General features: G+C 30.5%; 41 protein-coding genes and 2 tRNA genes (2 of these 43 only partly in view). 30 read left to right on the top strand and 13 right to left on the bottom strand.

Annotated elements, in window-relative coordinates; genetic code table 11:
- Positions 1 to 396 carry the start of a RagB/SusD family nutrient uptake outer membrane protein gene (locus tag IEW75_RS13430; protein ID WP_134249224.1) on the bottom strand. It extends 1,464 nt beyond the left edge of the window, so the window shows 396 of its 1,860 coding nt (coding positions 1-396); its start codon is at positions 394 to 396; its stop codon lies beyond the left edge, outside the window.
- A gap of 13 nt (positions 397 to 409) precedes the next feature.
- On the bottom strand, positions 410 to 3,367 hold the full coding sequence (locus IEW75_RS13425) for a SusC/RagA family TonB-linked outer membrane protein (RefSeq protein WP_134249223.1): 2,958 nt from the start codon (positions 3,365 to 3,367) through the stop codon (positions 410 to 412).
- A gap of 310 nt (positions 3,368 to 3,677) precedes the next feature.
- On the opposite strand from IEW75_RS13425, the gene IEW75_RS13420 reads away from it, so the two are divergent.
- The 16 genes from IEW75_RS13420 to IEW75_RS13345 all read left to right on the top strand — a co-directional run bounded on the left by IEW75_RS13420 (position 3,678) and on the right by IEW75_RS13345 (position 28,225).
- On the top strand, positions 3,678 to 4,703 hold the full coding sequence (locus IEW75_RS13420; RefSeq protein WP_134249222.1) for a LacI family DNA-binding transcriptional regulator: 1,026 nt from the start codon (positions 3,678 to 3,680) through the stop codon (positions 4,701 to 4,703).
- A 215-nt stretch (positions 4,704 to 4,918) separates the two neighbouring features.
- Positions 4,919 to 6,265 carry an MFS transporter gene (locus IEW75_RS13415; RefSeq protein WP_134249221.1) on the top strand — a complete coding sequence of 449 codons (1,347 nt, stop codon included), beginning with the start codon at positions 4,919 to 4,921 and terminating at the stop codon, positions 6,263 to 6,265.
- 8 nt (positions 6,266 to 6,273) lie between these two features.
- On the top strand, positions 6,274 to 6,930 hold the full coding sequence (pgmB, locus tag IEW75_RS13410) for a beta-phosphoglucomutase (RefSeq protein ID WP_134249220.1): 657 nt from the start codon (positions 6,274 to 6,276) through the stop codon (positions 6,928 to 6,930).
- A 4-nt stretch (positions 6,931 to 6,934) separates the two neighbouring features.
- Entirely contained in the window at positions 6,935 to 9,241 is a 2,307-nt protein-coding gene (locus IEW75_RS13405) for a family 65 glycosyl hydrolase domain-containing protein (RefSeq protein WP_134249219.1), read from the top strand.
- Positions 9,242 to 9,311: 70 nt separating this feature from the next.
- Positions 9,312 to 11,177 carry a glycoside hydrolase family 13 protein gene (locus tag IEW75_RS13400; RefSeq protein ID WP_134249218.1) on the top strand — a complete coding sequence of 622 codons (1,866 nt, stop codon included), beginning with the start codon at positions 9,312 to 9,314 and terminating at the stop codon, positions 11,175 to 11,177.
- Positions 11,178 to 11,180: 3 nt separating this feature from the next.
- A complete protein-coding gene (locus IEW75_RS13395; protein WP_134249217.1) occupies positions 11,181 to 12,149 on the top strand; it encodes an alpha/beta hydrolase in 969 nt (322 codons plus the stop codon).
- A gap of 172 nt (positions 12,150 to 12,321) precedes the next feature.
- The gene (locus IEW75_RS13390; protein ID WP_134249216.1) at positions 12,322 to 14,709 is read left to right on the top strand and encodes a glycoside hydrolase family 31 protein; all 2,388 of its coding nucleotides are present in this window, start codon (positions 12,322 to 12,324) and stop codon (positions 14,707 to 14,709) included.
- Between the two features lie 3 nt (positions 14,710 to 14,712).
- Positions 14,713 to 16,383, top strand: a complete 1,671-nt coding sequence (locus tag IEW75_RS13385) for an alpha-amylase family glycosyl hydrolase (protein WP_134249215.1) — start codon at positions 14,713 to 14,715, stop codon at positions 16,381 to 16,383.
- A 107-nt stretch (positions 16,384 to 16,490) separates the two neighbouring features.
- On the top strand, positions 16,491 to 18,560 hold the full coding sequence (locus IEW75_RS13380) for a glycoside hydrolase family 97 protein (protein WP_134249214.1): 2,070 nt from the start codon (positions 16,491 to 16,493) through the stop codon (positions 18,558 to 18,560).
- Between the two features lie 7 nt (positions 18,561 to 18,567).
- A complete protein-coding gene (locus IEW75_RS13375; RefSeq protein WP_134249213.1) occupies positions 18,568 to 20,445 on the top strand; it encodes an alpha-amylase family protein in 1,878 nt (625 codons plus the stop codon).
- A 221-nt stretch (positions 20,446 to 20,666) separates the two neighbouring features.
- The gene (locus IEW75_RS13370; protein ID WP_134249212.1) at positions 20,667 to 21,464 is read left to right on the top strand and encodes a GLPGLI family protein; all 798 of its coding nucleotides are present in this window, start codon (positions 20,667 to 20,669) and stop codon (positions 21,462 to 21,464) included.
- A gap of 118 nt (positions 21,465 to 21,582) precedes the next feature.
- Positions 21,583 to 22,386: a GLPGLI family protein gene (locus tag IEW75_RS13365; protein ID WP_134249211.1), complete on the top strand. Its 804-nt coding sequence runs from the start codon at positions 21,583 to 21,585 to the stop codon at positions 22,384 to 22,386.
- 1 nt (position 22,387) lies between these two features.
- A complete protein-coding gene (locus tag IEW75_RS13360; protein WP_134249210.1) occupies positions 22,388 to 25,033 on the top strand; it encodes a peptidase associated/transthyretin-like domain-containing protein in 2,646 nt (881 codons plus the stop codon).
- Positions 25,034 to 25,313: 280 nt separating this feature from the next.
- Positions 25,314 to 26,300 (top strand): 6-phosphofructokinase, encoded by a 987-nt coding sequence (gene pfkA, locus IEW75_RS13355; protein ID WP_134249209.1) that lies wholly within the window; start codon positions 25,314 to 25,316, stop codon positions 26,298 to 26,300.
- A gap of 29 nt (positions 26,301 to 26,329) precedes the next feature.
- Positions 26,330 to 27,334, top strand: a complete 1,005-nt coding sequence (gap, locus tag IEW75_RS13350) for a type I glyceraldehyde-3-phosphate dehydrogenase (RefSeq protein ID WP_134249208.1) — start codon at positions 26,330 to 26,332, stop codon at positions 27,332 to 27,334.
- Between the two features lie 30 nt (positions 27,335 to 27,364).
- A complete protein-coding gene (locus IEW75_RS13345) occupies positions 27,365 to 28,225 on the top strand; it encodes a BadF/BadG/BcrA/BcrD ATPase family protein (protein ID WP_134249207.1) in 861 nt (286 codons plus the stop codon).
- Here IEW75_RS13345 and IEW75_RS13340 read toward each other — a convergent pair.
- Positions 28,211 to 29,467: a UDP-N-acetylmuramoyl-tripeptide--D-alanyl-D-alanine ligase gene (locus IEW75_RS13340; RefSeq protein WP_134249206.1), complete on the bottom strand. Its 1,257-nt coding sequence runs from the start codon at positions 29,465 to 29,467 to the stop codon at positions 28,211 to 28,213. The genes IEW75_RS13345 and IEW75_RS13340 overlap by 15 nt on opposite strands.
- Positions 29,468 to 29,648: 181 nt before the next feature.
- On the bottom strand, positions 29,649 to 31,358 hold the full coding sequence (gldJ, locus tag IEW75_RS13335) for a gliding motility lipoprotein GldJ (protein ID WP_134249205.1): 1,710 nt from the start codon (positions 31,356 to 31,358) through the stop codon (positions 29,649 to 29,651).
- Between the two features lie 163 nt (positions 31,359 to 31,521).
- Between gldJ and porU the strand changes: the two genes are divergently transcribed.
- From porU to IEW75_RS13285, 10 genes are all read left to right on the top strand, one after another.
- Entirely contained in the window at positions 31,522 to 35,322 is a 3,801-nt protein-coding gene (gene porU, locus IEW75_RS13330; RefSeq protein WP_134249204.1) for a type IX secretion system sortase PorU, read from the top strand.
- 30 nt (positions 35,323 to 35,352) lie between these two features.
- Positions 35,353 to 36,486: a type IX secretion system outer membrane channel protein PorV gene (gene porV, locus IEW75_RS13325; RefSeq protein WP_134249203.1), complete on the top strand. Its 1,134-nt coding sequence runs from the start codon at positions 35,353 to 35,355 to the stop codon at positions 36,484 to 36,486.
- Positions 36,487 to 36,509: 23 nt separating this feature from the next.
- Positions 36,510 to 36,992, top strand: coding sequence for a cytidine deaminase (gene cdd, locus IEW75_RS13320; RefSeq protein WP_134249202.1), 483 nt, complete (start codon positions 36,510 to 36,512; stop codon positions 36,990 to 36,992).
- An 8-nt stretch (positions 36,993 to 37,000) separates the two neighbouring features.
- Positions 37,001 to 37,387 carry a group III truncated hemoglobin gene (locus IEW75_RS13315; RefSeq protein ID WP_134249201.1) on the top strand — a complete coding sequence of 129 codons (387 nt, stop codon included), beginning with the start codon at positions 37,001 to 37,003 and terminating at the stop codon, positions 37,385 to 37,387.
- 34 nt (positions 37,388 to 37,421) lie between these two features.
- Positions 37,422 to 38,483, top strand: a complete 1,062-nt coding sequence (locus IEW75_RS13310; RefSeq protein ID WP_134249200.1) for a 3-oxoacyl-ACP synthase III family protein — start codon at positions 37,422 to 37,424, stop codon at positions 38,481 to 38,483.
- Positions 38,484 to 38,871: 388 nt separating this feature from the next.
- The gene (locus tag IEW75_RS13305; protein WP_134249199.1) at positions 38,872 to 39,612 is read left to right on the top strand and encodes an MlaE family ABC transporter permease; all 741 of its coding nucleotides are present in this window, start codon (positions 38,872 to 38,874) and stop codon (positions 39,610 to 39,612) included.
- Positions 39,613 to 40,380, top strand: coding sequence for an ABC transporter ATP-binding protein (locus IEW75_RS13300; RefSeq protein ID WP_134249198.1), 768 nt, complete (start codon positions 39,613 to 39,615; stop codon positions 40,378 to 40,380). It begins immediately after the preceding gene.
- A 62-nt stretch (positions 40,381 to 40,442) separates the two neighbouring features.
- Positions 40,443 to 40,515: transfer RNA gene (locus IEW75_RS13295), tRNA-Lys, on the top strand.
- Between the two features lie 33 nt (positions 40,516 to 40,548).
- Positions 40,549 to 40,629, top strand: a tRNA-Tyr gene (locus IEW75_RS13290).
- A gap of 114 nt (positions 40,630 to 40,743) precedes the next feature.
- Entirely contained in the window at positions 40,744 to 43,152 is a 2,409-nt protein-coding gene (locus IEW75_RS13285) for a TonB-dependent receptor (protein WP_134249197.1), read from the top strand.
- Here IEW75_RS13285 and IEW75_RS13280 read toward each other — a convergent pair.
- From IEW75_RS13280 to IEW75_RS13255, 6 genes are all read right to left on the bottom strand, one after another.
- Positions 43,149 to 44,579, bottom strand: a complete 1,431-nt coding sequence (locus tag IEW75_RS13280) for a DUF389 domain-containing protein (protein ID WP_134249196.1) — start codon at positions 44,577 to 44,579, stop codon at positions 43,149 to 43,151. The two genes, IEW75_RS13285 and IEW75_RS13280, sit on opposite strands and share 4 nt — an antisense overlap.
- 11 nt (positions 44,580 to 44,590) lie before the next feature.
- Positions 44,591 to 45,667: a mannose-1-phosphate guanylyltransferase gene (locus IEW75_RS13275; RefSeq protein WP_134249195.1), complete on the bottom strand. Its 1,077-nt coding sequence runs from the start codon at positions 45,665 to 45,667 to the stop codon at positions 44,591 to 44,593.
- A gap of 4 nt (positions 45,668 to 45,671) precedes the next feature.
- Entirely contained in the window at positions 45,672 to 46,259 is a 588-nt protein-coding gene (locus IEW75_RS13270; RefSeq protein ID WP_134249194.1) for a SprT-like domain-containing protein, read from the bottom strand.
- Positions 46,260 to 46,262: 3 nt separating this feature from the next.
- Entirely contained in the window at positions 46,263 to 46,943 is a 681-nt protein-coding gene (locus IEW75_RS13265) for an SDR family NAD(P)-dependent oxidoreductase (RefSeq protein ID WP_134249193.1), read from the bottom strand.
- 120 nt (positions 46,944 to 47,063) lie between these two features.
- Positions 47,064 to 48,581, bottom strand: a complete 1,518-nt coding sequence (locus tag IEW75_RS13260) for a beta-helix domain-containing protein (protein ID WP_134249192.1) — start codon at positions 48,579 to 48,581, stop codon at positions 47,064 to 47,066.
- A gap of 40 nt (positions 48,582 to 48,621) precedes the next feature.
- Positions 48,622 to 49,629, bottom strand: coding sequence for a glutaminyl-peptide cyclotransferase (locus tag IEW75_RS13255; RefSeq protein WP_229714462.1), 1,008 nt, complete (start codon positions 49,627 to 49,629; stop codon positions 48,622 to 48,624).
- Positions 49,630 to 49,775: 146 nt separating this feature from the next.
- Here IEW75_RS13255 and IEW75_RS13250 point away from each other — a divergent pair, with 146 nt between their 5' ends.
- The 4 genes from IEW75_RS13250 to IEW75_RS13235 all read left to right on the top strand — a co-directional run bounded on the left by IEW75_RS13250 (position 49,776) and on the right by IEW75_RS13235 (position 53,494).
- Positions 49,776 to 50,027, top strand: coding sequence for a type B 50S ribosomal protein L31 (locus IEW75_RS13250; RefSeq protein WP_134249190.1), 252 nt, complete (start codon positions 49,776 to 49,778; stop codon positions 50,025 to 50,027).
- Positions 50,028 to 50,154: 127 nt separating this feature from the next.
- Positions 50,155 to 51,261, top strand: a complete 1,107-nt coding sequence (locus IEW75_RS13245; RefSeq protein ID WP_134249189.1) for a nickel-binding protein — start codon at positions 50,155 to 50,157, stop codon at positions 51,259 to 51,261.
- Positions 51,262 to 51,585: 324 nt separating this feature from the next.
- Positions 51,586 to 52,977, top strand: coding sequence for an FAD-binding oxidoreductase (locus tag IEW75_RS13240; RefSeq protein WP_134249188.1), 1,392 nt, complete (start codon positions 51,586 to 51,588; stop codon positions 52,975 to 52,977).
- 16 nt (positions 52,978 to 52,993) lie between these two features.
- Positions 52,994 to 53,494, top strand: coding sequence for a globin family protein (locus IEW75_RS13235; RefSeq protein ID WP_134249187.1), 501 nt, complete (start codon positions 52,994 to 52,996; stop codon positions 53,492 to 53,494).
- Between the two features lie 83 nt (positions 53,495 to 53,577).
- Here IEW75_RS13235 and IEW75_RS13230 read toward each other — a convergent pair whose 3' ends face one another.
- From IEW75_RS13230 to gcvP, 3 genes are all read right to left on the bottom strand, one after another.
- Positions 53,578 to 54,852, bottom strand: coding sequence for a pyruvate dehydrogenase complex dihydrolipoamide acetyltransferase (locus IEW75_RS13230; RefSeq protein WP_134249186.1), 1,275 nt, complete (start codon positions 54,850 to 54,852; stop codon positions 53,578 to 53,580).
- Complete coding sequence (pdhA, locus tag IEW75_RS13225; protein ID WP_134249185.1) at positions 54,853 to 55,845, bottom strand: pyruvate dehydrogenase (acetyl-transferring) E1 component subunit alpha; 993 nt, start codon at positions 55,843 to 55,845, stop codon at positions 54,853 to 54,855.
- 265 nt (positions 55,846 to 56,110) lie between these two features.
- Positions 56,111 to 57,671 carry the 3' portion of an aminomethyl-transferring glycine dehydrogenase gene (gcvP, locus tag IEW75_RS13220; protein WP_134249184.1) on the bottom strand. It continues 1,286 nt past the right edge of the window, so the window shows 1,561 of its 2,847 coding nt (coding positions 1,287-2,847); the start codon falls outside the window, past its right edge; it ends in the stop codon at positions 56,111 to 56,113.

Here is a 57,671-nt window from a genome sequence, read left to right as displayed (position 1 = left end):
TTGATAGATAATTCTATTGTATAGTGCCGTAACAAATTCGTTACTAGCATTCCAATCGTGTTCGTGATAATCAGGTAAACTTCCATCAGCCCATCCAATTACAGCTTCATCAGTTGTAACTTGTTGTGCTAGCCAGTATTGTCTTAAATATTGACTAAAACCTTCGTCGATACCAGTAATATCTGGTAAACCCGCAGGTCCTTGTTGTCCACTGATAGCTAGACCTGCATAAATTTTAGCTAAAACTTGTTTATATGTAGCTGGGTCATTAAATAACTCATCAGCTAGTATTATGTCCTTGTCTTGAGGAACCGTATCTAAGTCATTTAGACATGATGTTAAAGTAAACAGTGTTACTAAAGTTCCTATTAATATTTTAAAAGAATATTTTTTCATTTTTTTCAGTTAATTAAAAGTTTAAGTTAACTCCAACCATGTAAATTCTTGGTCTAGGGTAGATATTAAAATCGATACCACTACCAACTTCTGGGTCAAGACCTTCATAATCAGTTATAGTTATTAAATTTTGAGCAGTTCCAGAAACAGAAAGGTTTGAAGTTTCTCCAAATACACTACCAAAATCATAACCAATTGATACATTATCTAATTTAATAAATGACGCTTCTTGAACGTAGTAATCAGATAAATATCTATTAGTACCACCATTTATAAAATCTGAATCTAAAATGTTACTAACACCATTTTCAATTACATTTGGAAAACTTGGATTAAGTAATTGATCTCTAAATCCTTTTGCAGAATCAACATTATTATATACATAATTTCCAACGTTACCTCTCCAAGCCATATTAAAGTTCCAATCTTTATATGTTAAATTGGTTGTAAAACCTGCAGTAAAGTCTGCTGTAGGTTTTTCAAATCTGTATCTATCGGCATTACTAATACTTCCATCATTATTTCTATCTACATATACACCTTCAATTGGTTTTCCGTTAGCATCATATACTTGTTGAAATACAAAGAATGCATAAGGACTATATCCAACAGTGTGTCTTTGAATGTAATTACCTACACCACCGTCAAAACCACCAACAGGTACTCCTTCATAATCAGGCCCGTCATTTGTTGTTAGTTGCGTAATTTCTGTATCAGCATATGTAAAGTTAAAGTCAAAATCTAAGTTCAAATCATCACTTCTAATTGCTCTTGTACTTAAAGTAACCTCAATACCTTTATTTTCCATTTTACCAATGTTTGCATTACCAGCATTTGATAAAGAAGAACCTCCAGGGAATGGAATAAAGTTTAATAAATCTTTTGTTTTTCTGAAATATGCATCAACTGCTCCAGATAAAACATTGTCAAATAACCCAAAATCAATACCTGCATTGTAAGTTTCAGTTTCTTCCCATTTTAAAGTTGAGTTAAAAGGTTGTGCTCTAAATGTTGTTAAATAAGAACTACCAAACTGATACTGTGCTGTATTTGTACTAGCTAAATAAGTTGCAATTGCTGGATAGTAATCTCCAATATCTTGCTGACCTGTAATACCCCAACTTAAACGTAATTTAAGGTTGGTAATAGCATCTACATTTTTAATAAATGGCTCTTCATAAATTTTCCACGCAAATGCTGCAGAAGGGAAGTTACCCCATCGGTTACTTTTACTAAATCTAGAAGATCCATCTCTTCTATACGTTAATGTTAATAAGTACTTATCTACAAATGAATATTTTAATCTTCCGAAGAACGATTGTAAATTTAATTCATTATAGTAATCTAATACTTCTGTTAATGCTCTATCTTGAATGTTATTTCTGTCGAAACCTTCATTTTTAAAGTTTTGATAAGAATAACCAACCATAAAATCTAAAGAACTATTAATCGCGTCTAAATCTTTAGCATAATTTAAGTAAAAATCTGATAAAATATTCTTTTTATCTTGTTCAAAATGAGAAATATTTCCTAAAGTAGCAAGTTCTAAATTTGAAGAAGTAGCAGAATCAAATATACTATTGTCTCCATCACTACTAGAAATATCATAACCTAAATTTAAATTAGCTCTTAATTCAGGTAAGAAATGCATTTTATAGTCAAATTGAATGTTACCAATATTTCTGGTTGCATGACTATTATTATTTCTTTGTTCTAATAACGCTAATGGGTTTCTTGGAGCACCAACAGATATTGGATTTCCATTTGCTTGAAGCCATTCAAAATAACCACCATAATTAGGACTATCAGAGTAAACAGGTTGCGTAGGGTCAAATGAAATTGCACTTCCTATTGCGCCAGTATCTCCAAATCTGTTATTGATTAATGATAGTTTGTTGTTAAAATCTATTTTTAAATGATCTTCTAACAACGCTGTACCAATGCTAACAGAGAAAGTTCCTCTTTCAAGATTTGATGTTTTTAAGGTACCTGATTGGTTTGTGTACCCAAATGAAGTTCTAAATTTAAAAGCACCACTACTACCATTTAAACTTAAATTATGACTTGTGCCATAACCTGTTTTAAAAATTTCATCTTGCCAATTTGTATTTGCATTTCCAAGTAAGGCAATGTCAGAAGGTAATCCATTTTCATTTACGTAAGCTCTAAATTGATCGGCAGATAAAGCATCAACCGTATCACTATTGCGGTTTACAGAAAAGTTAGCACTGTAGCTTCCTTGAAGCTCACCGCTACTACCTTTTTTTGTAGTAATAATAATTACACCATTAGAAGCTCTAGAACCGTAAATAGCAGTTGCAGAAGCATCTTTTAAAATAGTGTAAGATTCAATATCATTTGGATTAATAGTGTTAAGCGGGTTTCTAATACCTGCAATTCCATCTTTATCTACAGGAACACCATCAATAATAAACAATGGATCGTTTGATGCATTTAATGAAGACCCACCTCTAATTCTAATTTGTGAACCTCCACCTGGAGCACCACCATCAGATGTTATTTGTACTCCGGCAACTTTACCAGTTAACATTTGATCAGGAGAAACAATTGCTCCTTTATTCAAATCTTTTGCTTTAACTGAAGTAACAGAACCAGTTGCATCTTTAACAGTTGTTACACCATATCCAATAATAACCACTTCGTCTAAAGACTCCGCACTTTCAACCATAGCAACATTAATTGTTGAATTGCTTCCTACGGTTATTTCTTGAGTGTTAAATCCAATATAGGAAAACACTAATACATCTCCAGGTTTAACGTTTTCTATTACATAGTTTCCATCAAAATCTGTTGCTGCTCCTTTAATAGTTCCTTTAATAATAATGCCAACACCAGGTAACGGAGAATTACTTGTAGCTTCAGATACATTTCCTTTTATTGTTTGCTGAGCAAACATAAGCGCTGGAAATAGAAGTATGACACTAAACAAAAAAAATTTAAAATTTTTCATCTATTTTAAGTTAATTAATAATTAAGTTTTGTTTAAAAAATTGTACTAAAATTGATTAACATTTCACTATGTAAATTTACAAACTTAACTCTGAATGAACTACGAAAACGTTTGAAATTGGATTCACTACAACGTTTTCGTGTTGATAACTTTTTAACTCTAACGTTGGAGTGAGTTTTAAAATTTGAGACTATTTAATCTTAAATGATGGTTTTGATAACATTTAAATCATTTTTAGCGTATAAATTTGTCGCACATTTTTTAAAAAATTATATTTGTACAAAACCTCATTGTAGAAAAAACATATTTAATGAAGCAAAAAGTTACTTTAAAAATAATAGCGAAAGAATTTGACGTGTCAATTTCTACGGTTTCCAAAGCTTTAAAAAATAGTAATGAAATTAGTGAAGAGGTTCGTGAAAAAATTAAGGCGTATGCCGATTATTACAACTACAAACCAAATAGTTTAGCACTGCAGTTAAGAGCACAAAAAACATCTGTTATAGGTGTAATTATTCCAGAAATTGTACATCATTTCTTTTCAACTGTAATAGATGGAATTGAAGAGCACGCTAATAAAAGAGGATATAATGTAATGGTTTGTTTGTCAAATGAATCGTTTGAGAAAGAAGTCTCAAACATTAGTGTTTTAACCAATGGTAGTGTTGACGGTGTAATTGTTTCAATAGCTAGAGAAACTCAAAAAAAAGAAGATTATAACCATTTCGAGATGTTGTTAAAGGATGGTTTTCCTCTAGTATTGTTTGATAGAATTGTAGACTCTTTAAAATGTGATAAAGTTATTATAGACGATATAGGTGGTGGTTTTAAAGCTGCAAATCATTTGTTAGAAATTGGTTCTAAAAGAATTGCTTTATTAACAACCGAAGATTATATAACAGTCGGTGCACTTAGAAAAGTAGGTTATAGGAAAGCAATGCAAAGTGCTGGATTAGAGGTAGATGAAGATTATGTTTTTAAAATTAATGATACCAAGAATTTATATCGACAAATCGAAAAAATTTTTCATTTAGAAAAAGTACCAGATGCCATTTTAGCAGTAAATGAAATTTATGCAGCTATTGCCATGAAAATAGCTATTGAAAAAGGGTATAAAATACCAGAAGATATTGCAGTGTTGGGTTTTACAAGCGGATTAATTTCAAAGTTTACTTCACCACCTCTAACAGCTATTACGCAACACGGCTATTTAATGGGGCAGCAAGCAGCAGAGTTGCTTATTAATAGAATTGAACATACCGGACCAAAAGAATTTCAAAAAGAAGTAATTTCTACAGGAATTAAAATTCGTAAATCAACTTATATTGGAGAATAAAAAGTTGTAACCTGCTATTTACGAAAACGTTCGAGTAAGAAAAAACACTAGATTTAAGCCTAAAAACAAACATTAATTTGAATTTCTGAAAATTTAATTTATATATTTGTTAAGTAAAAGCAATTTTACAGTACTAAAAAATATTTTCACTTCACGCAAACAATCAAGGTTAATTTTAGCTTTGATAAGAATTTTAGTTATAAATTTTTATAAATATGGAAAAACGGAAACTAAGTTTCTGGGATATCTGGAACATGAGTTTTGGTTTCTTAGGAATTCAAATGGGTTTTGCTTTGCAAAATGCCAATGCAAGTAGAATATTGCAAATTTTTGGAGCAGATGTTCATGAATTGTCTTGGTTTTGGGTTGTAGCACCTTTAACCGGTTTAATAGTACAACCAATTATTGGTTATTATAGTGATAGAACTTGGACAAAACTGGGGCGTAGGCGCCCTTACTTTTTGGTAGGAGCTTTATTTGCAGCTGCAGGCTTAATTTTAATGCCAAATGCTGGAATGTTCACTCAATTTATGCCTGCATTATGGGTTGGAGCCGGGATGTTAATGATTATGGATGCTTCTTTTAATGTAGCTATGGAGCCTTTTAGAGCCTTGGTTGCTGATATTTTGCCATCAGATCAAAGAACACTTGGGTTTAGTGTGCAGACTATTTTAATTGGTATCGGAGCTGTAATTGGTTCTTGGTTACCTTATGTATTAGCAAATTGGTTTGGGGTTGCAAATGAAACTGTTACTGGTGAGGTACCATTAAACTTATTATTATCATTTATTATTGGAGCAGTTGTTTTAGTAGCAAGTATTGTAGTTACAGTATTTACAACTAAAGAATATACTCCTGAAGAAATGGAACTATTTAATAAGGTACAGGAAGAGGAAACTGTTGAAGAAGAATCTAGCTTGTTAGATATATTTTCGGATTTTAAGAAAATGCCCCTAACTATGAAACAATTAAGTTCTGTTCAATTCTTTTCTTGGTTTGGTTTATTTGGAATGTGGGTGTTTTCGACACCTGCTATTGCGCATCATATTTATGGATTAAGTTTAGATGATCACGGAACAACATATCAAAATGCTGGAGATTGGGTAGGAATTTTATTTGGAGTGTACAACGCTGTTTCTGCAGTATACGCATTCTTTTTACCTGCTATTGCTAAAAAGATTGGTAGAAAAATGACCCATGCAGTTTCATTAATTTTTGGTGGATTAGGATTAATTTCAATCTATTTTATGCCAAACGAAAATTGGCTAATCTTTTCTATGTTCGGAATCGGAATTGCTTGGGCAAGTATTTTAGCAATGCCATATGCAATTTTAGCAGGCTCAATTCCGACTAAAAAAATGGGAGTTTATATGGGGATCTTTAACTTTTTTATTGTTTTACCTCAAATATTAAATGCAGTTATTGGTGGACCAATGGTAAAATATTTATATGGTGGAAATCCAATTTATGCACTTGTAGTTAGTGGTGTTTCATTATTAATTGCAGCAGCACTAGTAATAAAAGTTAAAGATGTAGATGATACAGTAACTGTTGAAATTTAAATTTTAAAATGAAAAAAGAAAAAGCATTTATATTCGATTTAGATGGCGTAATTGTAGATACTGCAAAGTATCACTTTTTAGCCTGGAGAAATTTAGCAAACTCTTTGGGGTTTGAATTTACTGAAGCTCATAACGAATTATTAAAAGGAGTGAGTAGGGTAGAATCTTTAGAGATTTTATTGAAAATAGGCAATGTAGAATTAACCGATGATGAAAAACAAACATTGTTAGTCAAAAAAAATACAGAGTATTTGCAGTATGTAAATAAAATGACTGCTGATGAAATATTACCTGGAATTAATGAACTTTTAAACTTTTTAGATCAGAATACTATAAAATATGCTTTGGGTTCAGCCAGTAAAAATGCTCCGTTGATTTTAGAAAAAGTAGGATTGTTAAATCGCTTTACGGCTATTGTTGATGGAAATGATGTTTCAAAAGCAAAGCCAGATCCAGAAGTATTTTTAATTGGTGCTCAAAAATTAAATACAAAACCCGAAGACTGTATAGTTGTTGAAGATGCCATTGCAGGTGTTGAAGCAGCTAACGCAGCAAATATGTTAAGTATAGGAATTGGTGATGCAGAAGTTTTAAAGGAAGCAGATTATATTTTAAGTAATACAACAGGTTTTACAAAAGATTTTATACAAAAAATATTGAATTAATATTATGAACAAGAACTATATTATACCAAACGAGTGGTCCATTATTGAAAATGGTTTTGATGCAGAAAATGTTGAAGCTTCCGAAAGTTTGTTTAGTATTGGAAATGGATCCATGGGGCAACGTGCCAATTTTGAAGAAGATTATTCAGGAAGCACTTTTCAAGGAAGTTATATTGGAGGTATTTATTATCCAGATAAAACAAGAGTAGGTTGGTGGAAAAATGGATATCCAGAGTATTTTGCAAAAGTTTTAAACGCACCAAATTGGATTGGAATTCATATCGCTATTAATGGGACTAAATTTGATTTAAATACCTGTAAAATTTCAAATTTTAAGCGAGAATTAAATATGAAAGAAGGCTGGTTAGGTCGTTCTTTTAATGCTCAATTAAAAACGGGTGAACAAATTGAAATAACTGCAAAACGTTTTGTTAGTATCGATTTTAACGAAACAGGCGCGATTGAATACCATATAAAAGCACTAAATTTTTCTGGAGAAATAACCTACGCACCTTATATTGATGCAGGTATTGAAAATGAAGATTCCAATTATGATGAATTCTTTTGGGAGATTTTAGAAATAGTTGAAGGAGAAAATAGTGGCTGTATTTTATCAAAAACATTAAAAACTGAGTTTCACGTAAGTACTGCTATGCAAATTGCTTTAGCCTTAAATAATGAAGAAATTTCAGTGGGTCAAGAAACTAAAGTTGAAGCTAAAAAACTTACTTATATATATAAAATAAATGTAAAAGAAGGTGATATCGCTACAATTTACAAATTTGGTAGTTATGTTAGTTCATTAAATTATAAAAATTCAGCTTTAAATGAAGCTTCACTATCAAATGTGCAGAATGCAACCGAATTAGGTTTTCAAGAACTTTTAAACACACAGATCAGAGCTTGGGCTAATATTTGGAAAACCGCAGATATTGTAATTGAAGGAGATGTTAAAGCACAACAAGGAATTCGATTTAATATTTTTCAATTAAACCAAACATATTTGGGTACTGATGCACGATTAAATATTGGACCGAAAGGATTTACAGGTGAAAAATATGGTGGAAGTACTTACTGGGATACCGAAGCGTATTGTATTCCTTTTTACATGGCAACAAAAGATGATAAGGTTGCTAAAAACTTATTATTATACCGTTATAATCAATTAGATAAGGCTATTGAAAATGCCGAAAAGTTAGGCTTTAAAAATGGCGCAGCATTGTATCCAATGGTAACAATGAACGGTGAAGAATGTCATAATGAATGGGAAATTACTTTTGAAGAAATTCATAGAAATGGTGCCATGGTGTATGGAATTTATAACTATGTAAACTACACACAAGACTTCGAATACATTCCAAAAAATGGGTTGGAAGTTATGATTGCAATTGCTCGTTTTTGGCATCAAAGAGCTAATTTTTCTGAAGCTAAAAATAAATACGTAATATTAGGAGTTACAGGTCCAAATGAATACGAAAACAACATCAATAATAATTTTTACACAAATTATTTAGCAAAATGGTGTATCGAATATACAGTTGATTGTTTAAATAGAGTAAAAAAAGAATATACCAACGATTTTGATCGTGTTATTTCAAAAACAAACTTAACTGCACAAGAAACTTCCGAATGGTTAAAGGTTGCAGATAACATGTATTTTCCTTTTGATGAAGAAAAGCAACTATTTTTGCAACAAGATGGATTTTTAGATAAAGAAATTATTCCTGTTAACGAGTTACCAAAATCTGAAAGACCAATCAATCAAAAATGGTCTTGGGATAGAATATTGCGTTCTTGTTATATAAAACAAGCCGATGTTTTACAATGTTTTTACTTTTTCGAAAATAAATTTAGCACAAAAGAATTAGAAAATCATTTTGACTTTTATGAACCAATTACAGTTCATGAATCATCGCTTTCACCTTGTGTACACGCTATTTTAGCAGCATCAATAGATAGAATGCCAAAAGCGTATGAGCAATATTTACGTACAGCGCGTTTAGATTTAGACGACTATAATCACGAAGTACATGAAGGTTGTCATATTACTAGTATGGCAGGAACTTGGATGTCTGTTGTACAGGGTTTTGGAGGAATGCGTGTTTGGGAAGATGGTATGTTATCCTTCAACCCTCAAATACCAGCAGAATGGAAATCGTACTCTTTTACCATTAATTTTAGAGGAAATATTATTAAAGTTTACAAAAGTCAAACAGAATGTAAATTCTTTAATGAATCTAGAAATGAGGTAAAAATGATGGTTGCTAATAATGAGGTTTTAATCCCTTCAAATGAATTCGTTATAATTTAAATCATGTAGCATTTTAAGGGTCATTTAGAGAGGTCGAAATGATATTTTAAATTACAAATAAATAAAAAAAATGAAAATTAACTACTTGCTTTTACTATTGTTATCTGTTAGTTTAACTTCTTATGCTCAAAAAGTGAAGAAAATAGAACCGCCAAATTGGTGGGTTGGAATGAATCATAACCAAGTTGAAATATTAGTTTATGGTCATGAAATTGCAACCTTTACACCTTCAATTAATAATGAGTTTATTAAATTGAAAGAAATAAAGAAAACAGATAACAAAAATTATGTTTTTTTAACAGTTGACGTTTCAAAAGCACCTGTTGGTCTCTTCAAAATAGATTTTAAGAAAAAAGGAAGACGCAATAATTTTAGTGTTGATTACGAATTAAAAGAGCGAGAGAAAGATTCAAAACTTCGTAAAGGATTTGATAGTTCAGATGCTATTTATTTAATAACACCAGATCGTTTTGCAAATGCAGATCCTTCAAATGATATTGTAAAAGGGATGCGTGAAACTAAAATTAATAGAAAGCACGATTATGCACGTCACGGTGGTGATATAAAAGGAATCACAAATCATTTAGATTATATTTCCGATATGGGTTTTACGGCAATTTGGTCAACACCTGTACTAGAAAATGATATGAAAGAAAGTTCGTATCACGGTTATGCAATTACCGATTTATACCAACCAGACCCACGTTTTGGAACTATGGAAGAGTATATTGAATTGGCTGCAAAAGCGAAGGAGAAAGGAATAAAAATGGTGATGGATCAAGTGGCAAATCATATAGGTATTGAACATTGGTGGATGGAAGATTTACCTTCAAAAGAATGGATTAATTATCAAGAAGAATTTTTGAAAGGAAATTTACGCGTTACAAATCATCGTAGAACTGTAAATCAAGATAGTTATGCTTCAAAAAAAGATAGTGATTTAATGAACGAAGGTTGGTTTGTTGATGCAATGCCAGATTTAAATCAGAAAAACCCATTGGTTGCTAATTACTTAATTCAAAATAGTATTTGGTGGGTTGAAACATTGGATTTAGGAGGGATTCGCCAAGATACATATCCATATCCAGACAAAGATTTTATGAGTAATTGGGCAGGTGCAATAATGGATGAATATCCGAACTTTAGTATTGTAGGTGAGGAGTGGAGTTTAAATCCACTATTAGTTGGTTATTGGCAAAAAGGACAAAATAACAAAGATGGTTATAAGTCAAATTTAACTTCAACAATGGATTTTCCAATGCAACAAAACATTGTAGATGCTTTAAATGAAGATGAAAGCTGGGATAAAGGTTTGGTAAAAATGTACGAAGGTTTAGCAAACGATTTTTCGTATGCAAATCCGAGTAAAATTATGATTTTTCCAGACAACCATGATATGAGCCGTATTTTTACACAATTAAACGAAGATATTGTAAATACTAAAATGGCACTGGGTTATTTACTAGCATTACCAAGAATTTCTCAAATATATTATGGAACAGAAATATTAATGAATGATTCGGCAAAACCAGACGATCACGGTCTAATTAGAACCGATTTTCCTGGAGGATGGAAAGGTGATAAAGTGAATGCTTTTACAGGTAAAGGACTTACAAAAGATCAAATAGAGATGCAGTCTTTTATGAAAAAAGTATTGAATTATCGTAAAAATAGTAAAGCAATTCATTCTGGTAAAACAATTCATTTTGCGCCGGATAATGGAGTTTATGTATTGTTCAGATTGTTAGAAAATGAAGTTGTAACCGTAATTTTGAATAAAAATGAAAAGTCTATATATTTAGATTTAACTCGATTTGAAGAAATTGGATTGCAAGGTAAAACGGTTAAAAATATAATTTCAGAAAACGAGTTTATCTGGTCAAAATCATTAAAATTAAATTCAAAAGGAATTACTATTTTAACTACAAAACTATAAGTTATGAAAGTTTTAAAATTTCTTTTTTTAGTTGTACTATTTTTAGGATTTTCCTCTTGTAAAGAAAATCAACATTCTAAAAAGAATGAAGTTAAGATTGAGTTTTTAAATTATACAGGAGCATTAAGTTTTGGGACAATTAAAAGAATTGATAGTTTTCCATCCAAATACGTAAGACCAAGAACAGTAGATGTTTGGCTCCCGAATAATTATTCTGAAAATAAAAAATTTGCAGTTTTATATATGCACGACGGTCAAATGTTATTTGATGCTGAAGCTACTTGGAATAAACAAGAATGGAAAGTAGATGAAATAATTGGAGGTTTAATTTCTGAAGGAAAAATTAAAAATACAATTGTGGTTGCAATATGGAATCATGCGGATATTAGACATCAAAATTATTATCCTCAAAAACCTTTTGAAACACTGCCTGAAAAGTTTAGAGATTCAATTGCAGAGGTTAGTAAGAAACAATATGGAAGCGATTTTAAATCGCCAAATTCAGATAACTATTTAAAGTTTATAGTAGAAGAAGTGAAACCATTTATTGATACCAATTTTCCTGTACACACCAATGCTGAAAACACATTTATTTCGGGATCAAGTATGGGGGGATTAATTTCAATGTACGCATTATGTGAGTATCCAACTATTTTTGGTGGTGCAGCTTGTTTGTCAACACATTGGCCTGGTATTATGCCGTTTAAAGAAAACCCCATGCCAGAATCATTTTTTAAGTATTTAGAGCAGAACTTACCATCTTCAAATACACATAAAATATATTTCGATTACGGTACAGCAACATTAGATAAGTTCTATTTACCTTATCAGCATAGAGTAGATGAGGTATTAAAATTAAAAGATTTTGATGAAACAAATTCACGAAATTCAAAATTTGAAGGTCACGATCATTCAGAAAATTCTTGGAATCAACGTTTTCAAATTCCTGTGGAATTTTTATTGAAAAAATAACAGTAATCCGTAAACCTGAAATTGTTTCAGGTTCTTATATAAATAGAGAATGGCAACCTGTGAAAGCAGGTATCCAAATATCTAAGAGGTAAGCACTAAAGTGAGTATTATATGGATTCCTGCCTTCGCAGGAATGACATTGATAAATTAAATTATAAAAGAGTAAATTTTAATGAAAATACTAAAATTATTTATTTTCCTTTTTTCCATTTCAACAACAATTTTCTATGCTCAAAATTCAGATAGAAAATTTGAAAGTATTTCAAAATACAAAAACTATGTTGAAGTAAAAACAAACGATGGCGTTTATAAATTTCAATCATATGGCAATAAAATTATAGAAACTTCTTTTATTCCAACAGGACAAATATTTAATTCAAATTCGCACGCAGTTGTTTTAAAACCTAAGGTGGTTGAAATGAATATTATTGAAACGGATGATTTAACTGAAATTAAGATGTTGGATTTTTTAGTAAAAATTGCGCATTCACCGTTTCAAATATTCTATTATTATAAAGGAAATTTACTGACATCAGAAAAAAATGGTTATTCAAAAAACGATGAATATGAAGTGCTAGATTTCAATTTAACGAATGATGAAATTTTAATGGGTGGTGGTGCAAGGGTTCTTGGAATGAATCGCAGAGGTAACCGTTTACAATTGTATAATAGAGCACATTATGGTTACGAAACCCATTCGGAATTAATGAATTTTAGCATTCCTTTGGTGTATTCTTCAAAAATGTACGCCATTCATTTCGATAATGCGCCAATTGGTTATTTAGATTTAGATAGTAAAACAGATAATACACTTGCTTATGAAACTATTTCAGGAAGAAAAACTTATCAAATAATTGCGGGTGACGATTGGAAAGAACTTATTGAAAATTATGTGAAATTAACAGGTTTTCAGCCTTTAATTCCACGTTGGGCATTGGGTAACTTTTCAAGTAGATTTGGCTACCATTCTCAAAAAGAAATCATTGAAACTATCGATACGTTTATAGAGGAAGAAATTCCAGTTGATGCAGTAATTTTAGATTTATATTGGTTTGGTAAAGAAATGAAAGGGACTATGGGGAATTTTGAATTTGAAAAAGATTCGTTTCCAAATCCGAAAAGAATGATTTCCGATTTAAAAGAAAAAGGTGTTAATACTATTTTAATAACCGAACCTTTTGTACTAACTACTTCAAAAAATTGGAACAATGCTGTTGAAAAAGATATTTTAGGAAAAACCAAGGAAGGAAAACCTTATACCTACGATTTCTACTTTGGAAATACGGGCCTTATTGATATTTTTAAACCAGAAGGAAATAAGTGGTTTTGGGATATTTATAAAGATTTAAAAAGTTATGGAGTTGCTGGTTGGTGGGGAGATTTAGGAGAACCTGAAGTACATCCTTCGGATTTATTGCATTATACCGGAACAGCAGACGAAGTGCACAATATCTATGGCCACAACTGGGCAAAATTAATTGCAAAAGGTTACGAAAAAGAGTTCTCAAATGAGCGTCCGTTTATTTTAATGCGCGCAGGATATTCTGGTTCTCAACATTACGGAATGATTCCTTGGTCTGGAGATGTTAACCGAACTTGGGGCGGATTAAAACCACAAATGGAAATTTCGTTGCAAATGGGAATGCAGGGAATGGCATTTATGCATTCAGATTTAGGCGGTTTTGCAGGTGCAAATTTAGATGATGAATTGTACACACGTTGGTTACAATATGGTGTTTTTCAACCAATTTATCGTCCGCATGCGCAAGAAGATGTACCTTCTGAACCTATTTTTAGAGATGAAAAAACGAAAGAATTAGCTAAAAAATCGATTGAGTTACGTTATAGGTTATTACCTTACAATTACAATTTAGCTTTTGAAAACAATCAAAAAGGAACTCCTTTAATGCGACCTTTATTTTTTGAAGAAGGAAATGAAAGTTTAATGGAAGTTGATAAAACGTATTTATGGGGAGATTCATTTTTAGTAAGCCCAGTGACTTCGGCAGGTATTAAAGAACAAAAAGTTGTATTTCCAAAAGGTTCTAATTGGTATAATTTTTATACTAATGAAAAGGTTGAAGGCGGACAAATTAAAACAGTTCACTTAAATAAAGAAAGTATTCCAACCTATGTTCGTGGAGGTGCTTTTATTCCTTTGATTGAATCAATTCAAAACACTTCAAGCTATAATTTAAACACGTTCGATTTACACTTTTATTATGATGAAACTGTAACAGAAAGTGAATACAAATTATACAATGATGATGGTGAAACAAAAGATGCATTTGAAAAAGAAATGTTTGAGATTTTAGAGTTTGAAGCTGAACAAGAAAAACGTTGGTTTGAAATTGATTTTGAAGCTGAAATAGGAAGTGAATTTAAATCTTCAACAAAACAAATTAATTTAATAATTCATAATGTTTCTAAATTTCCCAAAAAAGTAAAAATTGGAAATAAGAGCCTACAAAATGGAGGCTATAGCTCAAAAAATAAAACCTTAATAATTCCAGTTAATTGGAACAATTCAAAGGATATAGAAATAAAAATAAAATTTTAAAGAATGAAAAAGTATTGTTTCCTTTTACTTGTATTAATTGCACTTTTTAGTTGTCAAGAAAAAAAGACTGAATCAGCTATAGAAACAACAAGTCAAGAAGTCCCTTTCGTGTGGGAAGGTGTAAATATGTATTTTTTATTAACAGATAGATTCAATAATGGAGATACTTCGAACGATGTAAACTTCGGAAGAACTAAAGAAACGGGAGTTTTACGAGGTTTTGAAGGAGGAGATATAAAAGGAATTACTCAAAAAATTGAAGAAGGTTATTTTACCGATTTGGGAATCAATGCTATTTGGTTTTCACCAATTGTTGAGCAAATTCACGGAGCAACAGATGAAGGCACGGGTGTTAGTTATGGCTATCACGCTTATTGGGCAAAAGATTGGACTGCTTTAGACCCAAATTTTGGGACTGTGGATGATTTGAGAATTTTAGTTGAAACTGCTCATAAAAATGGAATTAGAATAGTATTGGATGGGGTAATTAACCATACTGGACCAGTTACCGAAAAAGATCCTGTTTGGGATAATGATTGGGTTAGAACTGAACCACAGTGTAACTATTCTAACTTTGATAATACTGTTAATTGCACCTTAGTTGAAAACTTACCAGATATTTTAACCAATAGTACTAAGGAGGTTGATTTGCCAAAACCTTTGGTTGAAAAATGGAAAGCTGAAGGCAGATACGAGCAAGAATTAAAAGAATTGAACGATTTTTTTAAAGAAACAGGCTATCCAAAACTGCCTAAATATTACATTATAAAGTGGTTAACTGATTATGTTAGAGAATTTGGGGTTGATGGTTACAGGGCTGATACAGTGAAACATACCGATGAATTGGTTTGGGAAAATTTTAAAACAGAATGTGATAGAGCATTTGCAGTATGGAAAGAAAACAATCCTGATGAAGTTTTAGATGATAACGAATTTTATATTGTTGGTGAAGTTTATAACTACGGAATTTCTGGTGGAAAATATTTCGATTTTGGCGATAAAAAAGTGAATTATTTTGATAATATGTTTACGAGCCAAATCAATTTTGAATTTAAGTGGAATGCCGCTCAAATGAACAGTTATGAAGAATTATTCTCAAGATATGATAGTATTCTACAAAAGGATTTAAAAGAGTACGGAGTTTTAAACTATTTAACTTCGCACGATGATGGACAGCCTTTTGATAAAGAACGTACAAAAACTTTTGAAGCTGGAACAAAATTATTATTAGCTCCAGGTGGTGCGCAAATATATTATGGAGATGAATCGGCACGAGATTTAACTATTGAAGGTACTGTTGGAGATGCAACGCTACGTTCAAATATGAATTGGGATGCTATTGATACTAATAACGAAACTAAAAAGCTATTAGGACATTATCAAAAATTAGGAAAATTTAGAAAAAATCATCCTGCTGTTGGAGCAGGAATTCATAAAATGATATCAGAATCGCCTTATGTTTTTCAAAGAACATATTCACAAGATAATTTTAAAGATGCAGTAGTTATTGGATTGGATTTAAAAGAAGGAGAGAAAGAGTTGATTGTGGGCGAATTATTTTCTGAAGGAACTATTTTAAAAGACGCATATTCTGGAAAAGAAGTTACAGTAAAAAACGGAGAGATTTTAATTGATACTCCTTTTAACATTGTCTTGCTAGAAGAAAATAAATAAACATTATAAGGAGTCCTAATCATTAGGCTAACCCGATGCTTCGACTCCGCTCAGCAACCAGTTCAGTATGACCAATAAATGAAATGATTTATATAAAAAATATTCAAATGAAATTTATAAAATTTAATATCCTATTAGTAAGTATCGCTTTCTTTTCCTGTTTACCAAAAGAAGAAATTACAACTACTTCACCCAATAAAAATATAAAAGTAGATGTAGTTTTATCTGAAAAAGGAGAACCAACCTATAAAATCACCTATAAAAATAACGAAGTTATAAAAACTTCAAAACTTGGTTTTGATTTTGAAAATATTGGTTCACTAACAACTAATTTTGAAATTATAAAGACAACAAATTCAAGTTTTAATGAAACTTGGCAAATGCCTTGGGGAGAACAATTAGATGTTGTTAATAATTATAATGAATTAAAAGTTGAGCTTCAAGAAATTGCAGCATTAAAAAGAAAATTGAATATCGTTTTTAGAGTTTTTAATGATGGTGTTGGTTTTAGATATAACTTTCCAGAACAAGAAAATATTTCAGAAGTTTTAATTACGGAAGAACATACGGAATTCAATTTAACGGGAAACCATAAAGTTTGGTGGATTCCAGGCGATTGGGATATTTATGAACATTTATACAACACCACAAAATTATCGGAAATAGATGCATTACAATTTGCCGGTCACGAGAATTTAGCCCAAACTTCAATACCAAATAATGCGGTAAATACTCCAGTAACTATGAAAACTGAAAGCGGATTGCATATAAGTTTTCACGAGGCTAGCTTGGTAGATTATGCGGGAATGACGTTAAAAGTAGATACTGTAAATTACGCTATGCAAAGTGTATTGGTAGGTTCAGATAATACTTCATACAAAGTAAAAAAGACAATACCATTTAATACGCCTTGGAGAACTATTCAAATTGCTGAAAATGCTGGAGATTTAATAGCATCTAACTTAATTGTAAACTTAAACGAGCCAAATAAATTAGGAGATATCTCATGGTTTAAACCTACAAAATATACTGGAATCTGGTGGGAAATGCACTTAGGAAAATCGTCATGGGATATGGCTTCAGGAAATCACGGAGCAACTACAGAAAATGCGAAAGCATTTATAGATTTTTCAGCAAAAAATAATATTGGAGCTGTGTTGGTTGAAGGTTGGAATACTGGTTGGGAGCATTGGATTGGTTTTGAGGATAGAGAAGGAGTTTTCGATTTTGTAACCCCTTATCCAGACTATGATTTAGACGAAGTTGTGCGTTATGGAAAAGAAAAAGGTGTAGAAATTATTATGCACCACGAAACTTCAGCAGCAACCGAAACTTATGAAAAACAACAAGATACTGCGTATGCATTAATGCAACGTTTAGGAATTCATACTGTTAAAACGGGTTATGTTGGTAAAATTTTACCAAAAGGGGAATATCATCACGGGCAATATATGGTAAACCAATATAATAATGCGATTATAAAAGCTGCAAAGTATCAGGTGGCAATTAATGCGCACGAACCAATAAAAGCAACGGGATTGCGCAGAACCTATCCAAATACCATTTCTAGAGAAGGTTTGCGCGGACAAGAATTTAATGCTTGGTCCAGCGACGGTGGAAATCCACCAGAACATTTATCAATTGTTGCGTTTACCAGAATGTTAGCAGGACCAATTGATTATACACCAGGAATTTTTGATATTAAATTCGATAAATGGAAAAAAGATAATCAAGTAAATACAACCATTGCACAGCAATTAGCGCTCTATGTGGTTATTTACAGTCCTGTTCAAATGGCAGCGGATTTAATTGAAAATTATGAAGGAAATCCAGCATTACAATTTATAAATGACGTGGGTGTAGATTGGCAAGAAACAAAGGTCTTAAATGGTGAAATTGGAGATTTTATAACCATTGCACGTAAGGAAAGAAATTCAGAAAATTGGTTTGTTGGCGGAATAACTGATGAAAATGCCAGAACTATGAAAATAGATTTTAGCTTTTTAGACGCAGAAACTATTTATGAAGCAATAATTTATGAAGATGGAAGTGATGCGCATTGGGATAAAAATCCAACAAGTTTGTCAATAAGAAAATTAGAAATATCAAATAAATCAAATGAAATTTTACAACTTGCAGAAGGTGGAGGATTTGCGATAAGTTTGATTAAAAAATAAATAAAAAATGAAAAAAACGGTTATAGGTGTTTTTGCAAGTCTAATTGTTATTTTTACGGCTTGTAATGAAGAAAAAAAAGAATCGAAAACGATTATGAACGAAAATAAAGCACATAAGGATGTTGTTTATCAGGTTTTTACACGTTTGTTTGGAAATACAAATACAACTAACAAACCTTGGGGGACAATTGAAGAAAATGGCGTTGGAAAATTTAACGACTTTACAGACAAAGCACTTGAAGAAATTAAAGATTTAGGTGTCACATATATTTGGTACACAGGGGTTCCTCACCATGATGTAATTGGAGATTATACCAAGTATGGAATTTCAAATGATGATCCTGATGTTGTAAAAGGTCGTGCCGGTTCGCCGTATGCTGTAAAAGATTATTACAATGTAAATCCTGATTTAGCGGTAAATGTTGAAAATAGACTGGAAGAATTTGAAGCGCTGGTTGAAAGAACTCATAAAAACGGAATGAAAGTTTTAATTGATATTGTTCCAAATCACGTAGCTCGCAATTATGAAGGAAAAACAAACCCAGATGGTGTAGAGGATTTTGGAGCGACAGATAATAAGAATGTTGTTTATGATGTAAATAATAATTTTTATTACAATCCAGGAGAAGCTTTTCAAGTACCAGAATGGAGAGATGGATATTTACCTTTAGGTGGAGAAAACCATCCCTTAGCTGACGGTGAATTTGATGAGAATCCTGCAAAATGGACTGGTAATGGTTCACGTGCATCACGTCCAGATGTAAATGATTGGTATGAAACTGTAAAAATTAATTACGGAGTTAGTCCGGAAGGGAAAAAAGATTTTAACGAATTACCAGAAGGTTTTGATACAAAAGATTACAAAGCTCATTTTGATTTTTGGCAAGACAAAACAGTACCAAGTTCATGGGTGAAATTTAAAGATATTGCATTGTATTGGACTAAAAAAGGTGTCGATGGTTTTAGATATGATATGGCAGAAATGGTACCTGTAGAATTTTGGAGTTATATGAATTCAGCTATTAAAATGGTAAATCCTGATGCTTTTTTATTGGCAGAAGTATATAATCCAGATATGTATAGAAGTTATATTCACAGTGGTAAAATGGATTATTTATATGATAAGGTTGCTTTATATGATACCATAAAAAACATTATGCAAGGTCACGGTTTTACAGATCATATTGCTGGAATTCAAGACTATAAAGCAGATATAGAGCATAATATGTTGCACTTTTTAGAAAACCATGACGAGCAACGAATTGCAAGTCCAGCTTTTGCTGGTTCAGCAGAAAAAGGAAAGCCAGCAATGGTTGTTTCAGCAACTATTAGCACTTCTCCTACAATGATCTATTTTGGACAAGAATTAGGAGAGCCTGGAGCAGAAAATGCAGGGTTTGGTTCACCAACCAGAACTTCAATTTTTGATTATGTCGGCGTGCCAACGCATCAACGTTGGATGAATGATGGTAAATTTGATGGTCAAAAATCTACTTCAGAAGAAAAAGATTTAAGAGATTTTTATAAGCGACTTTTAAACTTTACTATAAAAAGTAAAGCATTAATGGGAAATTATGCCGAAATTCACCACTATAATCGAGAAAATTTAGATAATTATACACGTAAAATATTTTCTTTTGTACGTTGGTCTAAAAATGAAAAACTTATAATTATATCAAATTTTGATGATTTAGTAAATTACGATCTGGATCTTCAGATTCCTTCAGAAATAATTAAAAAATGGAATTTAGAAGATGGTTCTTATGTATTAGAAGATCAATTATACAATACAACAAAAACCAATTTAATTATTGAAAACGGCATTGGTACAACTAACATTAAATTAGATACATTAAATTCATTTATTTTTAAGGTTATAGATTAGTTTTGGAATCTCTCAACCCGCCATGCTGAACTTGTTTCAGCATCTCATCATACTGATAATTACTTATTATTAGAAATTGTATTTAGACTCTGCTCAATAACTTTTGTTGAGCGGATTCTAAGTTTAGATTGACGAGGATTTTACTATTTAAAATTCATAACTTAATAGTATGTTATGGAATAATATTTGATGATTAATTTACTTTATCTAAAAAAACATCTATGAAAACTCTTTACCTACTTCTATTCACAATCTCAATCCATTTTATCGGTTTTTCACAAAGCAAATTAAAAGATGATTTCAATTACAAAATTACTTATAACCTAACCTACAAGATTGATTCTACAAGTTTAGAAAAACCAAAATCAGAAAATATGGTACTTTATATTGGTGAAAAATTTTCTAAGTTTTCAAGTAGGGCAAAATCCTTAAAGCATTCATATGTAATAAAAGGTAATAGTGGGCATACCTCTAGAGAGGCTCTAACTGATTTTCAATATGAAATACTTAAGGATAATCATACCAATAAATTGTATTATATATTGCAAATTGCATACGATAGGTTTTATTACATTCAAGAAAAAAACTTGTTTAATTGGAATATTTTAGAAGAAATAAAACAAATTAAAGGATACAAAGTTCAAAAAGCCACAACTTCGTTTGCTGGAAGAGATTACATAGCATGGTTCAGTCCTGAAATCCCAATTGCAGAAGGTCCCTACAAATTTAGTGGACTTCCTGGTCTAATTCTAGAAAATTCAGATACAGATAATGAGTATGTATTTGAGTTTATTGGACTTGAAAAAAAATCTCCTAAACTTCCATTTAAAATCAATCTGAAACAATATGTAAAAACAGAAAAAGGAGAATTGTTAGAAATTAATTATAGATACCGACGTGACCCATTATCTTATGTAAATAATCCAAATATAAGTATGGATCCAGAGATCTATAAAAAGTACATAAAAGCACGTGCGACAATGCTAAAAAAAGAAAACAATCCTTTAGAGCTAAAATAACATATACATTAAAATAAAGCAATGCAATAAGTGCATATGTTTTTAACGGATTTTATAACAAATAGAATTAGCTTATGGAACAAAATTTGATGTTATATTAACAATTAAAAAAGAAGCTATGAAAACTCATTATTTATTTTTATTCTCTTTATCAATATATTTTATTGGTTTTTCACAAAACAAATTGAAAGATGATTTCAATTACAAAATCACTTATAATTTAACTTATAAGTTAGATTCTACAAGTTTAGACAAACCAACATCAGAACTTATGATTCTCTATTTTGGTGATAACCTTTCCATATTTTCAAGTCGAGCAAAAACATTGGCGAATCCAATCGTAGTTCGAGGAAATACTGGGTATACTTCTAGGTCAGTACTAACCAAATTTCATTATGAAATTTTAAAAGATAATAGAACTAATAATTTGTATTACACATTACAAATTCCAAAAATGCAAGATCGATTTTATTATATACAAGATAAAAACTTGTTTAAGTGGAATATTTTAGAAGAAACAAAACTTATTAAAGGCTACAATGTTCAAAAAGCCACTACTTCATTTGCTGGTAGAAATTATATAGCTTGGTTCAGTCCTGAAATTCCTATCGCTGAAGGACCTTATAAATTTAATGGACTACCTGGATTAATTCTAGAAATTTCCGATACAGCTAATGATTATGTATTTGAGTTTATTGGACTCGAAAAAAAATCTCCAAAACTTGCATTTAAAATTAATCTGAAACAATATGTAAAAACTGAAAAGAAAGAATTGCTAGATCTCTGGTACAGATATCGAAGAGATCCTTTTAAATATGCTAATAATCCCAATGTAAAAAGTTCTCCAGAAATTGATAAAAAATACGTGGAATTATTCACAGAAATGTTGAAAAAAGAAAATAACCCTATCGAACTAAAATAATATGAGGGCTTCTAATACTTATATTCTTTTGTTATTTTTTCTGACTTTTTTTAAAAGCTATTCCCAATCAATAATAACTGGAATAGTAAATGATGAAAAAGGACAAGCTTTAAGTGGCGCAACTATAATTATAAGTAATAATACCAGTTCGTCTATATTGGCATATGATATTTCAAACTCACTTGGGGAGTTTGAAACCAACGTAAATGATATATCTAGTTCATTAATTTTAAAAGTCTCTTACCTAGGTTATACAACTTGGATTAAAAACATATATAATAAAAAGCAACAAATTGAGATCCATTTAGTTCCTTCAACGGAAAATTTAAAAGAAGTATTTGTAGAAGCTAAAATTATTCAACAACACGGAGATACAATAAGTTTTTCAGTAGCTGCTTTTAAAGATCAAAAAGATCGTGTAATTGCTGATGTGATAAAAAAAATGCCTGGTATAGAAATTATGCCTAGTGGAGTAATATTATATCAAGGAAAACCTATTCAGAAATATTATATAGAAGGTTTGGATTTAATGGAAGGACGTTATAATTTGGCTAACGAAAATATTTCTGCAGATGATGTGTCTAAAGTACAAATATTGGAAAACCACCAACCAATAAAAATTCTTGATAGCTTGGTTTTTTCAGAGCGATCTTCCCTAAATATTAAATTGAAAAAAAAACTAACAATTAGTGGAAATGCAGAGCTTGGAGTTGGATTTTCACCGCTACTTTGGAAGGCTAAATTTACGCCAATGTTGTTTTCTAAAAAGCGCCAAGCCATAGTTACCTATCAGAGTAATGATACAGGTACAGATATTTCACGTCAAATTCATAATTTTTCAAGTGAAAACTCAGACAATAATGCCAGTATTGAAAAAACAAATTGGTTAGGTCTTACCCGACTTTCTAAACCACCATTTCTTCAAGAACTTTGGTTAGATAATAATGTACATTTAGCTTCTGTAAATGCCTTACAACAAATTAAAAAGGATGTTATTCTAAAACTAAATGTTTCTTATTTAAATGATTTTCAAAAGCAAAGTGGAAGTTCTAATACCCGTTTTTTTACACCTACCGATACCATTAATTTGTTAGAAAATAATCAGAATAAGCTATTTACTAGCAACCTTCAAAGTAAATTAATAGTTGAAAAGAATACTAAAAATAATTATATTAAAAATAATTTTGAAGTTAACAAATATTGGGATTCTCAAAAAGGTGTAACACAACTAACAGATGCGAGTTTAGAACAAAATTTAAGCAATCCGTTTATAGCGGTTCGTAATAAATTACAACTAATTACAACTCTTGGTAAGCAACTTGTAGATTTTCAATCTAATATTGGCTACACAAATACCAATCAAGATTTAGAAGTGATACCAGGGCAATTTTTAAATCTATTAAATAATGGAAAGCCATATCCAAAAATTAATCAATTATTAGAATCTATTCGTTTATTTGCCGATAATTCAGCAAGTTTAACAAAGGCATTAAAACAATTTACAATGGCATCAAAAATCGGGTTTTCTATTCAAAACCAACAATTAAATAGCGATTTAGTAATGTCTGAAAATCAGCAAAATATAAGTCCGGATTTTATAAATCGACTCGATTTTACAGCTTCAAAAGGTTATTTCGAGAATGTAATACAATTTAAAAGCAAGGATGAATTTTGGAAGTTGAGATTAAAAATGCCAATTTCAATGATACATCTTAAATTAGAAGATGAAAATTATTCAAATAACAGAGCTTTAAATAGATTTGTTTTTGAACCCAATTTCTATTTACAAAAGAAACTAACTGCTTTTTGGGAAACTAGTATTGCTGCTGGATTAAACTATAATTATGGTAATGTGCGACGTTTATATTCTGGTTTTGTGTTAACTAATTATAGGAATTTAAATCACTACAATGCTCCAATTTCACAACAAGTTAATCAGATATATAGTGGAACTATATCCTATAGGAATCCTATAAAACAGATTTTTATTAAAGGAGCATATTCTTTTTCTCGTACTAAAAATAACTTGCTTTATAAAAATGAAATAGATGAAAACGGTGCAGTTATTTTGGAGGCAATTGAAAGTGATAATTTTATAAATTATAATAATTACAGCTTAGGGGGTAGTAAATATTTTAAAAAAATTAAAACTACAATCAAACTAAATGCGAGATACAATCAATCAAATCAAAAACAGCTTCTTAATAACACGTACACTAATGTAGAAAATAACAATATTCAATTAAATGCAAATTTAGATGCAGAAATTTTTAGTTGGTTAAGTTCACAATATATTGGTACTATTTCAATTTATAAATCATCTTTTGATAAAATTAAATTACAACAAGTTACAACGAATAAGCAGGCTTTAAATTTATTCTTTTACTTAACCGATAATCAATATTTAAAGTGTACTAATGAATATTACAGTAATTCTCTTTCAGAAGAAAATGCTTCTAATTATTTTTTAAATTTTAGTTATCAATATACGTTTAAACAATCAAATATTGATTTAAATTTAAGTTGGAACAATGTTTTAAATACAAAAGAATTTATAAATGTTTATAGCAATGAATTTTCATATGTAGAAAGTAGTTATAAACTTAGACCTTCTCAAATAGTTACAAGTATTAAATTCACTTTTTAAATTCAATTACTTAGTCAAATCAGCATGACGGGCTTCAATACTTTTTTAGCTGTTATAATTTTACTTCAAAAAAAATAATTTTAAAACGAACATCCTATCAAATTAATTTTAATTATTTTTGCTTTAAATGTCTGAAAACAAGATTTCTAAAGTTTTCATAAAAACACATTAAAAGGGCTGATTTACAGCCGTGTATAACGAAATCGTTTTAGTGAAAATCAATTGGTTTTATAGGATAAAATCCTATTTCAAAGTACCTTTGGTAAATTAATTTTAACCTATGAATGAACCCATAAATAAGATAGCAGTTTTAACATCTGGAGGAGATGCTCCAGGGATGAATGCTGCTATACGAGCAGTTGTTAGAGCATGTACATATTACAGAGTGGATTGTATTGGTGTCTATAGAGGATATCAAGGATTGATTGAAGGAGATTTTAAAGAACTTTCTGCTAGACATGTAAGTAATATCATTAATAAAGGCGGTACTATATTAAAATCTGCCCGTTCTCAAGATTTTAGAACAGAAGAAGGTAGAGAAAAAGCATACAAAAATTTAAAAAAAGCAGGAGTTGGAGCGCTTGTAATTATTGGAGGTGACGGTACTTTTACCGGAGGCTTAAAATTTATTCAAGAGTATAATTTCCCAATTATAGGAATTCCTGGAACTATAGATAATGATATTTACGGAACTGATAGAACTATCGGTTACGATACAGCATTAAATACCGTAGTTGAAGTAATTGATAAAATTAGAGATACGGCAAGTTCACATAATAGATTATTTTTTATTGAAGTGATGGGCCGCGATGCTGGTTTTATTGCTTTAAACACAGGAATTGGAGCTGGTGCTGAAGAAATCTTAATTCCAGAAAAAGATTTAGGCTTAGATAGGCTGGTTGATTCTCTTAAAACAAGTAAAGAAAAAGGAAAAACTTCAAGTATTGTTGTTGTTTCTGAAGGAGATAAAATTGGAAAAAATGTATTTGAGTTAGGAGATCATATAAAGGAAATTTTCCCAGACTACGATATTAGAGTTTCAGTTTTAGGACATATGCAACGTGGAGGTGCGCCAAGTTGCTCGGATAGAGTTTTGGCGAGTAGATTAGGTGTTGCGGCAGTAGAGCATTTATTAGATAGATCATCTGGTGTTATGGTCGGAGTTACAAATAACCAAGTAACTACAGTTGGACTTAATAAAGCCATTAAAATGAACAACGATATTGATAAAGAATTATTAAAAGTAGCTGAAATAACTTCAGTATAAATAGAGATTAATACATAAAAACAATAAACATGTCAACAATTAAAATTGGAATTAACGGATTTGGTAGAATTGGTAGATTAGCTTTTAGAGTAGCTGCTAGCAGACCAAATGTAGAAGTTGTAGGAATTAACGATTTACTTGCTGTAGATCACTTAGCTTACTTATTGAAATACGATTCAGTTCACGGTCAGTTTGACGGAACTATTGATGTTAAAGATGGTAAATTAGTTGTAAACGGAAAAGAAATTAGAATTACAGCTGAACGTAACCCGGAAGATTTAAAATGGGATGCTGTTGGAGCTGATGTAGTACTTGATTGTACAGGTATTTTTACAAACTTAGAAGGAGCTGGAAAACACATTAAAGCTGGAGCTAAAAAAGTTGCAATTTCTGCACCATCTGCTGATGCACCAATGTTTGTAATGGGTGTAAATAATGAAAAAATTACTGCTGCTGATACTATTGTATCTAACGCTTCTTGTACAACAAACTGTTTAGCGCCAATTGCTAAAGTATTAAATGATAACTTTGGAATTGTTGAAGGTTTAATGACAACCGTACACGCGGCAACAGCAACACAATTTACTGTTGATGGTCCATCTAAAAAAGATTTCAGATTAGGACGTGCTTCATTAAATAATATTGTACCTGCTTCAACTGGAGCTGCAAAAGCTGTTGGAAAAGTAATTCCAGAATTAAATGGAAAATTAACAGGAATGGCATTTAGAGTACCAACTGTTGATGTGTCTGTAGTAGATTTAACATGTCGTTTAGAAAGAGGAGCTTCTTTTGATGAAGTAAAAGCGGCTATAAAACATGCTTCTGAAAACGAATTAAAAGGTGTGTTAGGATATACAGATGAAGGTGTTGTATCTCAAGATTTTGTATCTGAGCCAAGAACATCTGTGTTTGATGCAAATGCAAGTATTGGATTAAATGACAACTTTGTGAAAATTGTTTCTTGGTATGATAATGAATTTGGTTATTCAACAAAATTAGTTGACTTAGCTGAATACATTAATGCTGTTAAATAGTTTATATTCATAGTTTAAATTCAAAAAAGAATGATTCTAATAGCTGATGGAGGCTCAACAAAAGCCGATTGGATTTTGTTAGACGATAAAGGAGAGATTATACTTAAAACAAGAACTGCAGGATTAAATCCTGCAGTTTTTCCAGGGGAATTACTTCAAGCACGTATAGAAGAAAATGAAGATTTTCAATTTCATAAAGAGAAAATAACAAATGTTTATTTTTATGGTGCTGGTTGTGGTACTAAAAAACCAACAGCTTTATTGAAATCAATATTTGAATCATTTTTTATAAATGCGATAGTTGAGGTTAAAGAAGATACGTATGCGGCAACTTATGCCGTAACAACTGAACCTGGAATTGTCTGTATTTTAGGAACTGGATCTAATAGTAGTTATTTCGATGGAAAAGACGTTATAAATGGAGTTCCTTCTTTGGGCTTTATTTTAATGGATGAAGCAAGTGGAAATTATTTTGGAAAAAGGTTAATTCGCGACTATTTTTACAAGAGAATGCCAAAAAGAAGTGCAAAGAAATTTGAAAGTCATTTTGATTTAGATCCTGATGTAATAAAAAGAAATGTCTACAAAGAAACAAACCCAAATACGTATTTAGCGCATTTTGCAGAATTTATTTTTAGAAATGAACGCAATGCCTATTCTAACAAAGTTCTTGAAAAGGGAATTAATGTTTTCTTTAAGACTAGAGTATTAACTTACAAAGAAGTAAAGGATGTTCCTGTACATTTTGTAGGTTCAATTGCATTTTTCTCTAAAGATATTATTGAAAAAGTTGCAAAAAAACACGATGTTAAACTTGGAACTATTTTAAGAAGACCAATTGATGGTTTAATTCAATACCATCGTGAGAAATTAAAATTAGAGCAGGTTTAAAATTCTTTCCAATGCCATTCCGCGAGATCCTTTAATTAGTAAGGTGGCATTTTTTAGATTTAAATTTTCATTTGAAGTTTTAAAATCTTCAAAACAAGTATAAGTTGAAGCATTTTTTACAATTATTGTAGAAAATGCTTTTCCTATTAAAATAAGTTTGTTAAAGTTTAATGAGCTCGCAAAATCGGCAACTTTTTGATGCTCTTTGATGCTATCTTTTCCCAATTCAAACATATCTCCCAAAATAACTATTTTATGTTTATCTTTTAGCTCGCTAAAGTTTTCCAAAGCTGCTTTCATACTGCTTGGATTTGCATTATAAGCGTCTAAAATTAGTTTTAAACTTCCTTTATTTATAATTTGTGATCTATTGTTATCAGGCTCATAATTTTCAATGGCATCTTTAATGTCATTTATAGAAACCTTAAAATAATTTCCAATTGCAATAGCTGCTGCAATATTATTATAATTGTATTTTCCTATTAATTTACTTTGGATAATTACATCTTTAAACTTAATTTTTACAAAAGGGTTTGATGCAAGATATTTAATTTTGTTGTTATTAAAAGTGATTGTCTCAATACCTTGTGATTGTTTCAATTGTATGGGGTCATCTGTATTTATAAAAGCAACTTCTTTTGCAGCTCTTAAAAAATCATATAATTCAGATTTCCCTTTTATAACGCCTTCAACACTTCCAAATCCTTCTAAATGTGCTTTTCCAAAATTTGTAATTAGCCCGAAGTTAGGTCTTGCAATATTACATAAAAAGTCAATTTCTTTTATGTGGTTAGCACCCATTTCAATAATTCCAATTTCAGTAGTTGGTTGTATTGCTAATAATGTTAATGGAACGCCTATATGATTGTTTAAATTTCCTATGGTTGCAGTAGTTCTATATTTTTTAGATAAAATACAATTTATAAGTTCTTTTGTAGTGGTTTTTCCATTGCTTCCTGTAAGTGCGATTATGGGTATGTTCAATTGATTTCTATGGTATTGTGCTAACTTTTGAAGCGTTTCTAAAACATTATTAACAAGTATCGTTTTAGGTTGATTATATGCAACGTCGTCAATTACAGCATATGAGGCACCATTATTTAATGCTTCTTCAACAAATTTATTTCCATTAAAATTATCACCTTTTAGGGCAAAAAAGAGACTTCCTTTTCTTATACGCCTTGTATCTGTATCTACTAAATATTTTTGAATAAATATTTGATATAATTGTTCAATTTTCATACTGGCCATACTTTTTTAGATGTTTTGGTTATCTCCTTCAAATATGTTCTCTAACTCTATTCCTGTTAGGATTGAATTTTTGAATAGGAAATAAATTTTTATAAAAGGTTATTTTAAAAATTTAAATATAAAAAAAACCTCATTGAATTTTCAATGAGGTTTGTATTTTATTTCAACTATTTTAATATCTAATTTTTGTTGTTGTAGGAGTTCTTCTCTTATAGGTCATTGGTCCAATTCTATCAGTAACACATCTGAAACCAATAAAGTTAGTTGCCATATATTCAGGTAAATACCGTCTTTGAGCAGGGTCTAACCAATATTCTCTATCTTTCCAAGAACCTCCTTTATAAACACGTGCCTTATTGCTTATTAAAGTTGTCCTATTTTCTGTATCGTATAGTTGCATTATATAACCACTTTCCCCTATCTCTCTTGGCTTTACGGGAGAATTGTACATACGAGGTTTAACCTCTAATTCGTCTTCATCTTTATCATAAAATTTTGTTGAAGCTAAATCACCGTCTTTTGCATCAATATTATAGGCCTTTTCATAATTATTTCTCATATATGCATCACGCTTTGTAACAGGCACCTTTTTAATACTACCAGGAAGTGTTTTAGGAACAATTTGTCCATTATCCAAAGTGTCATACTCGACAGAAAAGTCATCTGCAATAACAACTTTACCTTCAGAGTCTATCATTTTTTTTGTAAAAATATTTCCTCTATAATAATTAAAATCATTAGCATCATTATCTATTATAGGTCTGTAAACATCTGACACCCATTCGGCTACGTTCCCAGACATGTCATACAGCCCAAACGCATTAGGTTCATAAGACTTTACCTGAATAGTAATATCTGCTCCATCGTTACTCCAACCAGGAACACCACTGTAATCTCCTTTACCTTGTTTAAAGTTTGCTAGTTGGTCTCCCATATAGCGTTTAGATTTATTTCGGGTGTATTTTCCGCTCCAAGCATATTTTTTTCTTCCACGTGTATTGTTGTATTCTCTTCCTTCAACCACTGCTTTTGCAGCATATTCCCATTCTACTTCTGTTGGAAGTCTAAATCTTGCAGATAAAATTCCATCAGAAACTTTTACTTGTCTTCCTGTAAAGTCACCTCTTTTTGGTTTAGCATCACCCTTTTTTCTGGCAATATTATTTGGTAAACCTTTTTTGTAAATTGTAGAATCTCCATCGAACATTGCATACGGATTTTCTATATAAGTGTCAGTGTCAAAATGGTTTTTACCTTTTACTTCAATAGAATCGAGTTCAAATAAAGGTTTTAACACCCCTTTGTCCATAAGAATTTTTTCATTTACTCTATTTGTTCTCCATTTACAGTATTGGTTTGCTTGTACCCAACTCACACCAATTACTGGATAATCTGCATAACCAGGGTGTCTTAAATAGTTTTCGGTCAACAGCTCATTAAAACCTAAAACATCTCTCCAAACTAAAGTATCGGGTACTGCAGATTGATATATATGTTCATAATTAATATCGTTAGGAGGAAAAACTTTTTCCATCCAATCTAAATAAAATAAATATTCTGAATTTGTAACTTCTGTCTCATCCATATAAAATGAGCGAACTTGTTGTTTAACAGGTGTAGTATTCCAGTCAAAAAGCACATCATCTTGAACTTGGCCCATTGTAAAAGTTCCTCCTTCAACTAAAACCATTCCAGGAGGCGCTTTTTGCCCTCTGTAACCTTCTTTAGAATCGTAAAATCCTACGGCACTTTTATCTTTAGAATTCCATCCGGTAAGTCCTACAATTTTTCTGGGATTTCTATTGTGACAACTTACTAGAGATATAATTATAACAAGATAAAATAATACTTTATAAATTTTTTTAATATTATTAAAGTTCATACTAAACTTATTAGGGTTTTAAGTGTTGCAATTTACATTAAATTAATTTTTTTGCAACAAAATATTTAATTATGTTTTTTATAACGATTGTTTTTGTTCTTTATTATATGTAATGTTGTATAATATTTGAATAAAATCCCAAATTTGGAACTTTTTTTATAAAATGAAATACCCTATAATCATATTATTTTTACTTTTTTTTGCAGTTGGAAACGTTGCTTTAGCGCAACAAAATCAAACTAAATTTTTTAAACTTAATTGGATCGATAATGTTGATTTTGAAATACGTAAAGATTGGAAAGTTAACACAAGTTTTGTTGAAAACAATTTTTTAGATGCTGATTTAAACCCAACTTTTACGTCTAGTTGGAAAGTAAATTCGAATTCTGGGTTAAGTGATTATTCGATTAAAAATGTTATTTATCAGCAAGTTGAGGAAGTTAATGCATATACAGTTGATGCTATAAGCAGCGAAGTTTTAATAGATTTAAATATAGTAAAATCCGTAAATACAACACTAGCAGTTTTAAATTTAAAACCCCTGGTTAAAATTAACAATCAAATTAAACGAATTATTTCTTTTGAATTAGATTACACACTTGGAGCTGCAAAATTGAATATTCAAAAAAATGCATCTGTTAAAAATTCGGTTTTAGCTGAAGGGAGTTGGTTTAAATTTGCAATAAATAAAACAGGAGTTTATAAAATAGATAAAGATTTTTTGCAAAAATTAGGTGTAGATGTAAATGCAATTAACCCTAAAAATATTAGTATTTATGGTAACGGAGGAGCGATGCTTCCTTTGAAAAATAGTGATTTTAGGTATAATGGTTTGCAAGAAAATGCCATTCTTGTAAACGGTGAAAACGATGCAAGTTTTGATTCCGAAGATTATATTTTGTTTTTTGCTTCTGGTCCACATTCTTGGGATTATGGTTTAAATCAAAATTTAAATTCAACTAAACATAGATATAATATTTATTCAGACAAGGCATTTTACTTTTTAAAAATTGGCACTTCAGAAGGTAAAAGAATTGCCACAAAACCTGCGATTAATAAGGCTAGTACTACAACAATTTCAAATTTTGATGATTTTATTTTTTATGAAAAAGATGAAGTTAATTTATTCGCAATAGGGCAGCAATGGTTTGGAGATGCTTTTAATATTGAAAACACTCGAACCTATTCAATTCCTTTTGATGAGATTGATGATTCTGAACCTATTGAGGTCAGGGTTAGAGGGGTTGCAGTATCATCATCTATTTCAAAAATGGATATTCAGGTAGATAATCAAAACCTATTCGAAATAAATTTTAAAGCAAGATCAGGTTTAAATCAGGCATTTACCAATGAAAATTCAGGAAATTTAACAGTATCTGGCAATGCAGTTGATATAAATATAAATTTTAATAATAATGGTAACCCAAGTGCAACAGCTTATTTAGATTTTATTGAGGTGCTGGGGAAAAGGAAATTAATTGCGAAGGATAATCAGTTTGTATTTAGAAATTTTAATACTATAAATGCTTCTGGAGTGCAAGAGTTTTCTATAGCAAATGCCGATAGAATTAAATGGGTTTGGGATGTTTCAAATTCGCTTAATCCGCAAATAGTTACAAGCCAATCATCAACTACAAATTTTAATTTCAAAGTAAATGGAGGTGTATTATTGGAGTATGTGGTTATTCCTGAAAATGATTTTTACGTACCTCAATTGTTACAGGAGAGTGCTGTTGAAAATCAAAATTTACATAGTTTAAAAGATATAGATTATTTAATTGTTACTGAAGACTTTTTGATAGGTCAAGCGCAAAGATTAGCAGATTATCATTCGCAAAATTCTGGGTTAATAACAAAAGTAGTGCCTTTAAATCAAATATATAACGAATTTTCATCAGGCTCACCAGATGTAGCAGCTATTAGAGATTTTGTGAAACATTTTTATGATAATGCCACTTCAAACAGAATTAAATATGTTTGTTTATTTGGAGATGCGTCTTATGATTATAAAGATAGAATTGAAGGAAATAATAATATAGTGCCAGTTTTTGAAGCATACAACAGTTTTAATTTAGCTTCATCGTACGTTACAGATGATTTTTATGGAATGATGGACGAAAACGAAGGACTGCTTAATTCTTTTGAAAGACAAGATGTTGCTACTGGAAGAATTCCAGTTTCAGATGTTTTGCAGGCTACACAAGTAGTCGATAAACTGTTGGATTATTATAACAAAGAATCTTTTGGAGATTGGCGTACAAATATCACTTTAATTGCCGATGATATTGATAGAGCAGGAGAAGAGGTTTTACAGTTAGAAATGGAGAAAATTGCAACATCAATTGTTTCAAACAAACCAGTTTTTAATTTAAAGAAATTATATTTAGATGCTTTTATTCAAGAAACATCTTCTTCAGGTAAAACATATCCAACGGTTAATTTAGAAATTGTAAATCAAATAGATAAAGGAACGTTATTGGTTGATTATTTTGGACATGGAGGTGAAGATGGGTGGGCTTCAGAATCTATTTTTCGATTGCCAGAAATACAAAGTTTAAAAAACAAATATAAATTACCACTATTTATTACAGTTACTTGCGATTTTTCCAGATTTGATAATCCATTGAGAAAAACAGCTGGAGAATTTTTATTTTGGAAAGAAAATTATGGTGCAAGTTCGCTAATTTCTACAACTAGAGAAATTTATATAAGTGTAGGGCAAGCTTTGAATGAGCGATTGATAGCACCTCTTTTAAGTTTTAATAACGAAAACTTGTCAATTGCAGAAACGTTAATGACAGTTAAAAATCAGTTTTCTACAACGCAGCGTTTTTTTATTTACAGTTTTGGCGACCCGGCAATGCATTTAAGTGCTCCAAAACCAGCGGTTAAATTATCTAAAATGAATGGAACAGCTATTACTCAATCTTTAGACACTATAAAGGCGTTGTCTTATATTCAATTTGAAGGTGATGTTGTAGATAGTAATAATGAACTATTAAATAATTTTAATGGAGAAATAGATGTAACAGTTTTTGATAAAGTTATAAAAAAGAAGACGTTAGACAATGATAATAAAAACATTGTTATGGAATTTGATGTAATTGATAGCAAAATATTTAAAGGAAGATCTAAAGTTGAAAACGGAAAATTCACATTTGATTTTGTAGCTCCTAAAGATTTAAAAGTTGCTTATGGTAAAGGGAAACTTAGTTTTTATGCTTCAAACAAAATTATAGATAAATCGGGTTATAATATTGATGTAACAGTAGGGGGAATTAATGAAAATGCTCCAGAAGATAATATAGGTCCAAATGTTCAATTATATATGAACGATCTAAATTTTGTTGATGGAGGAAATACGGATAGTGCTCCTGTTTTTATTGCGATCTTAGAAGATGAAAATGGAATTAATACTTCTATCACCGCTGTGGATCACGATATAATTGCAATTTTAGATAATGATCAGGCAAATCCAATAATTTTAAATGATTATTATCAAACCGATTCAGATACTTACAAAAAAGGAAAAGTAAGTTACTCATTTAGGGATCTTTCACCAGGCCTGCACACAATTACTTTAAAAGTATGGGACACCTACAATAACTTAACTGAATCTACGTTTAGTTTTACTGTAGTAGACAATAGTGATTTAGTTTTAAGTAACGTTTTAAATTACCCAAATCCATTTGTAAATTATACAGAGTTTTGGTTCAACCATAACAAACCAAACGAACTTTTAAATGTATATATTCAAATTTTTACAGTTTCTGGTAAATTGGTAAAAACAATTGCTGAAACATTACAAACCGAAGGTAATTTGTGTAGAACATTAGTTTGGAATGGTTTAGATGATTTTGGAGCAAAAATAGGAAAAGGTGTATATATTTATAAATTGAAAGTGAAATCAATTAATTCAAATACTACTGCTCAAAAAATTGAAAAATTAGTAATATTGCAATAACAATTTAATTCAATTATTAAATTAACATTAATGAGAAAAATAATTTTAGTTACCCTAACTGTTATATTCGCACTTTCAAGTAACGCACAAGAAATTCCAAATCCAATTACCACAGCAGCACCTTTTCTTTTGATAGCGCCAGATGCTAGAGCAGGAGGAATGGGGGATATAGGAGTTGCAACATCTCCAGATGCTAATTCACAACATTGGAATGCTTCTAAATATGCGTTTATGAGATCTCAATTTAGTATTGGAATTATTTACACACCTTGGTTAAGAGAACTAACCAATGATGTGTTTTTAGGAGGTTTTACCTTTGCTAACAGAATTGATGAGAGAAGTGCTTGGGCAGCAAGTTTAAAATATTTTAATTTGGGTCAAATAGATTTAACAGATATTAACGGTGCTCCGGAAGGAACTGAAAAATTAAACGAGTTTTCTGTAGACGGTTCCTATTCATTAAAATTAAGTGAAACCTATTCTATGGGGGTTACTTTACGCTATATAAGATCAGATTTAGGTATAGAATCAGCTAACTCGACAATAAATCCTGTAAATTCATTTGCAGTTGATATTTCAGGTTATTTTCAATCTGATGAAAATAATTATGGAGATTTTAATGGAGTTTGGCGTGGAGGTTACAATATTTCAAATATTGGACCTAAAGTTTCATATTCAAATGATGGTCAAGATAATTTTATACCAACAAATTTAAAACTGGGTGGTGGATTCGATTTTATTTTAGACAATTATAATAAAGTAAGTGTAAATTTAGAGTTTAATAAACTATTAGTGCCAACTCCGAGTGTTTCAGAAGATGGAGAGCCACCTTATGTACAGGATGACGTTAGCTTTTTTAATGGTATTTTTAAATCTTTTAACGATGCGCCAAATGGTTTTAGTGAAGAAATGAAAGAATTTACTTGGGCTTTAGGAGCAGAATATATGTATGATAATTCTTTTGCGGTTAGAGCAGGTTATTTTAATGAAAGTGATTTAAAAGGTGCTAGAAAATATTTTACTATTGGGTCTGGATTTAACTTTAAAAGTTCTAAATTAGACATTTCATATTTGTTCAATGCGTCAGATATAAATAATCCGTTAGAAAACACACTTAGATTCTCTTTATCTTTCGATTTTGGAGATATTTTTGAAGTTAGATAAAAAGTTAAAAACTTCTATTTTAAATGAAAAAAGTTGAATTAACAACTAGTATTTCAGTTTACGATTCAGTTCAAGAACTTCCAAAAGATGTATCAGTTTTAATGCAAAAAGCAATTGAAGCTAAAAAAGATGCATACGCGCCTTATTCAAAATTTAAAGTTGGAGCATCATTTTTATTGGAAAATGGTGAAATTGTTACTGGAAACAACCAAGAAAATGCAGCATATCCTTCTGGGATGTGTGCAGAACGAGTAGCTATATGGAAAGTAGCTTCTGATTACCCAACCGTAAAAATTTTAAAACTTGCTATTTCAGCAAGTTCCAGTAGTCATATTTTAAAAGAACCAGTTGCACCTTGTGGAGCTTGTAGGCAAACATTGTCTGAATATGAATTAAAACAAAAAGATAAAATTGAAGTGTATTTTATGGGAGAAGAAGGTAAAATTATAAAAACCGAATCGGTTTTAGATTTGCTTCCAATTGCATTTGATAAATCCTTTCTTTAATTGATCTTATGAAAAACGATATTGAAAACAGAGAAGATATTTATTTGCTTGTAAAAACTTTTTATGTAAAATTATTGAATGACGATTTAATGCGTCATTTTTTTATAGATTTTACAAATCCAGAGCACTTAGAAATACATTTACAAACATTAGTTGATTTTTGGGATAATATATTGTTTTATTCTGGTGGGTATCGTAAAAATGCGATGGCACCACATCTAAAATTACATCAAGAAAAACCTTTTAAAAAAGAACATTTTAAGAGCTGGTTATCAATGTTTAGCGAATCTGTAGATGAGCTTTTTCAAGGAGAAAATGCACACGCAGCAAAGTCAAGGGCACAGTCGATAGCCACCGTAATGGAAATTAAAATTTCCGAACTAAATAACGAATAGATTATTAAATTTGATTCCTAATTTTTTATTAAAAATGAGATCAGTAATAACAGGAACTGGAAGCTATATTCCAAGCATAATTAAAAAGAATTCAGACTTTTTAAATAGTATTTTTTTAAATGAAGACGGTAGTCCTTTTGGGAACGAAAATGTTGAAATTATTGAAAAATTTAAAGCAATTACAGGTATCGAAGAAAGGCGTTATGCAGATGATGATCAAGACTCATCAGACTTAGCGTATTTAGCTTCAAAAAAAGCAATTGAAGATGCTAGAATTGACGCAGAAGAACTGGATTATATAATTTTAGCACATAATTTTGGTGATGTTAAAAGCAATTCAGTACAAAGTGATGTTTTACCTAGTTTAGCATCAAGAGTAAAGTATAAGTTAGGCATTAAAAACCCTAGTTGTGTTGCGTACGATATTCTCTTTGGTTGTCCTGGTTGGATTCAAGGTGTTATCCAAGCAGAAGCTTATATAAAATCAGGAATAGCACAAAAATGTTTGGTAATTGGTACTGAAACTCTTTCTAGAGTAGTTGATCCTTTTGATAGAGATTCTATGATTTTTGCTGATGGTGCTGGGGCCTGCATAATTGAGGCTAAAGAAACTGAAAAACAAGGTATTTTAAGCCATGCCGCTCAAACAGATGCTTTAGAAGAATGTTATTATTTATATTTTGGAGAGTCTTTTAATAAAGAGAAAAATAGAGATGTACGTTATATAAAAATGTTAGGCCGTAAAATTTACGAATATGGCTTAAATCATGTGCCTTTAGCAATGAAAACTGCACTTGATAAAAGCGGTATAGCTATTTCTGAAGTAAAAAAAGTATTTATACATCAGGCAAATGAAAAAATGGATGAAGCCATAATCAAAAGATTTTACCGCTTATATAAAACAAAAGTACCTAAAAATGTCATGCCAATGTGTATTCATAAGTTAGGAAATAGTTCGGTAGCTACAGTTCCTACGTTGTTAGATATGGTTAAAAACGGTGAAATAGAAAATCACGAAATAAATAAAGGTGATGTAATTATTTTTGCTTCTGTTGGAGCAGGTATGAATATAAATGCCGTTGTTTATAAGTATTAACTTATAATAATCATAACATTATAAAAGCTATTATTACCTAAAAGATATTAGAAATATTGTGCTAAAAAATAAAATCTGCTTTGTGTCAAACTTAGCAGATTTTTACTTTTGAAGTAATAACAATTAAAATGTTGGTTTATTTTAAGCAAACACTTCAAGATAAATACTTCCTATGGAGCCATTTCGTGCTGAATCGGAGCTGAATTAAACGTTGCTTTTGCAATAAATTTAATTAAGTATGACTTAAAAAATATTATAGAAGTAATTTTTAATAAAAATAAATTTAAGCTTCCAAAAATTATAATATTTTATTCTTTGTAAATAATTTTATGATGCAAAAAGATTAAAGGTGGTATTATTTTAATATTTTAGCCAAAAAGAAATTTTAATGAATTATTTAGAGCATATTGGAAAGTATTTTATTATGCTAAAACAGGTTTTTAGAAAGCCTCAAAAATGGTCGGTTTTTAGGGAAACTTTGTTTCGTGAAATAGAAGATTTGGGTTTAAAATCTCTTGGAATAATAATGTTTATTTCGTTTTTTGTGGGAGGTGTTGTAGCTATACAAACGGCCTTAAATGTAGATAGCCCATTTATACCAAAGTACCTAATTGGATTCGCTACAAAACGTTCTATGATACTAGAATTTGCACCTACATTTATGAGTGTAATTTTAGCAGGTAAAGTAGGTTCTTATATTTCTTCAAGTATTGGCACTATGCGTGTTACAGAGCAAATAGATGCGTTAGAGGTTATGGGAATTAACTCTTTAAATTATTTAGTTTTACCTAAAATTATAGCAACCTTATTCTTTTACCCAATTTTAATTGTGTTAGCTATGTTTTTAGGAATTTATGGAGGATATGTAGCGGGTATTTTAACGGGAAGATTTTTTAGTGAAGATTATATTTATGGAATTCAACTTGATTTTGATCCCTATTTTGTACGATATGCACTTATTAAAACCTTGGTTTTTGCATTTGTAATTGCTACCATACCAGCTTACCACGGATATTACGTAAAAGGTGGATCTTTAGAAGTTGGTAGAGCAAGTACACAGGCTGTTGTTTGGACAAGCGTTGTAATTATTTTATTGAATTACTTCTTAACTCAAATGCTATTAGGATAAATGATTGAAGTTACAGATTTATATAAGGAATTTAACGGAACTCCGGTTTTAAAAGGTATTTCAACAACTTTTGAAAAAGGAAAAACCAGTATGATCATCGGTCAGAGTGGATCGGGGAAAACAGTTTTTTTAAAGTGTTTGTTAGGATTGCATATTCCAGAACAAGGAGAAATTTGCTTTGATGGAAGAAACCAAACACAGCTAGGTATTAAGGCTCGAAGACAACTACGACAAGAGATAGGGATGGTTTTTCAAGGTGGTGCGTTGTATGATTCTTTAACTGTAGAAGAAAATATAATGTTTCCATTAAAAATGTTTACTAATAACACGAGCGCAGAAATGTTAAAACGTGTAAATTTTGTATTAGAAAGGGTTAATTTGTCGAATGTAAATAATAGATTCCCAGCTGAAATATCTGGAGGAATGCAAAAAAGAGTTGCAATAGCAAGAGCAATTGTTATGAAACCTAAATATTTGTTTTGTGATGAGCCAAATTCAGGATTAGATCCAAACACAGCAACCGTAATTGATAATTTAATTCAAGAAATTACAAAAGAATATCAAATTATTACGGTAATAAATTCACATGACATGAATTCTGTAATGGAAATAGGAGAAAAAATTGTTTTTTTAAAGGATGGTGTAAAAGCTTGGGAAGGAACAAATAAAGAGATTTTTAAAACTGAAAATGAGGCAATTGTAAATTTTGTATACTCTTCAAATTTATTTAAAAAAGTTAGAGAGGTCTATTTAAATGAAACAAAGTAAAAAAGTTATTTGTTTTTTTAAAATATACCCCTATATTTGCAGCCGCTAAAAAGGAAAAAGACGACCTGGTAGCTCAGTTGGTAGAGCACCTCCCTTTTAAGGAGGTGGTCCTGGGTTCGAGCCCCAGCCAGGTCACAAAATATTCTTGAATTAAAGAAGTTTTAATTTGGTGAGATACTCAAGTGGCCAACGAGGGCAGACTGTAAATCTGCTGCGCAAGCTTCGAAGGTTCGAATCCTTCTCTCACCACTAAACCTCGATCTATTAAGATTGAGGTTTTTTTAGGACTAAGTATAAAATGTTTAACTTTATTCGACGTGTATTAAACAAAATAAAGTATATTTGTAAAATAAATTTTTTAATATGAAAAAAATAGGATTGTTACTACTTATTTTAATTAATTTTTCTGCGGTTTTTGCGCAAAATGAAGGAACTATTAAAGGAAAAGTTATAGATGCGCAAACAAGAGAAACACTTCCTTTTGTTAGTGTAATTGTTGAAGGAACTACTACAGGTAAAAGTACAGATGAAAATGGTGAATTTACAATTAGTAATGTGCCTTTGGGTTATATAAAAGTTAGTGTTTCTTTTTTAGGCTATCAAACTATAATTTCTGATGATTATTTAGTAACAAAAGATAAAAAACCTTATATTTTAATTGAATTAGTTCAAACAAAAGAACAATTAGATGAAGTTGTAGTTCAAGGTCAATTGTTTAAAAAATCAGTTGAAAGCCCGTTATCTGTGCAATCATTGGGAATTGCCGAAATTGAAAAAAATCCTGGAGGAAATAGAGATGTTTTAAAAGTGATTCAATCATTGCCAGGAGTTGCTTCAAATCCTAGTTTTAGAAACGATATTATTATTAGAGGTGGAGCACCTTCAGAAAATAGATTTTATCTGGACGGAATTGAGGTTCCTGTAATAAATCATTTTCAAACTCAAGGTTCATCGGGTGGTCCTGTAGGCATAATAAATGCAGATTTAATTAGAAAAGTAGATTTTTTTACGAGTGCTTTTCCTGCAAGTGATGGAAATGCTTTAAGCTCTATAATAGAATTTACTCAAAAGGATGGAAACCCGGAAAAGTTAAACACAAGATTAACTTTAGGAACTTCTGATGCCGGAATTACTTTAGATGGTCCGTTAGGTGATAAAACAACTTTTATAGCTTCTGTGCGTCAATCTTATTTGCAATTTTTATTTAAACTAATAAAACTACCTTTTTTACCAACCTATAACGATTTTCAGTTTAAAGTGAAACATCAATTATCTTCAAACAGCGAAATTTCTATAATTGGATTAGGGGCTATTGATAAATTTAAGTTAAATGAAAGTGTAAATGATGATATTACAGATAAGGAAACTTTAAAAAGAAACAGGTATTCTTTAAGTAATATTCCTATTCAAGAACAATGGAATTATACTATTGGTGCCGTATACAAACATTTTGGTAAAAATACGATGCAACAACTAGTAGTAAGTAGAAACGTTTGGAATAATAATGCAAAAAAATATTTTAATAATACATACAATCCGAACGATTTATTATTAGATTATACTTCAAGAGAAATTGAAAACAAATTACGATTTGAAATTACTTCAACATTAAAAAATAATTATAAACTAAATGTAGGTGTTGGCTTAGAAAATGCTACTTATTCAAATAGTACTTTTCAACAATTGGCTATTCCAAATGGCGTTCAAGAAATAGATTTTTCTTCAAAATTATCCATGTTAAAGTATAATGTATTCGGACAAATTTCTAAAAAATATGTGAATGCTAATTTAGGAGTTTCTTTAGGCTTTAGATTAGATGGGGTTGATTATAATAGTGAAATGAAAAACCCTTTAAATCAATTTTCACCAAGAGTTTCATTGTCTTATGAGTTCAGTGATAGACTTAGTTTAAACGCTACAACAGGAATTTATAAACAAATACCTGCTTATACAATTTTAGGATTTAGAAACAATTTGAATGAATTGGTGAATAAAAATAACGGTTTAAAATTTATTGAAGCGATACATTATGTTTCTGGATTTGAACTGAAACCAAATGCAACTTCAAAAATCACGTTAGAAGGTTTTTATAAATCCTACAAAAATTATCCTTTTTCTGTTAGAGACCAAATTAGTTTGGCAAACTTAGGTTCAGATTTTGGAGTTATAGGAAATGAAGAAGTTACTTCAAACTCTAAAGGAAGAGCGTATGGAGTTGAGTTATTGGCTCAAAAAAAATCTTTTAATGGATTGTATGGAATTTTTTCATATACATTTGTTAAAAGTGAGTTTAAAGATAAATTAGATAATTTTATTCCTTCTTCTTGGGATAATCGCCATTTGTTATCTATAACGGGTGGAAAAAAGCTTAAAAAAAATTGGGAAATAGGCGGTAAATTTAGACTTGTTGGCGGACAACCTTATACACCTTACGACTTTGAAGCGTCTTCAATTATTACAAATTATAATGTTTCTAATAGTGGAATATTGGATTATAATAAACTAAATTCTGAACGTTTTAAAACTTACCACCAATTAGATCTTCGAATCGATAAAACATGGTATTGGGAAAAAATTTCATTTAATTTTTATGTCGATATTCAAAATATATATCGAAGTGAATTTAGCTCACAATCCTATTTAATTCCGATACAAGATACAAATGGAAATAATATTGTAAATCCATCCGATAATTCAAAATATATTCTTGAAGAAATTGAGAATACTTCAGGAAATGTCTTGCCTAGTTTTGGTATTATTTTAGATTTTTAGTTGTTGTTTAATTGAAGCGTATCTAAATTTAAACGTGTTTTTAACCACTTTTTTAATTTCAGCTGTTGATTAGTTATATTTGGAATTGTATCGTTCCAGCGCGCATTAAAAACAGTAATTGTATCTACTGTATTAAAATTTGTATGTATTAATTTCCCATAACTTAAATGCTCTAAACCTATATAATTTATTTGAGCTTCCTTACTAATTTGAATAAAAGGAATTTCGGCGGCTTGATATTTAGATATTTGATCTGTTAATAACTTAATTTTATCTTCTTTTTCTTTTACAGTTTCATCTCTAGATGAAATTATTTTCTGATTTTGAACATATAAATCTGTAAGATTTTTTACTTCACTTCTTATATCAGAATCATCTACACCTTGATGAAATACAAGTTGGGTATCTTTTAAACCATATTCAGGTAGTCTTTCGTTCCATCTTTCAATTTCATCTGTAGAAAGCTTGTTACCGTAAATAAAAATTTTCACTTTTTTATTATGATAATCTATGTTTTCGTCTTTTTCATCAATAATACTAATACCATTTCCTTTAATATCATCAATTAAATTTTGTGCAGCTTGTTTAAATTGATTTTCTTGAAATAAGTTAAAAAACAAATAAATACTCCCCGAAAAAACTAAAAGAGCTACAGTTGAAGCTGTTCTTGCAATTCGTTTTCTCTTTGCAGAATTAATATATCTAAGCATTGGAAATCGTAAAAACTTAACAATTACAAAAGTAGCCAATGCAATAAAAATGGTGTTTATAGTAAACAAAAACATAGCGCCACCAAAATAGCTTAAATTCCAAGTTGCAAGTCCATAACCAGCTGTACATAAAGGAGGCATTAAGGCAGTTGCAATAGCTACACCAGCAATTGTATTGGTTTGTTTACTTTGTCTGCTAAATGCAATAATTAAAGCCAAACCACCTGCAATTGCAATAAAAACATCTCTAACATCTGGGGCAGTTCTAGCTAAGATTTCTGGCGTTTCATTTCTAAATATTGGGATTAAAAAGAATAAAAATGAAGTCGCTAAACTTAATCCCACCATTACTCCTAAATTAATTAGGGAGCGTTTTAACGTATCTATGTCATTAATCCCAATAGATAGACCAACACCTAAAATTGGACCCATTAAAGGAGATATAAGCATCGCACCAATTACAACAGCTGTAGAACTAACATTTAATCCAATAGAAGCAATTAAAATAGAAAAAACCAACACCCAAGCTGTATGCCCTTTCATTGAAATGTTTTCTTTTATATCTTCAATTGTACCTTTTTTATCGGTATCTTTTCTAATATCGAGTAATTCTATAAAGAATTTTTTAAAACTTAAAAGAATACTTGTAATATCACTTTGAGGTGGTATTTGTGAATTAGAAGTGCTATCTTGTTGATTGGTGTTTTCAGCTTCCATAATTAAATAGTTTAAACAAATTTATCTCCAAATGTTGATTTAACTTCAGCAGTTATTTCTTTTATTTCTTGTTCTTTAGCTTTCGGACAAATTAATAATACATCTTTTTTCTCAACGACAATAAAGTCGTTTAAGCCTTGAATAACAACTTTTTTACCCGATTGTGTTTTTACCATATTTCCTTTAGCATCTCTAAAAATTACTGCACCTCCAATGGTGGTGTTTTGGTGTTCGTCTGCATCTAATTTATCTTGAAGAGATACCCAGGAGCCTAAATCATTCCACCCAAAATTTGTAGGTAATACACAAACATTTGTTGCTTTTTCCATAATTCCGAAATCTATAGATATATTTTCAGACTTTACGTAATTTTCTTTAATAAAATTATTTTCTGAGGTTGTATTATAATCATCGTAACCATTAGAAAATAATTGAAACATTTCTGGTAAATAAGTTTCAAAAGCTTTTAAGATGCTTTTAACACTCCAAATAAAAATACCAGCATTCCAAAGATAATCACCACTTTTTATAAACTGTTCAGCAGTTTTAAGGTTTGGTTTTTCAGTGAAATTAAGGACTTTTTTTATAGGATTGTTAGATTTATCAAATTTAATATATCCATAACCAGTATTTGGGTTGGTTGGTTGAATTCCGAGGGTTAATAGAAAATCGTTCTGTGAACAAAAATCAAATGAGGTTTCAACATTTGAAATAAACTCTTGCTCGTTTTCAATATAATGGTCAGACGGAGCAACTATCATAATTCCATCTGGATTTTTGCAATAAATTTTAAAGGCACTATATAAAATACAAGGAGCCGTATTTAACATTGCAGGCTCTAAAAGAATTTGATTAGAAGCAATATTGGATAAGTGTTTTTTTACTAATTTTTTATATTTTTTATTGGTTGCAATTAAAATATTTTCACTAGGAATTAAATTTTCAAACCTATTATAAGTTTGTTGAATTAAAGAATTACCTGTGCCTAAAATATCGTGAAACTGTTTGGGAAGTTTGTTGGTGCTTATTGGCCAAAATCGAGATCCAATTCCTCCGGCCATAATAACTGCGTAATAATTTTTGTTCATAGTGTTATAATGTTTCTACTTCTGCATTTTGATTGAATAAATAGGTTCTTTTACTCTTCATTTCAACACATTCAAACCTGGTTCTTCTAATGTTACCTTTTTTGTAGGTTTTGTTTTTAAATAAAAAAATACTGCCATGTTGTAATTCAAATATAAAACTCTTTCCCGAATTATCATCATATCGCTTTAAAGCATATGTTAAATTTACATCAGAACCAGTACTTGCTTTTGGATTTATGAGATAGTTAGCCATTAATGGTAACAAATCTTCTGGGAAAATTGTAGGATTTAAAAAAGGCAGCATTAAGTGCTGAAAGTTTCTTTTCCACTCAATTCCGTGTGGTTTTACACGTTTATTTTTTTCAAAAGTTACAAAATGTGCTAATTCGTGCACTAATGTCAATAAAAATTGATATTGATTCAAGTTGTTATTTATAGTTATTTGAACCTTATTATGAACGCTTCTTTTGAAATCGCCATGTTTTGTTGCTCTTTCTCTAACAATTTTAATATCTAAAGGATGTTCTACAAGAATTTCTTCAACTAAAGTTACGGAATTTTCAGGAATGTATTTTGAAAGCTCTTCAATCATAAATTAGGGTGTTGTAGAAGAAACTTGTAAAATTTTACCGTTATAATATTTGTTTCCAGTAAGCGAAAAATTATAAATATAATCTGCCATTTCTTTAGCAGTAACGGGAGCTTTATAACCAGGGAAAGCTTCTTCTAGCATTTCTGTTTGCACAGCACCTAAAGCTATTGCATTAAAAGAAATTTGCTGTTCTTTATATTCTTCGGCTAACACTTCGGTTAAGGTTAATAAAGCTCCTTTTGAAGAACTATATGCTGCTAAACCAGGAAATTTCATACTTCCTAAAACACCTCCAATACTACTAATATTTACAACGTGACTGCCTTTAGATAAAAAAGGAATTAATTGTTTTGTTAATTCAGCGACGGCAAAAACGTTAACTTTATATACTTCTAAAAAATCGGTGGTTGTTATTTTTTCAAAAGGCTTGTTTACTAATTTTCCCGCATTATTTATTAAAATATCAACATTTTCCCAGTTGCTCGTTACGAAGTTCGTTACTTTTTGTAAATCATTATCATTAGACAAATCAACTGAAAGCGTTGTAATATTTTTTAGATTCAGTTTGTTTAAAGGTTCAGAGTTTCTAGATAAAGCCAATACATTATAATTGTTTTTAGCAAATAGTTGAGCTAATTCAAATCCAATTCCACGACTTGTTCCAGTAATTATTATGTTTTTCATATTTAATTCGGTAAATAACTAAGTTATAAATATTAAGATTTTTTTGTAAAAATACAGTTTTTAAAATAGCAATTTAAAAAATTGATAAGTTTATAAAACACATTAAAAGTGATAGTATTTTTAATCAAGAATAATATGCTGGTAGGCACCAATATCTGCTGGAGATGTTCTAAGTATTCCCAAAATATCATATGGCGCCATATTAGTTCCTTGCAAAGATGCTTTTTGAATTGCATCGGAATTTTCACCAATAATTAATTCATTATTTATAGCAGATTTAAAATCAGGATTGCCATTAAAAATATTGTTTTGATAATGATTTGTATCTTCAAAATTAAATTCAACTATACCCTTATAACTTTGATTATAATCGTTAAATTTTATTAAATTATTCTGAAACGAATAGTTAAATACACTTCCATCAACTTTGTCTAAAACTAATTCAATATTAGAATTACCATCTATTATGCAATTTGTAAAGTTTGCAGCTTGTAAATCTCGTGTTTCTATAATTTGTTCTCCGTTGTTATTATAAGTAAAATAATTATTTATTAAAACACTTGGATATTGGCGCAAACTACCATTCCAAAAATTAGTAAAACTACCATGTGTAAAATTATAAGTTCCACCAATAATACAAGCTAAAGAAGCTTGTCCACTATTGTTTATCACTAAATTTTCTCCTTTAATATTAGTTTCCCTTCCTAAAATGCCAAAATTGGTACTGTTGTAAATTTGTGTATTTTTTATGGTTAAAGTAGGTGAGTTGCTGCTGATAGAATCTGAAATAATTCCGGCAGTAGCATTTTTAATTATTGCATTATTTATGGAACTATTTTTACTACCAGCGCGCAGCCAAATTGTTCCCCATTGACCTGGAATATCACTAAATTGAGGTTCTAATCTGTCGCCTTCAAAAATTACTGGATTATTTATATCGCCTTCAACTATTAAAGTCGCATTTCTATCTATAATAATTCCAGAATTTGAATGAAAATGAATGTTTGTACCAGCTTCTATAGTTAGTGTTTTATTTTCTGGAACAGCGCAATAACCATAAATAACGTATGGTTTTTCATTTGTAAAGGTAGTATTGTTATTTAAATAGAAACCATTTATTTTAAGAGCTTTACCGCTTGCATCTATACCAGTTGTAATAGTTTCAATTAAACCTTCAGCGTTTTTTGATGGAAATAAAAAATGTGCATCTTTTACCAATGTAATTATGGAAACTTCTTGTAAATTTTCTCCAGTATCAAAAACAATTTTATTTTGATAAATTGGATTTGTAACTTCATTATAATTTATGGTAGTTTCAATAAAAATATAGATACTGTCCTTGGCTAATATTTTTACATCTTCAAATGTTTTACCCGGAATTCCATCAATATTTAATCTGTAATTAGAATTTTCTCCATCTTCTAACTTTATAGAGGGTATTGCTATAGTTTGGTTATGTTTATTGTAAACTTTTAGATTATAGGTGCTGGAGCCAATATTGGAAAAAACGGTATCTAAAAACACGGTATCTTTTGAAAACGATAAATTTCCAGAACTTAAAACTGCGCTAAAATCTTTTCTACAAGAAGCTGTAATTATTAAAATAACCACAATTAAAAAAGTAAAATTATAGCGCATAAATGTTGTTTTGGTAAATGTAAAAATAATTTAAAGAAAATTATTTTTTAATCAACTCTATTTCGTACAATTTTGCCCAATGTTTTCCGGTAACGAAAAGGCGATTATTTTCTTTATCGTATGCAATTCCATTTAAAACCTCATCGCTATCAGTTAGGTTTTGTTCTTTTAGAATTTCTTTTTTTAAACCATCTAAATCTGCAACACCTTCAACTTTTCCGTTTTTTGGGTTGATGATTAAAATAGAATTTTGTTGCCAAATATTAGCATAAACTAAGCCATTTATATATTCTAACTCGTTAAGATTTTCAACCTTTCTTTTATTGGTATAAGCTTCAATGTAACTTTCTTCTATAAACGTTTTTGGGTTTAAAAACCAAATGCGTTCCGTACCATCTGTTTTTAGTAATTGTTCGCCATTATTTGCAAATCCCCAACCTTGAAGACTTTTAGTATATTTAAATTCCTTTTCCTTCTCAAAGGTTTCTAAATTGTACACAATTCCAATACCACTTTGCCAAGTTAACTGGTGAATTTTATTGTTAAAAATGGTAATTCCTTCTCCAAAATACGAAGCATCTAAATCTTTCTGTTGTAGTACTTTCCCAGTTTCTAAATCAACCTTTCTAATATACGATTGACCTTTGCGTCCAGTTCCTTCATATAAATAACCGTTGTAGTACTCTAAGCCTTGAGTAAACGCATTTTTATCGTGCGGATAGGTGTTAATAATTTTATAAGTAAAAATTTCTGGAGCAGTGTCAGCCATGAAATAAACGGTTTTTGAAACTTTTTCCGATTTATTCTGATAAAAAACAATTGCTGTAACAGTATGTTTCCCTAATTTAAAATCATTTATTTTTAAAGTTGAAGTTGTGCCATTACTCTCAATTTTTTTAGAACCAATAGAAAATTGAACAGAATCTATCGGTTTGTCGTTTTTTTCTGAAATTGAAATAGTTAACTCCTGATTGTTTTGAATTTTTTGAGGAGTATTTAAAATAAATTTGTATTCGCTTTTACAAGAAACTAATAAAATGAACGACAAAAAACCTATTATTGACCGATATATCATAACTTTGTTTAAATATTTGAGATTTTTATGTAAATAAAATAAATTATTTGTTTGAATTTTCAAAAATATAGTTAAATTTGCAGTCTTAAAAATAAAAACAGCATTAAAACGAGTTTACGATGAGAAAAGGTATACACCCAGAAAATTATAGAATGGTAGCATTTAAAGATATGTCAAATGATGATGTATTTTTAACTCGTTCAACAGTAAATACTAAAGAAACTTTAGATGTAGATGGTGTTGAATATCCTTTAGTAAAATTAGAGATCTCAAGGAGTTCACATCCTTTTTACACTGGTAAAACTAAGTTAATTGATACTGCAGGACGTATTGACAAGTTTAAAACTAAATATGCTAAATTTAAAAAGTAGTCATTTAGTTAAATAATATTTAAAAGCCTCAACGAAAGTTGAGGCTTTTTTTGTTTATATGTAGTTCGTTTTTAGTAGATTAAAATAATTTCATAAAAAATGTTTATCTTGTAGAGAAAAACTAACTATGCCAATATATATGGATCGTCACGATATCCCAAAAGAGATTAAAGCAGAGCATGTAGCTCAAATGCATCAAGAAGATTTAAAAGTTGAGCATCTATATGGATGTAAAGGAATGACTTATTGGTGTGATGAAAATAGAAATACTGCATTTTGTTTAATTGAGGCTCCAAATAAAAAGGCAATACAAGATATGCATGACCATGTTCATGGAGAATATCCACATGATATTATTGAAGTAGATAAAAATATAGTTGAATCTTTTTTAGGAAGAATCGAAGACCCTGAAAAAGCAAAAGATACTAAGCTTAATATTATTAATGATCCTGCTTTTAGGGTAATAATGGTAATAGAAACCAGTAATTATTTAAATAGATTAGAAGGAAATCAGTTTAGTGTATTTTATCAAAAATTTCATAATAGTGTTTTAAAAACATTGAAGAAATTTAATGGAAGAATTGTGAAAAATAATAATAATAGTTATTTAGTTTCCTTTAAATCTGTAACGGATGCGGTATTAAGTGCATTAAAAATTCAATACAAATTTAAATATGTTACCCCAAAATTTGATACAGAAAGTCGTAAGTTAAAAATAGCTTTAGGTTCTGGAATTCCCGTTACTAATAAGAATAATTTATTTGAAGAAGCAATCACAATTACTACACGAATGTGTGAAGTTACTAAAGAACAATTAATTATTTCGTCTGAAGTAAGAGCGTTGTATGAAAGTGAAAATAGAAATATAACTATAGATAAAAAATTAATAAGAACATTGAAACCTTCAGAAGAAAAATTTCTTAATCACTTAATGGATTATATTGAAGAGATTTGGCATAAGCCAAGTTTTAATGTTACTAATTTTAGTAAAGATTTAGGCTATAGTAAATCGCAACTATATCGGAAATTAATAAATCTAACAGGTAAATCACCAAATAGTTTTATTAAAGAGTTTAGGTTGCACAGAGCATTAGATTTACTTCATAAACAAAAAGGAAATATATCCGAAATAGCTTATGAATCCGGTTTTAATAGCCCTGCTTACTTTTCTAAATGTTTTTTCGAAAAATACGGAGTACTTCCTTCACGATATATTCAGCAACATATAATCTAATTTCCGTTAAAACGACTTAATGGTTTAAAATTATTGTTTTTTGAACGAATTGTTCAATTAATTATCATGCTATCTTTCTAAATTGTGACTGATTAAAAAGAAGTGCAATCTATATTTTTTTGAAGATTGTAAAAACCGTTTAATTGTGGAACTCCCCAAAAAAACAACTAAATAGGTTGCGATATAATAAGTTAAATTTTTTAAACCCATAATTTATATAAATAGCTAAATTAACAATTGAAAATATAAATAGGCGCCTAAAATTAGAATTTAAGTCTGAAAACCCTTTAAAATAAATAATTATTAACTAAAAAAATAAAGAGTATGTCAAATTTAATGAACAACCTAAGTACTTCTATTATGGAAGAATTTAATTCTAAATTAAGAGGAAGAATAGTTAAGCCTACAGATGCTGACTATAATGAAACGCGTAAAGTTTATAATGGAATGATAGATAAACATCCTGGTATGTTTGCAATGTGTGTTGATGTTGCGGATGTAATTGCTTCAGTAAACTTTGGAAGAGAAAATAAATTATTAATAGCAGTTAGAGGTGGAGGGCATAATGGAGGTGGATTAGGATTGTGTGATGAAGGTTTAGTTATTGATTTATCTGGAATAAAAAATGTTCGTGTAGATACTTCTAATAATACAGTTAGAGTAGGAGGAGGTAATATATGGGGTGAGGTTGACCATGCAACGCATCCATTTGGATTAGCTGTACCAGCGGGCATTATTTCTACAACAGGTGTAGGAGGTTTAACTCTTGGAGGTGGAGTTGGTCATCTATCTAGAAAATATGGTTTGACTATTGATAATTTGTTAGAAGCTGATATGGTTCTAGCAGATGGCTCTTTTGTTACAGTTAATAAAAATCAAAATTCTGATTTGTTTTGGGCAATTAGAGGAGGCGGTGGGAATTTTGGGATTGTGACATCGTTTAAATTTCAAGCACACCCCGTTAAAACTGTAATCGGAGGACCAACTTTATGGCCTATTGAAAGAACTGAAGAAATTATGGAGTGGTATCATGAGTTTATTCAAAATGCTCCTGATGAATTAAATGGATTTATTGCAACTATGATTATTCCTGGCGCACCTTTTCCAGAGCATTTACATAATAAACAGTTTTGTGGAATTGTTTGGTGTTATGTTGGGGATCCAGATAAATTTAATGAATTATTTAAACAAGTTAAAGAATTAAATCCACTTTTTGAACATGTGGGAGAACTGCCTTACCCTTCAATTCAAACTTTGTTTGATGGATTAATGCCCCCGGGTTTACAATGGTATTGGAGAGCAGATTTTTTTAATGAATTGGGACCAGAAGTTAGAGCAGAACATTTAAAATTCGGTTCAAATATTCCAACACCACTTTCACAAATGCACTTGTATCCAATTACTGGTGCAGCAAATAGAGTTGGTGCTGAAGATACTCCTTGGGCATATCGAAATGCAAAGTATGCAGGAGTAATTGTAGGAGTAGATCCACATCCTAAAAATGCAGATAAAATAACTAAATGGTGCAAAGAGTATTGGGAAGCCCTACACCCGTATTCATCAGGAGGGGCTTATTCAAATTTTATGATGGATGAAGGTCAGGAGCGAGTAAAGGCTAGTTATAAACATAATTACAAACGTTTAACCCAAATTAAAAAGAAGTATGATCCAACTAATTTATTTAGTGTAAATCAGAATATTAAACCAAGTAACTAATTAAATCAAGAGAAATATGAAAACTATTAAATTAATTGTCATTTTATTAGTGGCAGTATTTGTTTCTAATTGTTCAAATAAGAAGCCAAATACTCAAGAATCATCAAATGAAGCTTCGACTGTTGTTGTTAATGAAAATCCTGTTGAAGCTAGTTTATTTGATCGCTTAGGAGGAACAGATGGAGTTTCATCTATAGTTAATGGTATTGTTCAAGCTCATTTAGAGAATCCCGTTATTAATCATGTATTTTTACCATTAAAAGAAGATCCAGAACATTTTGAAAGTTTCAAAACTCATGTAAAAGAATTTTTGTCTGCTGGTACAGGTGGAGGTGCAACTTATACTGGAAAGGATTTACCTTCAGCTCATAAAGGATTGAATACAACTGAAGAAGAGTTTTTGAGTGCTGTGGATGATATTTTAATGGTTTTAAGCAAGCATAATATTGATGAAGAAACCAAAAAAGATATGCTATATATTTTGTACTCTATGAAAGGAGCCGTTATTGGACAGTAATTGAAAGAAATAATATTTAAAAATAAAAAACCCAATACAATAGAAATTGTATTGGGTTTTTAAAATTTTAAAACCATCTTAAACTATGCTAACATAGTAACAGGGTTTTCAATATATTGTTTTAATGTTTGTAAAAATGCAGCACCAGTAGCACCGTCAACAGTTCTATGGTCGCATGCTAAAGTTACTTTCATAGTATTTCCAACTACAATTTCACCATTCTTTACTACTGGTTTTTCAATAATTGCACCAACAGATAAAATAGCTGAATTCGGCTGATTTATAATTGAAGTGAATTCAGAAATACCAAACATACCAAGATTAGAAACTGTGAAAGTACTTCCTTCCATTTCTGCAGGAGTTAACTTTTTAGTTTTCGCCTTAATAGCTTTGTCTTTTACTTCAGCACCAATTTGTGTTAAACTTTTTTGATCTGTAAAAGGAATTACAGGAACTAATAAGCCATCTTCAACAGCAACAGCAACACCAACATTTACGTGGTGATTAACACGTGTTCTGTCATCAAACCATTGAGAATTAACTTGTGGATGTTTTTTAAGAGCCATCGCACTTGCTTTTACAACCATATCGTTAAATGAAACTTTAATATCAGGAATTTCATTAATTACTTTACGAGATGCAATAGCATTATCCATGTTAATTTCTAACATTAAATAATAATGTGGAGCCGTAAATTTAGATTCTCCTAATCTACGTGCAATAGTCTTGCGCATTTGAGAGTTCGTAGTCTCTTCAAAACTTTCTTCACTTAAGGCCATTGCTGAAACGGGAGCAGGAGCGTTAGAAACAGGAACATAATTCTCAATATCACGTTTTATAACGCGACCATTTTCACCTGTTCCAGCAACGTGTGATAAGTTTATTCCTTTTTCTGAAGCAATCTTTCTTGCAAGGGGAGAAGCAACAACTTTACCTGTGTTTACAACTGGTTGTTGCACTGCCGCACTTTGTGTTGCAGGCGCTACAAGTTCGGCAGCAACTTCTGTTGTCTTAGTTTCAGGAGTAGAAGGCTTTGTAGTTTCTTCTTTTTTTTCAGGAGCACTGTCTTGTTTTGGAGCATTAGCCTTAAATTCTTTAACAATAGCATCAACGTCTTCGCCTTCTTCTCCAATAATAGCCAACAACGAATCAACAGGTGCAGTTTCGCCATTTTGCAAACCAATATATAAAAGCGTTCCTTCATTAAAAGATTCAAACTCCATGGTTGCTTTATCAGTTTCAATTTCAGCTAATATGTCGCCTTCTGAAACACTATCTCCAACTTTCTTTAACCACTGTGCTACAACTCCTTCAGTCATTGTATCACTTAAACGTGGCATTGTAATTATTTCTGCCATTTATCTATGTTTTAAAAAAGGGTAATCTTCTTGTTCGTATACCATGTCATATAATTGTTGAGCTTCTGGATATGAAGATTCTTCAGCAAATTTTTGACATTCTTCAACTTTGTCTTTTACTTCTTTATCCCAAGCTTTAATTTGAGCATCCGTTGCATACTTTTTAGTTTTAATAACTTCTAAAACCTGTGTAATAGGATCAATTTTACGGTACTCGTTTACTTCTTCTTTTGTTCTATAATGTTGAGCATCACTCATTGAATGCCCTCTATATCTATAGGTTTTGATATCTAAAAGTGTTGGTCCGTCACCTCTTCTTGCACGTTCAATAGCTTCTTCCATAGCTTCAGCAACTTTAACAGGATTCATTCCATCAACAGGTCCACATGGCATTTCGTATCCTAAACCTAATTTCCAAATATCTTCGTGGTTTGCAGTTCTTTCTACTGAAGTTCCCATAGCATAACCGTTGTTTTCACATATAAAAACTACCGGTAATTTCCAGTTGATTGCCATATTAAAAGTTTCATGTAAAGAACCTTGACGTGCAGCGCCATCTCCAAAATAAGTTAATGTAACACCATCTCTTTCGAAGTATTTATCTGCAAAAGCTAATCCAGCACCTAAAGGAATTTGACCTCCAACAATTCCGTGACCACCATAAAAATTATGCTCAGGAGAAAAAATATGCATAGAACCTCCCATACCTTTCGAAGTTCCGGTTACTTTTCCTAACAATTCTGCCATAATTCTTTTAGGATCTACTCCTAAACCAATTGGTTGCACATGGTTACGGTAAGCTGTTATCATTTTATCGTTTTCCTTCATTACATGCAAAGCACCAGCTAAAACTGCTTCTTGACCATTGTATAAATGTAGAAAACCTCTCACTTTTTGTTGAATATATAAAGCGGCTAATTTATCTTCAAATTTTCTCCAAAATAGCATATCCTTATACCAATTGATATAAGTTTCTTTCGTTATTTTTTTCATTTCTGATTGAGATATTAAATTTATATCGAAATGCAAAAGTACTATTTTGCTGATTAGTATAAAAATATGTTCAACTATTTTTTACTATAATGTTTTCGAAATAACAATTATTAAATTAATACGAATTTTGTTAGGATTTTGTAGTTAAAATTATAGCTTTTTTTTGAAAACCATAATTTTAATCAAGTTTTTTCTATAAAATAAAAGCCTCTAGATTTTCTGAGGCCTTTATTTTTATTCACAAAATGTAATAATTAAAGTATAATTAATCCATATAATCTTCAATAGGATTGCATGAACAAATTAAGTTTCTGTCTCCATAAGCATCATCCACGCGTCTTACTGAAGGCCAAAATTTATTTTCTTTAACATAAGGCAAAGGAAATGCAGCTTGTTGGCGTGTGTAAGGATAGTTCCATTCATCTGCCGTTAACATTTCTTGCGTATGTGGAGAATTTTTAAGTGCTGAATTTGTGTCCCCACTTTCCATCGCATCAATTTCACTTTTTATACTTATTAACGCATCGCAAAAACGATCTAACTCTGCTTTATTTTCACTTTCGGTTGGTTCTATCATTAAAGTTCCAGCAACTGGGAATGATACTGTTGGAGCATGGTAACCGTAATCCATTAATCTTTTTGCTACATCTGTAACTTCAATACCTTTTTCTTTAAATTTTCTAAAATCGACAATCATTTCATGTGCTGCAAAGCCATTTTCACCAGTATAAAGGATATCATATTGTTTTTCTAAACGTGCCTTAATATAATTTGCATTTAAGATAGCTTTTATTGTTGCCTCTTTTAAACCACCAGTTCCCAACATTTTTATATAACTGTAAGAAATAAGTAATACTAATGCCGATCCCCAAGGAGCTGAAGAAATTGCCGTAATAGGTGTTTTTCCACCTGTTGGAATTATTGGGTTTGAAGGTAAAAAAGGAGCTAAATGTTTAACTACACAAATAGGTCCAACTCCTGGTCCACCACCTCCATGTGGAATGGCAAAAGTTTTGTGTAAATTTAAGTGACAAACATCGGCACCAATAGTTGCAGGGTTTGTTAATCCAACTTGTGCATTCATATTTGCACCATCCATATAAACTTGTCCACCACGTTCGTGAATAATGTCTGTAATTTCTTTAATAGTACTTTCAAAAACTCCGTGCGTTGAGGGGTAAGTAACCATTAAGGCAGCTAAATTATTTTTATGAAGATTTGCTTTTTCTCTTAAATCATCTAAATCAATATTTCCTTTTTCAGTTGATTTTGTAACTACTACTTTCATCCCGGCCATTACTGCAGACGCAGGATTTGTTCCATGTGCAGAAGCAGGAATAATACAAATATTTCTATGATTTTCTCCTCTGGATTCGTGATAGGCTTTAATAACTAACAAACCAGCATATTCACCTGAGGCGCCAGAATTTGGCTGCAAAGAAGTAGCATAAAAACCAGTGATTTCATTTAAAGCAATTTCCAATCCTTTTATAACTTCTTGGTAACCCTGCGCTTGTTCTATTGGAACAAAAGGATGCATAACACCCCAATTTGGCCAACTTAAAGGCAGCATTTCAGTTGCAGCATTTAATTTCATGGTACAAGAACCTAAAGAAATCATAGAGTGATTTAAGGATAAATCTTTACGCTCTAATTTCTTAATATATCTCATTAACTCGGTTTCTGAATGGTAGTCTTCAAAAACTTCATTTATCATAAATTTAGAAGTTCGTTCTAAGTTTCTTGGTAATGAATTTTCTTCAATTGTATTTATTGAAATTGATTGTTTTCCTTCAGCTTCAGCTAGAATTTCTAAAATTTGATTT

Origin of the sequence: Lutibacter litoralis (genome assembly GCF_014646675.1) — a bacterium.
Taxonomy (GTDB): Bacteria; Bacteroidota; Bacteroidia; order Flavobacteriales; family Flavobacteriaceae; genus Lutibacter; species Lutibacter litoralis.
The sequence above is the reverse complement of the archived record's forward strand: the minus strand, read 5'-3'. Positions and strand labels throughout refer to the sequence as shown.

Coding starts and splice junctions, on each gene's coding strand:
- IEW75_RS13425 (WP_134249223.1), bottom strand. CDS start 3,367: ATGAAAAATTTTAAATTTTTTTTGTTTAGTGTCATACTTCTATTTCCA.
- IEW75_RS13420 (WP_134249222.1), top strand. CDS start 3,678: ATGAAGCAAAAAGTTACTTTAAAAATAATAGCGAAAGAATTTGACGTG.
- IEW75_RS13415 (WP_134249221.1), top strand. CDS start 4,919: ATGGAAAAACGGAAACTAAGTTTCTGGGATATCTGGAACATGAGTTTT.
- pgmB (WP_134249220.1), top strand. CDS start 6,274: ATGAAAAAAGAAAAAGCATTTATATTCGATTTAGATGGCGTAATTGTA.
- IEW75_RS13405 (WP_134249219.1), top strand. CDS start 6,935: ATGAACAAGAACTATATTATACCAAACGAGTGGTCCATTATTGAAAAT.
- IEW75_RS13400 (WP_134249218.1), top strand. CDS start 9,312: ATGAAAATTAACTACTTGCTTTTACTATTGTTATCTGTTAGTTTAACT.
- IEW75_RS13395 (WP_134249217.1), top strand. CDS start 11,181: ATGAAAGTTTTAAAATTTCTTTTTTTAGTTGTACTATTTTTAGGATTT.
- IEW75_RS13390 (WP_134249216.1), top strand. CDS start 12,322: ATGAAAATACTAAAATTATTTATTTTCCTTTTTTCCATTTCAACAACA.
- IEW75_RS13385 (WP_134249215.1), top strand. CDS start 14,713: ATGAAAAAGTATTGTTTCCTTTTACTTGTATTAATTGCACTTTTTAGT.
- IEW75_RS13380 (WP_134249214.1), top strand. CDS start 16,491: ATGAAATTTATAAAATTTAATATCCTATTAGTAAGTATCGCTTTCTTT.
- IEW75_RS13375 (WP_134249213.1), top strand. CDS start 18,568: ATGAAAAAAACGGTTATAGGTGTTTTTGCAAGTCTAATTGTTATTTTT.
- IEW75_RS13370 (WP_134249212.1), top strand. CDS start 20,667: ATGAAAACTCTTTACCTACTTCTATTCACAATCTCAATCCATTTTATC.
- IEW75_RS13365 (WP_134249211.1), top strand. CDS start 21,583: ATGAAAACTCATTATTTATTTTTATTCTCTTTATCAATATATTTTATT.
- IEW75_RS13360 (WP_134249210.1), top strand. CDS start 22,388: ATGAGGGCTTCTAATACTTATATTCTTTTGTTATTTTTTCTGACTTTT.
- pfkA (WP_134249209.1), top strand. CDS start 25,314: ATGAATGAACCCATAAATAAGATAGCAGTTTTAACATCTGGAGGAGAT.
- gap (WP_134249208.1), top strand. CDS start 26,330: ATGTCAACAATTAAAATTGGAATTAACGGATTTGGTAGAATTGGTAGA.
- IEW75_RS13345 (WP_134249207.1), top strand. CDS start 27,365: ATGATTCTAATAGCTGATGGAGGCTCAACAAAAGCCGATTGGATTTTG.
- IEW75_RS13340 (WP_134249206.1), bottom strand. CDS start 29,467: ATGAAAATTGAACAATTATATCAAATATTTATTCAAAAATATTTAGTA.
- gldJ (WP_134249205.1), bottom strand. CDS start 31,358: ATGAACTTTAATAATATTAAAAAAATTTATAAAGTATTATTTTATCTT.
- porU (WP_134249204.1), top strand. CDS start 31,522: ATGAAATACCCTATAATCATATTATTTTTACTTTTTTTTGCAGTTGGA.
- porV (WP_134249203.1), top strand. CDS start 35,353: ATGAGAAAAATAATTTTAGTTACCCTAACTGTTATATTCGCACTTTCA.
- cdd (WP_134249202.1), top strand. CDS start 36,510: ATGAAAAAAGTTGAATTAACAACTAGTATTTCAGTTTACGATTCAGTT.
- IEW75_RS13315 (WP_134249201.1), top strand. CDS start 37,001: ATGAAAAACGATATTGAAAACAGAGAAGATATTTATTTGCTTGTAAAA.
- IEW75_RS13310 (WP_134249200.1), top strand. CDS start 37,422: ATGAGATCAGTAATAACAGGAACTGGAAGCTATATTCCAAGCATAATT.
- IEW75_RS13305 (WP_134249199.1), top strand. CDS start 38,872: ATGAATTATTTAGAGCATATTGGAAAGTATTTTATTATGCTAAAACAG.
- IEW75_RS13300 (WP_134249198.1), top strand. CDS start 39,613: ATGATTGAAGTTACAGATTTATATAAGGAATTTAACGGAACTCCGGTT.
- IEW75_RS13285 (WP_134249197.1), top strand. CDS start 40,744: ATGAAAAAAATAGGATTGTTACTACTTATTTTAATTAATTTTTCTGCG.
- IEW75_RS13280 (WP_134249196.1), bottom strand. CDS start 44,579: ATGGAAGCTGAAAACACCAATCAACAAGATAGCACTTCTAATTCACAA.
- IEW75_RS13275 (WP_134249195.1), bottom strand. CDS start 45,667: ATGAACAAAAATTATTACGCAGTTATTATGGCCGGAGGAATTGGATCT.
- IEW75_RS13270 (WP_134249194.1), bottom strand. CDS start 46,259: ATGATTGAAGAGCTTTCAAAATACATTCCTGAAAATTCCGTAACTTTA.
- IEW75_RS13265 (WP_134249193.1), bottom strand. CDS start 46,943: ATGAAAAACATAATAATTACTGGAACAAGTCGTGGAATTGGATTTGAA.
- IEW75_RS13260 (WP_134249192.1), bottom strand. CDS start 48,581: ATGCGCTATAATTTTACTTTTTTAATTGTGGTTATTTTAATAATTACA.
- IEW75_RS13250 (WP_134249190.1), top strand. CDS start 49,776: ATGAGAAAAGGTATACACCCAGAAAATTATAGAATGGTAGCATTTAAA.
- IEW75_RS13245 (WP_134249189.1), top strand. CDS start 50,155: ATGCCAATATATATGGATCGTCACGATATCCCAAAAGAGATTAAAGCA.
- IEW75_RS13240 (WP_134249188.1), top strand. CDS start 51,586: ATGTCAAATTTAATGAACAACCTAAGTACTTCTATTATGGAAGAATTT.
- IEW75_RS13235 (WP_134249187.1), top strand. CDS start 52,994: ATGAAAACTATTAAATTAATTGTCATTTTATTAGTGGCAGTATTTGTT.
- IEW75_RS13230 (WP_134249186.1), bottom strand. CDS start 54,852: ATGGCAGAAATAATTACAATGCCACGTTTAAGTGATACAATGACTGAA.
- pdhA (WP_134249185.1), bottom strand. CDS start 55,845: ATGAAAAAAATAACGAAAGAAACTTATATCAATTGGTATAAGGATATG.